At 59.7% G+C, this 55961-nt stretch carries 55 protein-coding genes and 2 pseudogenes (2 of these 57 only partly in view); 34 read left to right on the forward strand and 23 right to left on the reverse strand.

What is annotated here, in order from left to right; all coding sequences use genetic code 11:
- From relA to eno, 4 genes are all read left to right on the forward strand, one after another.
- On the forward strand, positions 1–567 hold the end of the coding sequence (gene relA, locus ABLV54_RS04810; protein ID WP_023290829.1) for a GTP diphosphokinase. The gene continues 1671 nt to the left of window position 1, outside the view; the window shows 567 of its 2238 coding nt (coding positions 1672–2238); its start codon lies off the left edge, out of view; its stop codon occupies positions 565–567.
- A 111-nt stretch (positions 568–678) separates the two neighbouring features.
- Positions 679–1470 (forward strand): nucleoside triphosphate pyrophosphohydrolase, encoded by a 792-nt coding sequence (mazG, locus tag ABLV54_RS04815; RefSeq protein ID WP_032453910.1) that lies wholly within the window; start codon positions 679–681, stop codon positions 1468–1470.
- 280 nt (positions 1471–1750) lie between these two features.
- The gene (gene pyrG, locus ABLV54_RS04820; protein WP_023290827.1) at positions 1751–3388 is read left to right on the forward strand and encodes a glutamine hydrolyzing CTP synthase; all 1638 of its coding nucleotides are present in this window, start codon (positions 1751–1753) and stop codon (positions 3386–3388) included.
- Between the two features lie 81 nt (positions 3389–3469).
- Positions 3470–4768, forward strand: a complete 1299-nt coding sequence (gene eno / locus ABLV54_RS04825) for a phosphopyruvate hydratase (RefSeq protein ID WP_002915213.1) — start codon at positions 3470–3472, stop codon at positions 4766–4768.
- 63 nt (positions 4769–4831) lie between these two features.
- Here the strand turns inward: eno and ABLV54_RS04830 are convergent, their stop codons facing one another.
- Complete coding sequence (locus tag ABLV54_RS04830; protein WP_023290826.1) at positions 4832–5941, reverse strand: SDR family oxidoreductase; 1110 nt, start codon at positions 5939–5941, stop codon at positions 4832–4834.
- 477 nt (positions 5942–6418) lie between these two features.
- Between ABLV54_RS04830 and queE the strand changes: the two genes are divergently transcribed.
- Complete coding sequence (gene queE, locus ABLV54_RS04835; protein ID WP_023290825.1) at positions 6419–7090, forward strand: 7-carboxy-7-deazaguanine synthase QueE; 672 nt, start codon at positions 6419–6421, stop codon at positions 7088–7090.
- A 40-nt stretch (positions 7091–7130) separates the two neighbouring features.
- Here queE and queD read toward each other — a convergent pair whose 3' ends face one another.
- Positions 7131–7496, reverse strand: coding sequence for a 6-carboxytetrahydropterin synthase QueD (gene queD / locus ABLV54_RS04840; RefSeq protein WP_004174641.1), 366 nt, complete (start codon positions 7494–7496; stop codon positions 7131–7133).
- Between the two features lie 316 nt (positions 7497–7812).
- On the opposite strand from queD, the gene cysJ reads away from it, so the two are divergent.
- The 3 genes from cysJ to cysH all read left to right on the forward strand — a co-directional run bounded on the left by cysJ (position 7813) and on the right by cysH (position 12157).
- The gene (gene cysJ / locus ABLV54_RS04845; protein WP_048335134.1) at positions 7813–9612 is read left to right on the forward strand and encodes an NADPH-dependent assimilatory sulfite reductase flavoprotein subunit; all 1800 of its coding nucleotides are present in this window, start codon (positions 7813–7815) and stop codon (positions 9610–9612) included.
- Positions 9612–11324 (forward strand): assimilatory sulfite reductase (NADPH) hemoprotein subunit, encoded by a 1713-nt coding sequence (cysI, locus tag ABLV54_RS04850; RefSeq protein WP_101881246.1) that lies wholly within the window; start codon positions 9612–9614, stop codon positions 11322–11324. Before cysJ ends, cysI begins: the two co-directional genes overlap by 1 nt.
- A 98-nt stretch (positions 11325–11422) precedes the next feature.
- Positions 11423–12157: a phosphoadenosine phosphosulfate reductase gene (gene cysH, locus ABLV54_RS04855; protein WP_004205586.1), complete on the forward strand. Its 735-nt coding sequence runs from the start codon at positions 11423–11425 to the stop codon at positions 12155–12157.
- A 68-nt stretch (positions 12158–12225) separates the two neighbouring features.
- Here cysH and ABLV54_RS04860 read toward each other — a convergent pair whose 3' ends face one another.
- The gene (locus ABLV54_RS04860) at positions 12226–13272 is read right to left on the reverse strand and encodes an aminopeptidase (protein WP_032453906.1); all 1047 of its coding nucleotides are present in this window, start codon (positions 13270–13272) and stop codon (positions 12226–12228) included.
- Between the two features lie 246 nt (positions 13273–13518).
- Here ABLV54_RS04860 and cysG point away from each other — a divergent pair, with 246 nt between their 5' ends.
- The 13 genes from cysG (at position 13519) to rpoS (ending at position 24744) form a co-directional block, all read left to right on the forward strand.
- Positions 13519–14925: a siroheme synthase CysG gene (gene cysG / locus ABLV54_RS04865; protein ID WP_164481540.1), complete on the forward strand. Its 1407-nt coding sequence runs from the start codon at positions 13519–13521 to the stop codon at positions 14923–14925.
- A 9-nt stretch (positions 14926–14934) separates the two neighbouring features.
- On the forward strand, positions 14935–15843 hold the full coding sequence (cysD, locus tag ABLV54_RS04870) for a sulfate adenylyltransferase subunit CysD (protein WP_048335130.1): 909 nt from the start codon (positions 14935–14937) through the stop codon (positions 15841–15843).
- A gap of 9 nt (positions 15844–15852) precedes the next feature.
- Positions 15853–17280, forward strand: coding sequence for a sulfate adenylyltransferase subunit CysN (gene cysN, locus ABLV54_RS04875; RefSeq protein ID WP_023290822.1), 1428 nt, complete (start codon positions 15853–15855; stop codon positions 17278–17280).
- Positions 17280–17885, forward strand: a complete 606-nt coding sequence (gene cysC, locus ABLV54_RS04880) for an adenylyl-sulfate kinase (protein WP_002915158.1) — start codon at positions 17280–17282, stop codon at positions 17883–17885. Before cysN ends, cysC begins: the two co-directional genes overlap by 1 nt.
- Positions 17886–17935: 50 nt before the next feature.
- Entirely contained in the window at positions 17936–18262 is a 327-nt protein-coding gene (locus ABLV54_RS04885; RefSeq protein ID WP_004205590.1) for a DUF3561 family protein, read from the forward strand.
- 140 nt (positions 18263–18402) lie between these two features.
- Positions 18403–18720: a cell division protein FtsB gene (gene ftsB, locus ABLV54_RS04890; protein WP_002915156.1), complete on the forward strand. Its 318-nt coding sequence runs from the start codon at positions 18403–18405 to the stop codon at positions 18718–18720.
- Between the two features lie 19 nt (positions 18721–18739).
- On the forward strand, positions 18740–19450 hold the full coding sequence (gene ispD / locus ABLV54_RS04895; RefSeq protein ID WP_017899180.1) for a 2-C-methyl-D-erythritol 4-phosphate cytidylyltransferase: 711 nt from the start codon (positions 18740–18742) through the stop codon (positions 19448–19450).
- Positions 19450–19929: a 2-C-methyl-D-erythritol 2,4-cyclodiphosphate synthase gene (ispF, locus tag ABLV54_RS04900; protein WP_004181093.1), complete on the forward strand. Its 480-nt coding sequence runs from the start codon at positions 19450–19452 to the stop codon at positions 19927–19929. The genes ispD and ispF overlap by 1 nt, the downstream gene beginning before the upstream one ends.
- On the forward strand, positions 19926–20975 hold the full coding sequence (gene truD / locus ABLV54_RS04905; RefSeq protein WP_032453903.1) for a tRNA pseudouridine(13) synthase TruD: 1050 nt from the start codon (positions 19926–19928) through the stop codon (positions 20973–20975). Before ispF ends, truD begins: the two co-directional genes overlap by 4 nt.
- Positions 20956–21717 carry a 5'/3'-nucleotidase SurE gene (surE, locus tag ABLV54_RS04910; protein ID WP_004205600.1) on the forward strand — a complete coding sequence of 254 codons (762 nt, stop codon included), beginning with the start codon at positions 20956–20958 and terminating at the stop codon, positions 21715–21717. Before truD ends, surE begins: the two co-directional genes overlap by 20 nt.
- Complete coding sequence (locus ABLV54_RS04915; RefSeq protein ID WP_101881244.1) at positions 21711–22337, forward strand: protein-L-isoaspartate(D-aspartate) O-methyltransferase; 627 nt, start codon at positions 21711–21713, stop codon at positions 22335–22337. The genes surE and ABLV54_RS04915 overlap by 7 nt, the downstream gene beginning before the upstream one ends.
- A gap of 125 nt (positions 22338–22462) precedes the next feature.
- Positions 22463–23593: a murein hydrolase activator NlpD gene (gene nlpD, locus ABLV54_RS04920; protein ID WP_023290819.1), complete on the forward strand. Its 1131-nt coding sequence runs from the start codon at positions 22463–22465 to the stop codon at positions 23591–23593.
- Positions 23594–23751: 158 nt separating this feature from the next.
- Positions 23752–24744 (forward strand): RNA polymerase sigma factor RpoS, encoded by a 993-nt coding sequence (gene rpoS, locus ABLV54_RS04925; protein ID WP_002915106.1) that lies wholly within the window; start codon positions 23752–23754, stop codon positions 24742–24744.
- 52 nt (positions 24745–24796) lie between these two features.
- Here rpoS and ABLV54_RS04930 read toward each other — a convergent pair whose 3' ends face one another.
- Positions 24797–25174 carry a DUF4440 domain-containing protein gene (locus ABLV54_RS04930; protein WP_101881243.1) on the reverse strand — a complete coding sequence of 126 codons (378 nt, stop codon included), beginning with the start codon at positions 25172–25174 and terminating at the stop codon, positions 24797–24799.
- Positions 25171–26372 (reverse strand): annotated as a pseudogene (locus ABLV54_RS04935) (MFS transporter). Before ABLV54_RS04935 ends, ABLV54_RS04930 begins: the two are co-directional and overlap by 4 nt.
- Positions 26373–26480: 108 nt before the next feature.
- Between ABLV54_RS04935 and ABLV54_RS04940 the strand changes: the two are divergent.
- On the forward strand, positions 26481–27368 hold the full coding sequence (locus ABLV54_RS04940) for a LysR family transcriptional regulator (RefSeq protein WP_032453901.1): 888 nt from the start codon (positions 26481–26483) through the stop codon (positions 27366–27368).
- An 8-nt stretch (positions 27369–27376) separates the two neighbouring features.
- Here ABLV54_RS04940 and ABLV54_RS04945 read toward each other — a convergent pair whose 3' ends face one another.
- Positions 27377–27784: a MarR family transcriptional regulator gene (locus tag ABLV54_RS04945; RefSeq protein WP_023290815.1), complete on the reverse strand. Its 408-nt coding sequence runs from the start codon at positions 27782–27784 to the stop codon at positions 27377–27379.
- Positions 27785–27956: 172 nt separating this feature from the next.
- Here ABLV54_RS04945 and ABLV54_RS04950 point away from each other — a divergent pair, with 172 nt between their 5' ends.
- The 4 genes from ABLV54_RS04950 to ABLV54_RS04965 all read left to right on the forward strand — a co-directional run bounded on the left by ABLV54_RS04950 (position 27957) and on the right by ABLV54_RS04965 (position 30808).
- Positions 27957–28550 (forward strand): non-oxidative hydroxyarylic acid decarboxylases subunit B, encoded by a 594-nt coding sequence (locus ABLV54_RS04950; RefSeq protein WP_023290814.1) that lies wholly within the window; start codon positions 27957–27959, stop codon positions 28548–28550.
- Positions 28550–29977, forward strand: a complete 1428-nt coding sequence (locus ABLV54_RS04955; RefSeq protein ID WP_004205612.1) for a non-oxidative hydroxyarylic acid decarboxylases subunit C — start codon at positions 28550–28552, stop codon at positions 29975–29977. Before ABLV54_RS04950 ends, ABLV54_RS04955 begins: the two co-directional genes overlap by 1 nt.
- 10 nt (positions 29978–29987) lie before the next feature.
- Positions 29988–30224 (forward strand): non-oxidative hydroxyarylic acid decarboxylases subunit D, encoded by a 237-nt coding sequence (locus tag ABLV54_RS04960; RefSeq protein ID WP_101881242.1) that lies wholly within the window; start codon positions 29988–29990, stop codon positions 30222–30224.
- A 431-nt stretch (positions 30225–30655) separates the two neighbouring features.
- Positions 30656–30808: a Hok/Gef family protein gene (locus ABLV54_RS04965; RefSeq protein ID WP_072096588.1), complete on the forward strand. Its 153-nt coding sequence runs from the start codon at positions 30656–30658 to the stop codon at positions 30806–30808.
- Between the two features lie 118 nt (positions 30809–30926).
- Here ABLV54_RS04965 and mutS read toward each other — a convergent pair whose 3' ends face one another.
- The gene (gene mutS, locus ABLV54_RS04970; protein WP_023290813.1) at positions 30927–33488 is read right to left on the reverse strand and encodes a DNA mismatch repair protein MutS; all 2562 of its coding nucleotides are present in this window, start codon (positions 33486–33488) and stop codon (positions 30927–30929) included.
- Positions 33489–33784: 296 nt separating this feature from the next.
- On the opposite strand from mutS, the gene ABLV54_RS04975 reads away from it, so the two are divergent.
- Positions 33785–33952 (forward strand): hypothetical protein, encoded by a 168-nt coding sequence (locus ABLV54_RS04975; RefSeq protein ID WP_162838135.1) that lies wholly within the window; start codon positions 33785–33787, stop codon positions 33950–33952.
- Here the strand turns inward: ABLV54_RS04975 and ABLV54_RS04980 are convergent.
- From ABLV54_RS04980 to ABLV54_RS05005, 6 genes and pseudogenes are all read right to left on the reverse strand, one after another.
- Positions 33949–34565 (reverse strand): annotated as a pseudogene (locus ABLV54_RS04980) (Fic family protein). The gene ABLV54_RS04975 and the pseudogene ABLV54_RS04980 sit on opposite strands and share 4 nt — an antisense overlap.
- A gap of 115 nt (positions 34566–34680) precedes the next feature.
- On the reverse strand, positions 34681–35460 hold the full coding sequence (locus ABLV54_RS04985) for a heme ABC transporter ATP-binding protein (RefSeq protein ID WP_072420510.1): 780 nt from the start codon (positions 35458–35460) through the stop codon (positions 34681–34683).
- Positions 35453–36448, reverse strand: a complete 996-nt coding sequence (locus tag ABLV54_RS04990; RefSeq protein WP_050533569.1) for an iron ABC transporter permease — start codon at positions 36446–36448, stop codon at positions 35453–35455. The genes ABLV54_RS04985 and ABLV54_RS04990 overlap by 8 nt, the downstream gene beginning before the upstream one ends.
- The gene (locus tag ABLV54_RS04995) at positions 36448–37266 is read right to left on the reverse strand and encodes a hemin ABC transporter substrate-binding protein (protein WP_101881241.1); all 819 of its coding nucleotides are present in this window, start codon (positions 37264–37266) and stop codon (positions 36448–36450) included. The genes ABLV54_RS04990 and ABLV54_RS04995 overlap by 1 nt, the downstream gene beginning before the upstream one ends.
- A complete protein-coding gene (locus ABLV54_RS05000; RefSeq protein ID WP_101881240.1) occupies positions 37263–38294 on the reverse strand; it encodes a ChuX/HutX family heme-like substrate-binding protein in 1032 nt (343 codons plus the stop codon). Before ABLV54_RS05000 ends, ABLV54_RS04995 begins: the two co-directional genes overlap by 4 nt.
- A gap of 70 nt (positions 38295–38364) precedes the next feature.
- Positions 38365–40728 carry a TonB-dependent receptor gene (locus tag ABLV54_RS05005; RefSeq protein ID WP_101881239.1) on the reverse strand — a complete coding sequence of 788 codons (2364 nt, stop codon included), beginning with the start codon at positions 40726–40728 and terminating at the stop codon, positions 38365–38367.
- A gap of 215 nt (positions 40729–40943) precedes the next feature.
- Between ABLV54_RS05005 and ABLV54_RS05010 the strand changes: the two genes are divergently transcribed.
- Both ABLV54_RS05010 and ABLV54_RS05015 read left to right on the forward strand, forming a co-directional pair.
- The gene (locus ABLV54_RS05010) at positions 40944–41237 is read left to right on the forward strand and encodes a SelT/SelW/SelH family protein (RefSeq protein ID WP_101881238.1); all 294 of its coding nucleotides are present in this window, start codon (positions 40944–40946) and stop codon (positions 41235–41237) included.
- Positions 41238–41314: 77 nt separating this feature from the next.
- Positions 41315–41656, forward strand: a complete 342-nt coding sequence (locus ABLV54_RS05015; RefSeq protein WP_023290806.1) for a nitrous oxide-stimulated promoter family protein — start codon at positions 41315–41317, stop codon at positions 41654–41656.
- Between the two features lie 60 nt (positions 41657–41716).
- On the opposite strand, the gene ABLV54_RS05020 is transcribed toward ABLV54_RS05015, so the two are convergent.
- The 10 genes from ABLV54_RS05020 to hypA form a co-directional block, all read right to left on the reverse strand.
- Entirely contained in the window at positions 41717–42571 is an 855-nt protein-coding gene (locus tag ABLV54_RS05020; protein WP_023290805.1) for a metal ABC transporter permease, read from the reverse strand.
- Positions 42565–43413, reverse strand: coding sequence for an iron/manganese ABC transporter permease subunit SitC (sitC, locus tag ABLV54_RS05025; protein ID WP_023290804.1), 849 nt, complete (start codon positions 43411–43413; stop codon positions 42565–42567). Before sitC ends, ABLV54_RS05020 begins: the two co-directional genes overlap by 7 nt.
- Positions 43410–44231, reverse strand: a complete 822-nt coding sequence (locus ABLV54_RS05030; protein WP_048298116.1) for a manganese/iron ABC transporter ATP-binding protein — start codon at positions 44229–44231, stop codon at positions 43410–43412. Before ABLV54_RS05030 ends, sitC begins: the two co-directional genes overlap by 4 nt.
- Positions 44228–45145: a metal ABC transporter substrate-binding protein gene (locus ABLV54_RS05035; RefSeq protein ID WP_044524511.1), complete on the reverse strand. Its 918-nt coding sequence runs from the start codon at positions 45143–45145 to the stop codon at positions 44228–44230. Before ABLV54_RS05035 ends, ABLV54_RS05030 begins: the two co-directional genes overlap by 4 nt.
- Before the next feature lie 311 nt (positions 45146–45456).
- On the reverse strand, positions 45457–47529 hold the full coding sequence (flhA, locus tag ABLV54_RS05040) for a formate hydrogenlyase transcriptional activator FlhA (RefSeq protein WP_023290801.1): 2073 nt from the start codon (positions 47527–47529) through the stop codon (positions 45457–45459).
- Between the two features lie 235 nt (positions 47530–47764).
- Positions 47765–48775, reverse strand: a complete 1011-nt coding sequence (gene hypE / locus ABLV54_RS05045) for a hydrogenase expression/formation protein HypE (protein WP_048335100.1) — start codon at positions 48773–48775, stop codon at positions 47765–47767.
- A complete protein-coding gene (hypD, locus tag ABLV54_RS05050) occupies positions 48772–49893 on the reverse strand; it encodes a hydrogenase formation protein HypD (RefSeq protein WP_101881237.1) in 1122 nt (373 codons plus the stop codon). The genes hypE and hypD overlap by 4 nt, the downstream gene beginning before the upstream one ends.
- The gene (locus tag ABLV54_RS05055; protein ID WP_002914934.1) at positions 49893–50165 is read right to left on the reverse strand and encodes a HypC/HybG/HupF family hydrogenase formation chaperone; all 273 of its coding nucleotides are present in this window, start codon (positions 50163–50165) and stop codon (positions 49893–49895) included. The genes hypD and ABLV54_RS05055 overlap by 1 nt, the downstream gene beginning before the upstream one ends.
- The gene (gene hypB, locus ABLV54_RS05060) at positions 50156–51028 is read right to left on the reverse strand and encodes a hydrogenase nickel incorporation protein HypB (protein ID WP_048298109.1); all 873 of its coding nucleotides are present in this window, start codon (positions 51026–51028) and stop codon (positions 50156–50158) included. The genes ABLV54_RS05055 and hypB overlap by 10 nt, the downstream gene beginning before the upstream one ends.
- A gap of 3 nt (positions 51029–51031) precedes the next feature.
- On the reverse strand, positions 51032–51376 hold the full coding sequence (hypA, locus tag ABLV54_RS05065) for a hydrogenase maturation nickel metallochaperone HypA (RefSeq protein ID WP_004205644.1): 345 nt from the start codon (positions 51374–51376) through the stop codon (positions 51032–51034).
- Between the two features lie 210 nt (positions 51377–51586).
- On the opposite strand from hypA, the gene hycA reads away from it, so the two are divergent.
- From hycA to hycE, 5 genes are all read left to right on the forward strand, one after another.
- Positions 51587–52036, forward strand: coding sequence for a formate hydrogenlyase regulator HycA (hycA, locus tag ABLV54_RS05070; protein WP_101881236.1), 450 nt, complete (start codon positions 51587–51589; stop codon positions 52034–52036).
- An 82-nt stretch (positions 52037–52118) separates the two neighbouring features.
- Complete coding sequence (locus ABLV54_RS05075; protein ID WP_101881235.1) at positions 52119–52727, forward strand: 4Fe-4S dicluster domain-containing protein; 609 nt, start codon at positions 52119–52121, stop codon at positions 52725–52727.
- Positions 52724–54550, forward strand: a complete 1827-nt coding sequence (gene hycC / locus ABLV54_RS05080; protein WP_248860960.1) for a formate hydrogenlyase subunit 3 — start codon at positions 52724–52726, stop codon at positions 54548–54550. Before ABLV54_RS05075 ends, hycC begins: the two co-directional genes overlap by 4 nt.
- A 2-nt stretch (positions 54551–54552) precedes the next feature.
- The gene (locus ABLV54_RS05085; RefSeq protein ID WP_023290794.1) at positions 54553–55476 is read left to right on the forward strand and encodes a respiratory chain complex I subunit 1 family protein; all 924 of its coding nucleotides are present in this window, start codon (positions 54553–54555) and stop codon (positions 55474–55476) included.
- 16 nt (positions 55477–55492) lie between these two features.
- Positions 55493–55961: the start of a formate hydrogenlyase subunit HycE gene (gene hycE, locus ABLV54_RS05090; RefSeq protein WP_101881234.1), read on the forward strand. Its footprint extends 1241 nt past the window's final position; only the first 469 of its 1710 coding nucleotides appear in the window; it begins with the start codon at positions 55493–55495; its stop codon lies beyond the right edge, outside the window.

The raw sequence follows: 55961 nt of genomic DNA on the forward strand, positions 1-55961 counted from the left end.
GTCAACTTCCTGCAGGCGCAGTTCAATAAACCGAGCGCCGCCGAGCAGGATGCGGCAGCGCTGAAGCAGTTGCAGCAGAAAACCTATGCTCCGCAGAACCGCACCAAGGACAATGGCCGGGTGGTGGTGGAAGGGGTTGGCAATCTGATGCACCATATTGCCCGCTGCTGCCAGCCGATCCCGGGCGATGAGATCGTCGGCTTTATCACCCAGGGGCGCGGGATTTCCGTGCATCGCGCCGACTGCGATCAGCTCGCTGAACTGCAGTCGCATGCCCCGGAGCGCATCGTCGATGCGGTATGGGGCGAAAGCTACTCGGCCGGATATTCGCTGGTGGTCAGGGTGGAGGCGAACGATCGCAGCGGGTTACTGCGCGATATCACCACCATCCTCGCCAATGAGAAGGTGAACGTGCTGGGCGTTGCCAGCCGCAGCGATACCCGTCAGCAGCTGGCCACCATCGATATGACCATCGAGATTTACAACCTGCAGGTGCTGGGCCGGGTGCTCGGTAAGCTGAACCAGGTGCCTGATGTCATTGACGCGCGCCGTCTGCACGGCGGTTAATTCGTCTCCAGGCCGGATAAGGCGAAGCCGCCATCCGGCAATTTCGCCACGTCGGATAAGGTCGAAACGCCTTATCCGGCCGCCTATTTTTTAAATTTCCAGGATTGTCACATGACCCAAATCGACCGCTTGCTCGGCATCATGCGCCGCCTGCGCGACCCGGAAAACGGCTGCCCGTGGGATAAAGAGCAGACCTTTGCCACCATCGCCCCCTATACCCTCGAAGAAACCTATGAAGTGCTGGACGCCATTTCGCGAGAGGATTTTGACGACCTGCGCGGTGAGCTGGGCGATCTGCTGTTCCAGGTGGTGTTCTATGCGCAGATGGCGCAGGAAGAGGGACGTTTTAACTTTGACGATATCTGCGCCGCCATCAGCGACAAGCTGGAGCGCCGCCATCCCCACATCTTCGCTGATGCCACCGCGGGAAACAGCAGCGAAGTCCTGGCCCGCTGGGAGCAGATCAAAAGCGCGGAGCGGGCGGAAAAAGCCCAGCACTCAGCGCTGGACGACATTCCGCATAGCCTGCCGGCGCTGATGCGGGCGCATAAAATCCAGCGTCGCTGCTCGGCGGTCGGTTTTGACTGGACCTCGCTGGGCCCGGTGCTCGACAAGGTGCATGAAGAAATTGATGAAGTGATGCATGAAGCGCAGCAGGCGGTGGTGGATGAAGCGAAACTGGAAGAGGAAGTGGGCGATCTGCTGTTCGCCACGGTGAATTTATCCCGCCATTTAGGGGTCAAAGCCGAGGTGGCGCTGCAGAAGGCGAACCTCAAATTCGAGCGCCGCTTCCGCGAAGTCGAGCGCATTGTCGCGGCCCGCGGCCTGGAAATGACCGGCGTCGACCTCGATACCATGGAAGAAGTATGGCAACAGGTAAAACGCCAGGAAACTGATCTCTAACGAGTTTTCGTGATCAAGCGCGATTTGTGTGATTTTATAAATAACAAGCGCTTGATTTACGTCAAAAACATTTCGCCAAAAGCGTCTATTTTCTCTTTCCGTTATGTCGTTGAAACACCATGTAGCCTGCCTCTTCGAGTTGTTCGGGTCGCAACACAGGTGCAACTTGAAGAACGAAGGGGAGGGGAAGAATGAAAGTTTGTGGCGTCACGCATGTTCGGGTATACTACTTTCCCGTCCTGGTTATTCCATCGTTTTACCCTAACTTCTCAGGTTCAGCATGACAACGAACTATATTTTTGTGACCGGCGGGGTCGTATCCTCTCTGGGTAAAGGCATTGCCGCAGCCTCCCTGGCAGCCATTCTTGAAGCCCGTGGTCTCAACGTGACCATCATGAAACTGGATCCGTATATCAACGTCGATCCGGGCACCATGAGCCCAATCCAGCATGGGGAAGTGTTCGTTACTGAAGACGGCGCAGAAACCGATCTGGACCTGGGCCACTACGAGCGTTTCATCCGTACCAAGATGACTCGCCGCAACAACTTCACCACCGGCCGTATCTACTCTGACGTGCTGCGCAAAGAGCGCCGTGGCGACTACCTGGGCGCGACCGTTCAGGTTATCCCGCACATCACCAACGCTATCAAAGAGCGTGTGCTGGCGGGCGGCGAAGGCCATGACGTGGTGCTGGTGGAGATCGGCGGTACCGTAGGCGATATCGAATCCCTGCCGTTCCTCGAAGCCATTCGTCAGATGGCGGTAGAGATTGGCCGCGAGCATACCCTGTTTATGCACCTGACTCTGGTGCCGTACATGGCCGCCGCGGGCGAAGTCAAAACCAAACCGACTCAGCACTCCGTGAAAGAGCTGCTCTCTATCGGTATTCAGCCTGACATCCTGATCTGCCGCTCCGATCGCGCTGTTCCGGCCAACGAACGGGCGAAAATTGCTTTGTTCTGTAACGTTCCGGAAAAGGCTGTTATTTCTCTGAAAGACGTCGATTCCATTTATAAAATTCCAGGCCTGTTGAAATCTCAGGGGCTGGACGATTATATTTGTAAACGATTCAGCTTAACTTGTCCGGAAGCAAACCTGGCCGAATGGGAACAGGTAATCTATGAAGAAGCCAATCCGGCAGGCGAAGTCACCATCGGTATGGTCGGTAAGTACATTGAGCTGCCGGACGCCTACAAGTCGGTGATTGAAGCGCTGAAACACGGTGGTCTGAAAAACCGCGTTACCGTCAACATCAAGCTGATCGATTCGCAGGATGTGGAAACGCGCGGCGTCGAAATCCTCAAGGATTTAGATGCTATCCTTATCCCGGGCGGCTTCGGCTACCGCGGTGTGGAAGGTAAGATCGCCACCGCGCGCTATGCGCGTGAGAACAATATTCCTTATCTGGGCATTTGCCTGGGTATGCAGGTTGCGCTGATTGAGTTCGCGCGCAACGTAGCGGGTATGGAAAACGCCAACTCGACGGAATTTGTGCCAGACTGTAAATACCCGGTTGTGGCCCTGATTACCGAATGGCGTGACGAAGATGGCAACGTCGAAGTCCGCTCCGAGAAGAGCGATCTGGGCGGCACCATGCGCCTGGGCGCGCAGCAGTGCCAGCTGGATGATGATTCTCTGGTACGCCAGCTGTACGGCGAGCCGACCATCACCGAGCGCCATCGTCACCGCTACGAAGTCAACAACATGTTGTTGAAACCGATTGAAGCTGCCGGTCTGCGCGTTGCGGGCCGTTCCGGGGATGATCAGTTGGTCGAGATCATCGAAGTGCCGAACCATCCGTGGTTTGTGGCCTGCCAGTTCCACCCGGAGTTTACTTCGACGCCGCGTGATGGACACCCGCTGTTTGCCGGCTTTGTGAAAGCCGCCAGCGAGTACCAGAAACGCCAGGCGAAGTAAAAAGAGTTAGAACGGCAATGCACCCATTCGGGTGCATTGTTTGTCTGGAGTTTTAGTTTAACTTGTACTGAGGAAAACCTAATGTCCAAAATCGTTAAAGTCATCGGTCGTGAAATCATCGACTCCCGTGGTAACCCGACTGTTGAAGCCGAAGTACACCTGGAAGGTGGTTTCGTCGGTATGGCAGCTGCTCCGTCAGGTGCTTCTACTGGTTCCCGCGAAGCGCTGGAACTGCGCGATGGCGACAAATCCCGTTTCCTGGGTAAAGGCGTAACCAAAGCTGTTGCTGCGGTAAACGGCCCGATCGCTCAGGCAATCCTGGGCAAAGATGCCAAAGATCAGGCTGGCATCGACAAGATCATGATCGACCTGGACGGTACTGAAAACAAATCTAACTTCGGTGCGAACGCAATCCTGGCCGTTTCTCTGGCGAACGCCAAAGCAGCAGCTGCCTCCAAAGGCCTGCCGCTGTACGCGCACATCGCTGAACTGAACGGCACTCCGGGCAAATACTCCATGCCGGTTCCGATGATGAACATCATCAACGGCGGTGAGCACGCTGACAACAACGTCGACATCCAGGAATTCATGATTCAGCCGGTTGGCGCGCCGACCCTGAAAGAAGCAGTACGCATGGGTTCTGAAGTGTTCCATCACCTGGCGAAAGTGCTGAAGTCCAAAGGCATGAACACTGCCGTTGGTGACGAAGGCGGCTACGCGCCGAACCTGGGTTCCAACGCCGAAGCGCTGGCTGTTATCGCTGAAGCGGTTAAAGCTGCAGGCTACGAGCTGGGCAAAGACATCACCCTGGCGATGGACTGCGCAGCGTCTGAATTCTACAAAGACGGTAAATACGTTCTGGCCGGCGAAGGCAACAAAGCGTTCACCTCTGAAGAGTTCACTCACTTCCTGGAAGAGCTGACCAAACAGTACCCGATCGTCTCCATCGAAGATGGCCTGGACGAATCTGACTGGGAAGGTTTCGCTTACCAGACCAAAGTACTGGGCGACAAAATCCAGCTGGTTGGTGACGACCTGTTCGTAACCAACACCAAGATCCTGAAAGAAGGCATCGAAAAAGGCATCGCTAACTCCATCCTGATCAAATTCAACCAGATCGGTTCTCTGACCGAAACTCTGGCGGCTATCAAGATGGCGAAAGACGCTGGCTACACCGCTGTCATCTCTCACCGTTCTGGCGAAACTGAAGACGCGACCATTGCCGACCTGGCTGTGGGTACCGCTGCAGGCCAGATCAAAACCGGTTCTATGAGCCGTTCTGACCGCGTTGCTAAATACAACCAGCTGATTCGTATCGAAGAAGCGCTGGGTGAGCAAGCGCCGTTCAACGGTCGTAAAGAGATCAAAGGCCAGGCTTAATCCTGTCTTTGTGAAATAACCATGCCAGCCTTCGGGCTGGCATTTTTTTTATGCCTGCGGCCATTATTTAAAGTCGACAGCCATTTGCTGAGGGATCGACAGCCCGCGAGTGGTTTCCACGCAGCGGTCGATGTAATCGGTAAAGCGCGGCGGTTTTGGCATCCCCATGCTCAGCAGCTTGTCGTTGCTAAAGCGCACGTTCAGCGTGGCGAACGCGCCATATAAGCGCATCGCTTTCAGCATCAGTCGCTCATTGCACGGCCCAAAAATTCCTTTCAGTTCGCGACGCATTTTGACCAGCGTTTCATAGCTCACCTGGGCGTACTTGTCTCCCACCGGCGCCTGCTCCAGCGCCAGGGCCATCGCCCGGTCGATTTCGGCAAACTTCACGCTGTTCTCCTCGCCGGCAGAGATATGCACCACCTCGCCGCGGGCCAGCGGCTGGTTAAGCAGCATCAGCAGGGCATCGGCGCAGTAGTCCACCGGAATAACATCGATCCGATCCTCCATCGCGCACATAAATTTCTGCAGCATCAGCCCCATGCTGAACACCCAGAAAATACTGCTGGAAGGCCGGCAGCCATGATGGGTATGGCCCACCACAATAGAAGGGCGGGCAATGACCAGCGGTAGCGTAGGGCAGTGCTGCTGCATCAGTTGCTCGATGGCCGATTTCGAGTGGGTATATTCCACCAGATGCTCGGCGCGCTGCCGAAACTCCGCGCTCTCGGCGACCAGCGAATCCGGCTCCGGTGAGCAGGACATAGCGGTGCCGACGTGCAGAAAACGCTGCAGACCCGCCACCTGCGCCATCCGTTGCGCCAGACGCAGCGTACCCGCAACGTTAACCTTCCAGATGAGCGGGTTGCTGCCAAACGAGGCGACAGCGGCGCAGTTGAGGACATGGGTGACTTGCTCAAGCCGCGGGTCGTTAAGAAAATGCTCCGGAGAGGCGAGATCGCCCAGCAGGATCTGCTGCGGGCGCAGCATCGCCAGTTTCTCCTCGGCGATGTTGAACTTACGCATGTTCTCCTTGACCCGCTCCAGGCCTGCGTCGGGACTGTCGGCACGCACCAGCAGCAGCAGATCTAACTGGCTATCCTGATGGAGTATTTTCTCTAACGCCGCGCCGCCCAGAAAACCGGTGACGCCGGTAATGAATAATGTGGTCATAAACGCTATCTCATTATGGTTGGTCTGCGGGATTCTAGGAGGGACAAAGTAAACGACGATTAAATAAAAAATGGCGGGCAACAGGACTTTATTAAGAGGGGCTTAAGCTTATTTTCGGCGGTGGATAGGATTCGACTCTCAGACCAGATAAATAATTCACTCTTTCATGTATCAGTTTGTACACTTCTGTATTTAAAGGTGTTTTTGTGTTTATGCTGACATTTAATATATTCTGGTTTATAACGCGAAAAACATCTTCTGTTACATCTTTCTTTACGGTGGCATGGCGCGACGTTTATTTTAATCCTTACCACACTAATGAAATAAACGAAAACAGAAGCATGCTTTTAATTAACAATGAATAACCTCCGGGGAGAGAAAGCGACGCCGTGAAGGAAAAACGATCGCAGCGCAGGACAAGACCTGGACAGTGAAATCTGCGATAATAAGCGTTTATCACCCTAAACAGAGATGACTATGCAGTACCCGATTAACGAGATGTTCCAGACCCTGCAAGGCGAGGGTTACTTCACCGGCGTGCCTGCCATTTTTATTCGTCTGCAGGGATGCCCGGTAGGATGCGCGTGGTGTGACACCAAGCATACCTGGGACAAACTGGCCGATCGGGAAGTGTCGTTGTTCAGCATCCTGGCGAAAACCAAAGAGAGCGATAAGTGGGGGCCGGCAAGCAGTGAAGATCTGCTGGCGATTATCGGTCGTCAGGGGTGGACTGCCCGCCACGTGGTCATTACCGGCGGTGAGCCCTGCATTCATGATTTAACGCCGTTAACCTCGCTGCTGGAGCAAAACGGCTTTAGCTGCCAGATTGAAACCAGCGGCACTCACGAAGTTCGCTGTACGCCTCATACCTGGGTGACGGTATCGCCGAAGGTGAATATGCGCGGCGGGTATGACGTGCTGTCTCAGGCCCTGCAGCGGGCGGATGAGATCAAACATCCGGTAGGGCGCGTCCGCGACATCGAAGCGCTGGACGAGCTGCTGGAAACGCTGAGCGATGACAAACCGCGGATCATCGCCCTGCAGCCAATCAGCCAGAAAGAAGACGCGACGCGCCTGTGTATCGACACCTGCATCGCCCGTAACTGGCGCCTGTCCATGCAGACACATAAATATCTGAATATCGCCTGATAAAAAAGCCCGGCAGCGTACTGACCGGGCTTTTTTTCGCTTACTCGCCGCGATAGACGCAGCCAGCGGTGCAGGTCTCTTTCACCATCACCGCGCTCAGCAGCGGTACCCGCGGTTTCATCTCATCCCAGATCCATTTGGCCAGCACTTCGCTGGTAGGGTTTTCCAGACCGGGGATATCGTTCAGATAATAGTGGTCCAGGCGATCGTAGGTCGGCTTGAAGGCGGCCTTCAGCTCGGCAAAATCCATGATCCACCCGGTATGGGGATCGACTTCACCGGTTATCTCCAGACGCACCATAAATGAGTGGCCATGCAGGCGACCGCATTTGTGTCCTTCCGGGACGTGCGGCAGGTGGTGGGCGGCTTCGAAGGTGAAATCTTTAAACAGCGTGGTGGACATCATTGACTCTCAACAGGACGAAAAAAACCGCCGTAGGGTACCGGAAAGTACATTTTTTCGCATTAACTAAAACGGCCCTGAACAGAAAATCGACACATTTATCTGGGTTAAGTGAATTAAGTTGTGATATTTCAAATAGTTATTTAATCGATTTTGTTGTTAATAACTACAACTAAAACAGGTTAGTCCATTTGGTTATTTATTATTTCCATCCCTTCTTTAATTGTTACTATGCCCGCCGTTAACCTTCTATTCTCTTCTGTTTTTGTCGCGCTGACAGGGTGCGAATAACAGCTTTGCTTACTGGAACAAACGACGCATGACGACACAGGCCCCACCTTCCAACTTGCTGCCGCTCAACCCGGAGCAACTGGCGCGCCTTCAGGCGGCCACCACTGACTTCACGCCCACTCAGCTCGCCTGGGTGTCTGGCTATTTCTGGGGCGTGCTGAATCAGCAGTCCGGCGCGGCAGCCGCCGCTCCCGCCCCGGCCGCCGAGGTCCCGACGATCACGCTGATTTCCGCCTCGCAAACCGGCAACGCTCGCCGCGTCGCCGAAGCGCTGCGCGACGATCTGCTGGCGGCGAAGCTGAACGTGAAGCTGGTGAATGCAGGCGATTATAAATTCAAACAAATTGCTGCTGAAAAACTGCTGGTGGTCGTGACCTCCACCCAGGGGGAAGGTGAGCCGCCGGAAGAAGCGGTCGCATTGCATAAGTTCCTGTTCTCGAAGAAAGCGCCGAAGCTGGACGGGACCGCATTCGCCGTCTTTGGCCTCGGCGATACCTCTTATGAATTCTTCTGCCAGTCCGGCAAAGATTTCGACAGCAAGCTGGCCGAACTTGGCGCGGAACGCCTGCTCGATCGCGTCGACGCCGACGTTGAATATCAGGCCGCGGCCGCTGAATGGCGCGCGCGCGTCGTTGAGGTGCTTAAGGCCCGTGCGCCGGTCGCCGCGCCCGCTCAGCTGTCCGCCAGCGGCGCAGTGAACGACATTCACACCAGTCCCTACACCAAAGAGGCTCCGCTGACGGCGACCCTGTCGGTCAACCAGAAAATCACCGGCCGCGATTCAGAAAAAGATGTACGCCATATCGAAATTGACCTCGGTGATTCCGGTCTGCGCTATCAGCCGGGCGACGCCCTGGGCGTCTGGTATCAAAACGATCCTCAGCTGGTGAAAGAGCTGGTGGAGCTGCTGTGGCTGAAAGGCGACGAGCCGGTGACCGTCGAGGGCAAAACCCTGCCGCTGGCGGAAGCCCTGCAGTGGCATTTTGAGCTGACGGTTAACACCGCGACTATCGTCGAAAACTACGCCACCCTGACCCGCAGCGAATCGCTGCTGCCGCTGGTGGGCGATAAAGCTCAACTGCAGCAGTATGCCGCCGCGACGCCGATCGTCGATATGGTCCGTTTCTCCCCCGCGCAGCTGGACGCCGAGGCGTTAATCGGTCTGCTGCGCCCGCTGACGCCGCGTCTGTACTCTATTGCCTCCTCGCAGGCGGAAGTGGAGAGCGAAGTGCATGTCACCGTGGGCGTGGTGCGCTATGACATCGAAGGCCGCGCCCGGGCTGGCGGCGCCTCCAGCTTCCTCGCCGACCGCGTGGAAGAGGATGGCGAAGTCCGCGTCTTTATCGAGCACAACGACAACTTCCGTCTGCCGGCTAACCCGGAGACGCCGGTGATCATGATTGGCCCTGGCACCGGTATTGCGCCGTTCCGCGCCTTCATGCAGCAGCGCGCAGCGGACGGGGCGCCAGGTAAGAACTGGCTGTTCTTCGGCAACCCGCACTTCACCGAAGATTTCCTCTATCAGGTGGAGTGGCAGAGCTATGTGAAAGAGGGTCTGCTGACCCGTATCGATCTGGCCTGGTCCCGCGATCAACAACAAAAAATCTATGTGCAGGACAAACTGCGTGAGCAGGGGGCTGAGCTGTGGCGCTGGATCAATGATGGCGCCCACATTTATGTCTGCGGCGACGCCAATCGTATGGCGAAAGACGTGGAACAGACTTTACTGGAAGTGATTGCCGAATACGGCGCGATGGACGCCGAAGCGGCGGACGAATTTTTAAGTGAGCTGCGCGTTGAGCGCCGTTATCAGCGAGATGTCTACTAATGAGCGAAAAACATCCGGGGCCTTTAGTGGTCGAAGGTAAACTGACCGATGCCGAGCGTATGAAGCTCGAGAGCAACTACCTGCGCGGCACCATTGCGGAAGATTTAAACGACGGTCTGACCGGCGGTTTTAAAGGCGATAACTTCCTGCTGATCCGTTTCCACGGTATGTACCAGCAGGACGATCGCGATATCCGCGCGGAGCGCGCCGCTCAGAAGCTGGAGCCGCGTCATGCGATGCTCCTGCGCTGCCGTCTGCCGGGCGGGGTGATCACCACCACCCAGTGGAAGGCGATCGATAAGTTTGCCGCCGAGAACACCATTTACGGCAGTATTCGCCTGACCAACCGGCAGACTTTCCAGTTTCACGGCATTCTGAAAAAGAACGTCAAGCCGGTGCATCAGATGCTGCACTCGGTGGGGCTGGACGCGCTGGCCACCGCCAACGATATGAACCGTAACGTGCTGTGCACCTCCAACCCGTACGAATCGCAGCTGCACGCTGAGGCCTACGAGTGGGCGAAAAAGATCTCCGAGCATTTGCTGCCGCGCACCCGCGCCTATGCCGAGATCTGGCTGGATCAGAAAAAGGTCGCCACCACTGACGAAGAGCCGATCCTCGGTCAGACCTATCTGCCGCGTAAGTTTAAAACCACGGTGGTGATCCCGCCGCAGAACGATATCGATCTGCACGCCAACGACATGAACTTCGTGGCGATCGCCGAAAACGGCAAGCTGGTGGGCTTTAACCTGCTGGTGGGCGGCGGTCTTTCTATCGAACACGGTAACAAAAAAACCTACGCCCGCACGGCGAGCGAATTCGGTTTTCTGCCGCTGGAGCATACTCTGGCGGTGGCGGAAGCGGTCGTGACTACCCAGCGCGACTGGGGTAACCGTACCGACCGTAAGAATGCGAAAACCAAGTACACCCTTGAGCGCGTTGGCGTTGAAACCTTTAAGGCGGAAGTGGAGCGCCGGGCAGGCATTAAGTTTGAGCCGATCCGCCCGTACGAATTCACCGGCCGCGGCGACCGCATCGGCTGGGTGAAGGGGATTGATGATAAATGGCACCTGACGCTGTTTATTGAAAACGGCCGCATTCTGGATTATCCGGGGCGCCCGCTGAAAACCGGTCTGCTGGAGATTGCTAAGATCCATCAGGGCGAATTCCGCATCACCGCCAATCAGAACCTGATCGTCGCCAGCGTACCGGAAGATCAGAAGGCGCGGATCGAGAAGCTGGCGCGGGATCATGGTCTGATGAATGCCGTCACCCCGCAGCGCGAAAACTCAATGGCCTGCGTCTCCTTCCCGACCTGCCCGCTGGCGATGGCGGAAGCCGAGCGTTTCCTGCCGTCGTTTATCGACAAGGTGGAAGGGGTGATGAGCAAGCATGGCGTGAGCGATGAGCATATCGTCACCCGCGTCACCGGCTGTCCGAACGGCTGCGGCCGCGCGATGCTGGCGGAAGTGGGGCTGGTGGGGAAAGCGCCAGGCCGCTATAACCTGCACATCGGCGGTAACCGCAGCGGCACCCGCATCCCGCGGATGTACCGTGAGAACATTACCGAGTCGGAAATTCTCGACTCGCTAGACCAACTGGTTGGGCGCTGGGCGAAAGAGCGCGAAGCGGGTGAAGGCTTCGGCGACTTTACGGTGCGTGCGGGCATCATTCGCCCGGTGCTCGATCCAGCCCGCGATTTCTGGGAGTAACATCCTGGTGCCCGGTGGCGCGTAGCGATCCGGGCCTGTAAAACCCGTAGGCCGGGCAAACGCAGTGCCGCCCGGCAAAACAGGCAAACGAGGTTCTTATGTCCGTACTCGATCTAAACGCGCTTAATGCATTGCCGAAAGTGGAACGCATTCTGGCACTCGCGGAAACCAACGCCCAACTGGAAAAGCTCGACGCCGAAGGGCGTGTGGCCTGGGCGCTGGAAAACCTGCCGGGAGACTATGTGCTGTCGTCAAGCTTTGGTATTCAGGCGGCGGTGAGTTTGCACCTGGTGAATCAAATCCGCCCGGACATTCCGGTGATCCTCACCGATACCGGTTACCTGTTCCCGGAAACCTACCAGTTTATTGACGAACTGACGGACAAGCTCAAGCTGAACCTGAAGGTCTACCGCGCGGCCGAAAGCGCGGCCTGGCAGGAGGCGCGCTACGGCAAGCTGTGGGAGCAGGGCGTTGAGGGCATTGAGAAATACAATGAGATCAACAAGGTTGAACCGATGAACCGGGCGCTGAAAGAGCTGAACGCGCAGACGTGGTTTGCCGGTCTGCGCCGCGAGCAGTCGGGCAGTCGGGCGACGCTTCCGGTGCTGGCGGTCCAGCGCGGAGTGTTCAAGGTGTTGCCGATTATCGACTGGGATAACCGGACGGTGTATCAGTATCTGCAAAAGCATGGGCTGAAATACCATCCGCTGTGGGATCAGGGGTATCTGTCGGTAGGCGATACCCACACCACCCGCAAATGGGAGCCGGGCATGGCAGAAGAAGAGACCCGGTTCTTCGGGCTTAAACGCGAGTGCGGATTGCACGAGGGTTGATTAGCGCTTCCTCAGGGAATAGTGTGAAAGAGAACACGCGGGTGATGCCGCGTGTTCATTTGCATCCGTCAGCTTTTCTTCTCTACCTTCGCCAGCTCTTTCACCAGCGGCAGCATCACTTTCACGACATCGCGCCCGCGATGCTCGATCCGTCCTGGCAGCGCGTTGTCGATATATTGCTGATTATCCAGCTGAACGTCATGCCAGCTGATTCCCTGCGGGAAGCTGCGCGATTTGCTCCGCTGCTGATAGCCATCTTTCTTGCCTAATGACCAGTTGGTCGCTTCGACCGACAGCACCGGGATCCCCGCGTTGTCGAAGACGCTGGCGTCATTACAGCAGCTGGTGCCTTTCGGGTAAGCCGGATTGAGTCCCGGATTGGTGTAGGCGGCGATGCCTTTGCTGCGGGCGATAGCCAGCGCGCGATCGCGGGTCAGCTTGCGCACCGAGGCCGGCGTGCGGCGGCCGCTGTTGAAGTAAAGCTTATCGCCCACCACCAGGTTATCGAGATTGATCACCAGCAGGGTATTTTTCTTTTCCGCCTCGCTCATCCGCTGCAGCAGGTTTTGCGCGCCGAGACGACCTTCCTCTTCGCCGCTGGTGGCGATAAAGCGAATGCCATAGCGGGTGGGGACGTTCTTTAAATGCTCCGCCAGCTCCAGCATCACCCCGAGCCCCATCGCGTTGTCGTCAATTCCCTGCAGCGTCAGGCCGCCGAGGTTGTTTTCGACGTCTTTATCGCTCTGCGGCGCGTAGGTATCGAGGTGCGCCATGATGATGATTTGCTGGCGAGACTGGCCTTCATGGGCGGCGATCACCGTACTGCCGGTGACGTTATGCCAGTTTTTACGCTGGTTGCTGTCGGTATAGATGTAGCGGGTATTGAAGCTCCGCACGTCGCTCTGATAGCCCATCCGGGCGAACTGCTGACGCAGATAGTCAGCTGAGAGCATTTCCGGGGGCGTTCCGGTCATTCGTCCCGGGAAGACGGTGGCGATATGGCGAGCCTGACTACTGGCGGTGTCGCCCAGCGCGCTGAATGCGGGGGCGGCGGCGAAAACAAAACCGGTGCCGAGCGCCAGCGGAAGCAGACGGCGGCACAACGCGGAAAACATAAGGGGTCCTTACACGAACGAGACAATTTGACGCGTACAGTATGAAACTGTGACCGCGGTTAAACAATTTCAATTGCTCTTAAATAGCGGAAAAATAGCGTGTTAAGCACTTTTTGATATTTAGATTTCCACCGCGTTATTCCTTTGTGTCACAACTCATTCCATTTCGTAATTTCATTTGCTCTAAGGCGCACCCTATAGTCGCAGTATCGCTGATTGTAAGAGAGTTGTTACCCCGTGGATTACTTGCCCCTTTTTGCCGAACTGAAACAAAGGCCCGTGCTGGTGATCGGCGGCGGTGAGATTGCTGAACGCAAGATCAAGTTTCTGCTGCGCGCCCAGGCGCAGGTGCAGGTGGTCGCCGGGACGCTGTCTCCGGCGCTGGCCGATCTGGCGGCGCGCCAGGCGCTTAGCTGGCGGGCGACGGAATTTAGCGACGCTCTGGTGGATGATGTCTTTCTGGTGATTGCCGCCACGGAGGACGAGGCGCTTAACCAGCGGGTGTTTGCGGCGGCAAACGCGCGCTACCGGCTGGTCAACGTAGTGGATAACCAGGCGCTCTGCTCGTTTGTCTTCCCTTCTATCGTCGACCGTTCGCCGCTGCTGGTGGCGATCTCCTCCAGCGGGAAAGCGCCGGTGCTGTCGCGTATTCTGCGCGAAAAAATCGAAGCGCTGCTGCCGACGAACCTCGGGCGTCTGGCGGAATCGGCGAGCTACTGGCGCAATCATCTGAAAACCCGTCTGACGACCACCGAAGCGCGTCGCCGCTTTTGGGAGCGGGTCTTTACCGGCCGCTTCGCCAGCCTGATGGTGGCGGGCAACGCTGCGGAGGCGGAAAAAGCGCTGCAGGATGAGCTGGATAAGCCTGAACGCGAAACAGGTGAAATTATTCTGGTGGGGGCCGGACCGGGCGATGCCGGGCTGCTGACCCTGCGTGGCCTGCAGGCGATCCAGCAGGCGGACGTGGTTTTCCACGACCATCTGGTGACCCAGCCGGTTCTCGAACTGGTGCGCCGCGATGCCGAGCTGGTTTGCGTCGGTAAGCGCGCCGGCGAGCACTCGGTGCCGCAGCATGAAACCAATCAGCTGCTGGTGGAGGCGGCGAAGGCGGGGAAAACCGTCGTGCGTCTGAAGGGCGGGGATCCGTTTATTTTTGGCCGCGGCGCAGAAGAGCTGCAGGCTGCCGCCGCCGCGGGCATCCCGTTCCAGGTGGTGCCTGGCGTCACTGCCGCCGCCGGCGCGACGGCCTACGCCGGTATTCCACTGACCCATCGCGATTATGCGCAAAGCGCCGTCTTTGTCACCGGGCACTATAAGCCGGACAGCGCTCCCTTCGACTGGGCGCTGCTGGCGAAGAGCCAACAGACGTTGGCCATTTACATGGGCACCATGAAGGCGGCGGAAATCAGCGCCCAGCTGATCGCCCACGGTCGCGACAGTAATACGCCGGTAGCGATGATTTCCCGCGGTACCCGTGACGATCAGCAGACGATAACCGGCACATTGCAACAACTCGAACACCTGGCGAAAGACGCCCCGATGCCCGCTCTGCTGGTGGTCGGCGAAGTGGTGCAGCTGCATCAGCAGCTCGCCTGGTTTCAACATACATCATCCGCCGAGGGGTTTAACTCTTCGGTGGTCAATCTGGCTTAAGGAACGGTTATGGACCAAAAACGACTCACTCACCTGCGGCAACTGGAGGCGGAAAGCATCCATATTATTCGTGAGGTGGCCGCCGAATTTGCTAACCCGGTGATGATGTACTCCATCGGGAAAGATTCCAGCGTAATGCTGCATCTGGCGCGCAAAGCGTTTTATCCGGGAACCCTGCCGTTCCCGCTGCTGCACGTCGATACCGGCTGGAAATTCCGTGAGATGTATGAGTTCCGCGACCGTACTGCCAAAGCCTATGGCTGCGAGCTGCTGGTGCATAAAAACCCGGAAGGGGTGGCGATGGGCATCAACCCGTTCGTCCACGGCAGCGCCAAGCATACCGATATCATGAAAACCGAAGGGCTGAAGCAGGCGCTGAACAAATACGGCTTTGACGCCGCATTCGGCGGCGCGCGGCGTGATGAGGAGAAATCCCGCGCCAAAGAGCGCATCTACTCCTTCCGCGACCGCTTCCACCGCTGGGACCCGAAAAACCAGCGTCCGGAGCTGTGGCACAACTACAACGGCCAGATTAACAAAGGCGAAAGCATCCGCGTCTTCCCGCTCTCCAACTGGACCGAGCTGGATATCTGGCAGTACATCTATCTGGAAAACATCGAAATCGTGCCGCTGTATCTGGCCGCTGAGCGCCCGGTGCTGGAGCGCGACGGCATGCTGATGATGATCGACGACGACCGTATCGATCTGCAGCCGGGCGAAGTGATTGAAAAACGGATGGTGCGTTTCCGTACCCTCGGCTGCTGGCCGCTGACCGGCGCAGTGGAGTCTGAAGCGCAGACGCTGCCGGAAATTATTGAAGAGATGCTGGTATCCACCACCAGCGAACGTCAGGGGCGCGTCATCGATCGCGACCAGGCCGGCTCGATGGAGCTGAAGAAACGCCAGGGTTATTTCTAAGGAGCCGCCATGAACACGACCATTGCCCAACAAATTGCCAATGAAGGCGGCGTAGAAGCTTATCTGCACGCGCAACAGCACAAGAGCCTGCTGCGTTTTCTGACCTGCGGCAGCGTCGATGACGGTAAAAGCACCCTGATTGGCCGTCTGCTGCACGATACCCGCCAGATCTATGAAGATCAGCTCTCTTCGCTGCACAACGACAGCAAGCGTCACGGCACCCAGGGCGAAAAACTGGACCTGGCGCTGCTGGTGGATGGTCTGCAGGCCGAGCGCGAGCAGGGCATCACCATCGACGTGGCCTATCGCTACTTCTCGACGGAAAAACGCAAATTTATCATCGCCGACACCCCGGGGCACGAGCAGTACACCCGCAATATGGCCACCGGCGCGTCCACTTGCGATCTGGCGATCCTGCTGATCGACGCGCGTAAAGGCGTGCTCGACCAGACCCGCCGACACAGCTTTATCTCCACCCTGCTGGGCATTAAACACCTGGTGGTGGCGGTCAACAAAATGGATCTCGTCGAGTTTAGCGAAGCGCGCTTCAACGAGATCCGTGAAGCTTACCTGACTTTTGCCGAGCAGCTGCCGGGCAACCTCGATATTCGCTTTGTGCCGCTGTCGGCGCTGGAGGGCGATAATGTCGCCAGCCAGAGCGCGAACATGCCGTGGTACAGCGGCCCGACTCTGCTGGAAGTCCTCGAAACGGTGGAGATCCAACGGGTAGTGGAGAGCCAACCGCTGCGCTTCCCGGTGCAGTATGTTAACCGTCCGAACCTCGATTTCCGCGGCTTCTCCGGTACGGTCGCCTCCGGCACCGTGCAGGTCGGCCAGCGTCTGAAGGTGCTGCCGTCGGGCGTCGAGTCGAGCGTGGCGCGTATCGTCACCTTCGACGGCGATCTGCAGGAAGCCGCCGCCGGGGAAGCCATTACCATTGTGCTGAAAGATGAAATCGACATCAGCCGCGGCGACCTGCTGGTTGACGCGCAAGCCACGCTGCCGGCGGTGCAAAGCGCCAGCATCGACGTGGTGTGGATGGCCGAGCAGGCGTTGACCCCGGGGCAGAGCTACGACATCAAAATCGCCGGTAAGAAGACCCGCGCCCGCGTGGATGCTATCCGTTACCAGGTGGATATTAACAACCTGACCCAGCGTGAAGTCGAGTCTCTGCCGCTGAACGGCATCGGGCTGGTGGAGCTGACCTTTGACGAACCTTTAGTGCTGGATCCCTATCAGCAAAACCCGGTGACCGGCGGGCTTATCTTTATCGATCGTCTGACCAACGTCACCGTCGGCGCCGGGATGGTCAACGAGCCGCACCTGCAGGCGCCGACGTCGGCATCGCAGTACAGCGCTTTCGAGCTGGAACTGAACCAGCTGATCCGCAAACACTTCCCGCACTGGGACGCCCGCGACCTGCTGGGAGGCAAATAATGGCCCAGCATGACGAAAACGTCGTCTGGCATGCCCATCCTGTGACCCAGCAGCAGCGGGAACAGCATCACGGCCATCGCGGCGTGGTGCTGTGGTTTACCGGCCTTTCGGGGTCGGGTAAATCCACTGTCGCCGGGGCGCTGGAGGAAGCCTTGCATGAGCGCGGCGTCAGCACCTATCTGCTGGACGGCGATAACGTACGTCATGGCTTGTGCAGCGACCTGGGATTCAGTGATGAGGATCGCAAAGAGAACATTCGCCGCGTCGGTGAAGTGGCCAGGCTGATGGTCGATGCCGGGCTGGTTGTATTGACGGCATTTATATCTCCGCACCGCGCGGAGCGACAGATGGTGCGCGAGCGCCTGGGGGAGGGACGCTTTATCGAAGTGTTCGTCGATACCCCGCTGGCCATCTGCGAGGCGCGGGATCCGAAAGGATTGTATAAGAAGGCGCGGGCAGGGGAATTACGCAATTTCACCGGTATAGACTCGGTCTATGAGGCACCGGAAAAGGCGGAAATTCATCTGGATGGTGAACAATTGGTAACAAATTTGGTGCACCAACTATTAGACCTGCTGCAACAGAGCGATATTATCAGATCCTGAAACGGCAGCGGCATCGAGGGGTGCCGGTTGCCCGGTCTACAGGATTCGATATGCGCAATACCCAGAACCTCAGTATTATTCGTTCAGAACCGCCTCCGGCGACCGGCGACGAGACCACCTGGTCTTTGTCGGGCGCTGCCGTGGGCTTTATTTCATGGCTGCTGGCGCTGGGTATTCCCTTCCTTCTCTATGGCAGTAATACACTTTTCTTCCTTCTCTACACCTGGCCATTCTTCCTTGCGTTGATGCCGGTGGCGGTGGTGGTCGGTATTGCGCTGCACTCTCTGCTCAATGGCAAACTGCTCTATAGCGCCAGCGCGACCATCCTGACCGTCGGGCTGATGTTTGCGCTCCTCTTCCTCTGGCTGTTGGGATAACCCGTTTCTGGTATGAATCAAGCATGGGTATCAGCAGCAAAAATATGGTACAGTCCCCGCGTTACGCGGCATCGTCCGCGCGCCCCGGTAGCGTACCCGGGCGAGTTTTGGGATGATGATGCCGTTTTTCAGGGGGCAGGATGGGTAAACTAACGCTGCTATTATTAGCTTTGCTGGTCTGGCTACAGTATTCGCTGTGGTTCGGTAAAAACGGCCTGCATGACTACACGCGGGTTAACGACGACGTCACCGCCCAGCAGGCGACTAACGCCAAATTAAAAGCACGCAACGATCAGCTGTTTGCCGAAATTGACGACCTCAACGGCGGTCAGGAAGCGATCGAGGAGCGTGCGCGCAATGAACTCAGCATGACCCGCCCGGGCGAAACCTTCTATCGTCTGGTACCGGATGCGTCTAAACGCAACCAGGCATCGGGGCAACAGCAGAACAATCGATAACCAGGCCCAGGATTACAACATGGCAGCCACTTTTCCGGGCATTTGCGCCGTGGTGCCGGCAGCCGGTTTTGGCCGCCGCATGCAAACGGAATGCCCGAAACAATATCTCTCAATCGGTAACAAAACGATTCTCGAACATGCGGTCGCCGCGCTGCTGGCGGATCCGCGCGTCCAGCGCGTGGTGATTGCCGTCAGCCCCGGCGATCGGCGCTTCAGCCAGCTGCCGCTGGCCCAGCACCCGCAAATTACCGTCGTGGATGGCGGCGCCGAGCGCGCCGATTCGGTGCTCGCCGGCCTGCAGGCGTTGCCGGAGGCGCAGTGGGTGCTGGTGCATGACGCCGCGCGCCCCTGCCTGCATCAGGATGACCTCAGCCGCCTGCTGGCACTCTGTGAAACCAGCCGCGTCGGCGGGATCCTCGCAGCGCCGGTGCGCGACACCATGAAGCGCGCCGAGCCGGGCAAAACCGCCGTCGCCCATACCGTCGATCGTAATGACCTGTGGCACGCGCTCACCCCGCAATTTTTCCCTCGCGAGCTGCTGGTGGATTGCCTCACCCGGGCGCTGAACGAGGGGGCCACCATCACCGATGAAGCCTCGGCGCTGGAGTACTGCGGCTTCCATCCGCAGCTGGTCGCCGGACGCGCTGATAATATTAAAGTGACGCGTCCGGAAGATCTGGCGCTGGCGGAATTTTACCTCACCCGTTCCCGACACCAGGAGAAAGCTTAATGCGAATTGGACATGGTTTTGACGTACACGCTTTTGGCGGTGAAGGCCCAATCATCATTGGCGGGGTACGCATTCCTTATGAAAAAGGGCTGCTGGCCCACTCCGACGGCGACGTCGCGCTGCATGCGCTGACCGATGCGCTGCTGGGCGCCGCGGCGCTCGGCGATATTGGCAAGCTGTTCCCGGATACCGATCCGGCGTTTAAAGGCGCCGACAGCCGCGAACTGCTGCGCGAAGCGTGGCGCCGCATCCAGGCCAAAGGCTATACGCTCGGCAACGTCGACGTCACCATTATCGCCCAGGCGCCGAAAATGCTGCCGCATATCCCGCAGATGCGCGTTTTTATCGCTGAAGATCTCGGCTGCCATATGGACGACGTCAACGTGAAAGCGACCACCACCGAGAAGCTGGGCTTCACCGGCCGCGGGGAAGGGATCGCCTGCGAAGCGGTCGCGCTGCTGCGTAAGGCCGACAAATGATCGCCTTTGACCAACTGACCTGGCTGCACGGCAAGCCGCAGAGCAGCGGGCTGCTGAAAGCCAATCCGGAAGATTTCCTGGTGGTGGAAGACCTGGGCTTCGCCCCGGACGGCGAAGGCGAGCACGTGCTGGTGCGGATCCTCAAAAACGGCTGCAATACACGCTTTGTCGCCGATGCGCTGGCGAAATTCCTCAAAATCCATGCCCGTGAAGTGAGCTTCGCCGGGCAAAAAGATAAGCACGCCGTCACCGAGCAGTGGCTGTGCGCCCGGGTGCCCGGCAAAGAGATGCCGGATCTGAGCAAATTTCAGCTCGAGGGCTGCCAGGTACTGGAATATGCCCGCCATAAGCGTAAGCTGCGATTAGGCGCGCTGAAGGGCAACCAGTTTACCCTGATCCTGCGCGAGGTAAGCGATCGCCAGGAGGTGGAGACGCGTCTGCAGGCCATCGCTGAACGGGGCGTGCCGAACTATTTCGGCGCTCAGCGCTTTGGCATCGGCGGCAGCAATCTGCAGGGCGCGCTGCGCTGGGCGGAGAGCGGCGCGCCGGTGCGCGATCGCAATAAGCGCAGTTTTTGGTTGTCGGCGGCCCGCAGCGCGTTGTTTAATCAGCAAGTCAGTATTAGATTAAAAAAAACGGAATTTAATCAGGTTGTTGATGGCGATGCGCTACAATTAGCGGGGCGTGGGAGCTGGTTTGTCGTCACACCGGAAGAACTCGAGGTTTCGCAGGCGCGGGTGCATAACCGCGAACTGATGATCACGGCTGCGCTGCCGGGCAGCGGCGACTGGGGAAGCCAGCGCGACGCTCTGGCCGCCGAGCAGGCCGCCATCGCCGAGGAAACCTTGCTGCAGACACTGCTGGTGCGGGAGAAAGTCGAGGCGGCGCGCCGGGCGATGCTCCTCTATCCGCAGCAGCTGAGCTGGAACTGGTGGGATGATGTAACCGTTGAACTGCGTTTCTGGCTGCCGGCGGGCAGCTTCGCCACCAGCGTGGTCAGGGAGCTTATCAATACAACGGGTGACTATGCGAATATTGCTGAGTAACGATGACGGGATCCATGCGCCGGGGATACAGACCCTGGCGAAGGCCTTAAGGGAGTTTGCCGAGGTCCAGGTGGTTGCACCCGATCGTAACCGCAGCGGGGCTTCGAATTCGCTGACGCTGGAATCGTCACTGCGCACCTTTACCTATGAAAATGGCGATATCGCCGTCCAGATGGGGACGCCGACGGACTGCGTCTACCTTGGCGTGAACGCGCTGATGCGCCCGCGTCCGGACATCGTCGTTTCCGGAATCAACGCCGGGCCCAACCTGGGCGATGACGTCATTTACTCCGGCACCGTGGCGGCGGCGATGGAAGGCCGCCATCTGGGGTTCCCCGCGCTGGCCGTGTCGCTCAATGGCTATCAACACTACGACACCGCCGCGGCGGTGACCTGCACTCTCCTGCGCGGACTCAGCCGTGAACCGCTGCGCACCGGGCGGATCCTCAACGTCAATGTCCCGGACCTGCCCCTTGACCAGATCAAAGGTATCCGCGTGACCCGCTGCGGCAATCGCCATCCTGCCGACCAGGTGATCCCGCAAAAGGATCCGCGCGGCAATACCCTTTACTGGATTGGCCCGCCGGGCGATAAGCGCGACGCCGGGCCGGGCACCGATTTTGCGGCAGTGGATGAAGGCTATGTTTCCGTTACGCCATTGCACGTCGATTTAACCGCCCATCAGGCGCATGAGGTGGTCACCGATTGGCTGGAACGTGTCGGGGTTGACAGGCAATGGTAAGTAAACGTGTTGAAAGTTTGTTGAATCAACTGCGCACGCAGGGCATCGTCGATGAACGTGTCCTCGAGGCGATCGCGCGCGTCCCGCGCGAAAAATTTGTTGATGAAGCCTTTGAACATAAAGCGTGGGAAAACACCGCGCTGCCGATTGGCCAGGGGCAAACCATCTCCCAGCCGTACATGGTGGCGCGGATGACCGAGCTGCTGGCGCTGACGCCGGAGTCGCGGGTGCTGGAGATCGGCACCGGTTCCGGTTACCAGACCGCCATCCTGGCGCACCTGGTGCATCACGTTTGCTCGGTAGAGCGAATTAAGAGTTTACAGTGGCAGGCGCGTCGTCGCCTGAAACAACTTGATTTACATAATGTTTCAACCCGTCATGGCGATGGGTGGCAAGGTTGGCAGGCGCGGGCGCCGTTTGATGCCATTATTGTGACGGCGGCGCCGCCGGAAATACCGACCGCGCTGCTGGCGCAGCTGGATGACGACGGCGTGCTGGTACTGCCGGTCGGCGAGGAGCATCAGTTCCTCAAACGGATCCGTCGCCGGGGCAACGAATTTATCATTGATACCGTCGAGGCCGTTCGCTTTGTTCCCCTGGTGAGAGGGGAGCTGGCCTGAGACCCGGATTATTCCAGGTTTTTTTTGCCTGACTTTAGGCGTAGGGTGGACACATTTTTCAGTGTCCTGGCCGGGCTTCGCCCGGTAAGCAAGATATTGGCAGTTAACATATTCCTGGGGGATAAATGAGCGCGGGAAGCACCAAATTTACCGTCAGCCGTATTGCGGCTCTTTCACTGGTTTCACTCTGGCTGGCCGGATGTACCAACACCAATAATCCGCCTGCGCCGGTGAGCTCTGCCGGCGGTGCCGCTTCTTCCAGCACCAATTCCGGCATGTTGATTACGCCGCCATCCTCCGGCGTCCAGTCTGCTCCTCAGGCGCAGCCGATCCAGCCGGTGCAGACCCAGACCATTCAGCCGCAGCCAATGGCGCAGGAGCCGGTGCAGACGGTGAATGGCAAGATCGTATACAACCGCAAATATGGCGATATTCCGAAAGGTAGCTATACCGGCGGCAGTACCTATACGGTCAAACGCGGCGACACCCTGTTCTATATCGCCTGGGTTACCGGTAACGATTTCCGTGACCTGGCGCAACGCAACAATGTCCCGGCCCCGTACGCCCTGAACGTCGGTCAGGTGCTGCAGGTCGGCAACGCTTCAGGCCAGCCGATCACCGGTGAAAACGCCGTTTCTCAGGCCAGCGCAAGGGCGAGCGGCGGTGCGACGGCCACCACAACTTCTGCACAAAAATCGACCGCGGTGGTTGCTTCACAACCGACTATTACGTATTCTGAATCCTCAGGTGAACAAAGTGCTACCAAGATGTTGCCTAATAATAAACCAGCGACCACGACCTCGACGGTTGTCGCGCCGGTGACGGCACCTACAACGGTGAGCACAACCCAGCCGACTGCAAGCAGTACGTCAACCAGTTCGCCGATCTCATCATGGCGCTGGCCGACTGATGGCAAAGTTATCGAGAACTTTAGTGGCGCGGAAGGCGGCAATAAAGGTATCGACATTGCAGGCAGTAAGGGACAGGCTATTGTCGCGACCGCCGATGGGCGCGTCGTCTATGCCGGTAACGCACTGCGCGGCTACGGTAATCTTATTATCATCAAACATAACGATGATTACCTGAGTGCCTACGCTCATAACGATACCATGCTGGTTCGGGAGCAACAGGAAGTCAAAGCGGGGCAGAAAATCGCTACCATGGGTAGCACCGGAACCAGCTCAACAAGATTACATTTTGAAATTCGTTACAAGGGGAAATCCGTCAACCCGCTGCAGTACTTACCGCAGCGATAATTTGGCAAAGTACGGATAAGCGAAGCATTAGCTAACAGGCGCCAGGGCGGTGTCTATGCGCCTCTCGCTGAGAGGAGTAGGGGAAATCGTCCTGGCGTCTTTTGTTGATGCGCCGTGGAAGGTGCTTTGCTCAGGGATCACGGGTAGGAGCCACCTTTATGAGTCAGAATACGCTGAAAGTTCATGATTTAAATGAAGACGCGGAATTTGATGAGAACGGAATTGAGGTTTTCGACGAGAAGGCCTTAGTAGAAGAGGAACCCAGTGATAGCGATCTGGCTGAGGAAGAGCTGCTGTCGCAAGGCGCAACGCAACGCGTGCTTGACGCCACTCAGCTTTATCTTGGAGAGATTGGTTATTCCCCACTGCTGACCGCGGAAGAGGAAGTCTATTTCGCGCGTCGCGCACTGCGTGGTGATGTCGCTTCACGCCGTCGCATGATTGAAAGCAACCTGCGTCTGGTGGTGAAGATTGCCCGTCGTTACAGCAATCGTGGTCTGGCGCTGCTGGATCTGATTGAAGAAGGTAACCTCGGCCTGATCCGCGCCGTTGAGAAGTTTGACCCGGAACGTGGGTTCCGTTTTTCGACCTATGCGACCTGGTGGATCCGCCAGACCATTGAACGGGCGATCATGAACCAAACCCGTACGATCCGTTTGCCGATCCATATTGTCAAAGAGCTGAACGTCTATCTGCGTACCGCGCGCGAGTTGTCCCACAAGCTGGACCACGAGCCGAGCGCGGAAGAGATTGCCGAACAGCTGGACAAACCGGTCGATGACGTCAGCCGTATGCTGCGTCTGAACGAGCGCATCACCTCGGTGGATACCCCGCTGGGTGGCGATTCAGAAAAAGCGCTGCTGGATATTCTGGCCGATGAGAAAGAGAACGGCCCGGAAGACACCACGCAGGACGATGATATGAAACAAAGCATCGTTAAATGGCTGTTCGAACTGAACGCCAAGCAGCGTGAGGTTCTGGCGCGTCGTTTCGGTCTGCTGGGTTATGAAGCCGCCACCCTGGAAGATGTGGGCCGTGAAATTGGCCTCACTCGCGAGCGTGTGCGTCAGATCCAGGTGGAAGGTCTGCGTCGCCTGCGGGAAATTCTGCAGGGGCAAGGACTGAATATCGAAGCGCTCTTCCGCGAATAAGATCTTTTCTCTCAAAAAGGCCCCCTCGAAAGACGGGGCCTTTTTCTTTGCGCTAGCCGAGGCGGGTTTCCTGCAGATGGCGCCAGACAATTTTCCCTTCCGCTTGCTGAAAAATCGCCGTCGACCAGCGTACGTTCTCACTGCCATCCGCCAGCGTTTGGCGTTCACGGTACAGCACGGCGGCGCCGTCGTGCCACTCGCTGATGATTTTCGCCTGATCCACCACAATGTGTAATTCCGGACGGCTTGCGCCCGCCTGGTGGAAAAAACGGCTCACCGTCGGGTAGTCCATCTTCTCGCCGTTCAAAGGGATCATGGTGAATTCGGCGGCAAAGCGGCTCATCAGCGCCTCAGCGCTACCTTCCCCCTGGCTTAACCAGCGTTCGATAAGGACATGGGCGTCGACGACTTCCTGCAGATAAGGGTTCATGACTTCTCCAGAGTAGTGTGCAGGCGATGGATAATCGCCCGATTATTCAGCCGCAGGCAAAACAGCAGCGGCAACAGGGTTATGGCGGCGGCGCAGCTAAACGCGCCCTGACAGGCGTAGGCCGGCGGGAAGACTCTCAACAGCAGGGCGAGCAGCGCGCTGCCGGCAAAGAAGCTGAGCTGGCGGTTAAGATTCCACAGCGCGCTGGCGTCAGGCATCTCTTCGCCAGGCGTATGCAGGAAAGCGCTGCTTTGCGCGGTGCTGCTGCATAAGCTGCCTCCGCCGCCCATCAGCGTAAAGGCCAGAATCAACAGCGCCAGCGGGCTGCGCGCATCGACCTGCAGCAGCAGCAGGATCCCGCCGCCTGTAGCAGGCAGCCGACCATCACCAGCGGCCGCGGCCCGAAGCGGTTGAAATACCTGCCGGTAAAGGTGATGGCGGCAAACGAGGCCAGCGACCACGGCACCATCAGGGCGCCAGTGGCCCCCGGCGCCATCCCGGTGACGCGTTGCAGGTAGAACATTCCCACCACGTTGACGGCAATAAACATCCCCGGTACGCAGAGATAGATCAGCATGGCGAAGCGCAGGAGAGGATCGGCCAGCAATGACAGCGGGAGAAAGCGGGTCGGCCGGACGGGAGCGGGGCTGTCGTTTAGCCATCGCGCCGCCAGCATAAAGGTAAGCAGGGCGACAGGCAGGCTGGCGAAAAAGACCCAGCGCCAGCTGAACGCCTGGACGAGCAGACCCCCGATCGCCGGCGAGCAGGCGGGCGCCAGCAGGCCGACCAGCATCACCGCCGCCGACAGCTTCGCCCGCTCCTGCGGCTGAAACAGCGGCCACGTCAGCGCCTGGCCGAGGGGGATTAACAGCCCGCCGCCCATCCCCTGCAGCGTACGCCAGAAAATCAGCTCACCCAGGCTATGGGCCAGCCCCGATGCCAGCGCGCCGAGGCTGAACAGCCCCAGCGAGAGTAAAAACAGCCGTTTTGGCCCACAGCGCTGGCTAAGCCAGGCGCTGAACGGTACGACGGCCGTCAGGCCAAGAATATAGGTATTGCTGACCCACGCCAGCTGCGAGACGGACACCGCCAGCTCGTGGCTGATAGCCGGGAAGGCAATGCTGGCGATAAACATATTGATTAGGTCGAGAAAAAAGCCGAACAGAAAAACGGTGGCAACGCGGTGGCGATAGGTCATGATTCACTCCCTCAGACAGGCGGCTACTGTAAACCCGGCGCCGCGGAGGATAAACGGGGCGAATCGGGATATACTGTCTGAATATTTTTGACAATCATCCGGACGACGATGCTAAACCTTCAGCGTGTGACCATGTTTATCGCCGTGGTGGACGCCGGCAGCTTTACCCAGGCCGCCGCGGCGCTGGGGCAGACCAAGGCGGTGGTCAGCTTTAACGTACGGCAACTGGAAAATGAGCTGGGGGTGACGCTGCTGCTGCGCTCGACGCGCCGTCTGCGGCTCACTGACGCCGGGGCGCTGTTCTATCAGCGTGGGGTGGCGCTGCTCAAAGCGGCGGAAAATCTGCAGGATGAGGTCCGGGCCAGCCATAGCGGTTTAAGCGGAGAGCTGCGGATCACCACCACGCCGGAGTATGGCGCGCAGGTCATCATCCCGGCGCTGGCGGCGTTTTCCCGTCATCATCCGGCGCTACGGGTGCGGCACGTCTCGTCCTCCCATCATGCGGATCTTATCTCCGAACGATTTGACGTGGCGATACGCCTCGGTACGCTGGCCGATTCCCGCTATCGGGCGACGCGTATAGCCAGTTTCGCGATCCTGCCCGTCGCCTCTCCGGCCTGGCTGGCGAGCCATCCGGTGTTGACGCTGTCCGATCTGGCGCAAGCTGACTGGATTATTCACGAGCGTCTGCCGGCCCCGCTGCGCTGGCAGCTGCGAACGGATGAACAGGCAGAGGTGGATTTTACGATAGTCAACGCGCCACGGTTTTCAGCCGACAGCGCCACGGCGCTGATGAGCTTTGCTCTGGCCGGATGCGGCATCGCTTTGCTGCCAGCCTGGCTGGTGGCCGGTAAACTGGCGCAGCGGGAGCTGGTGGCTGTCCTGCCGGAATACCATTTCCCGCCGCAGGGAGTGTATGCCCTTTATCCCGATGCGCAGCATATGCCTACCCGGGTGCGGACGTTTATCGACTTCCTGCGCGAGCAGCTCGGCTAGGCGCTTGCTCAGGGAACCATCATTTTACGCACCAGCCGGGAGAACTGTTCGCGTTCATCATCGCTCAGGCGGCCAAGAAACTCGTCATCGACCTCATTGCCTTGCGGAATGGAACGGTTAAGCAGCGCCTCGCCTTCGTCGGTCAGATAGACAAAACGGCGGCGTTTATCGGCCGGATCGTGCTCCCGGCGCACCAGGCCGCGCGCTTCCATCCGGCTGAGCATCTCCGCCAGCGTGGCCTTCGTACTGACCGCCGCTTCAATCAGCACCACCTGTTCGATCCCCGGCTGCTCCGCAACCGAGCGCATCACCGCATACTGAGGCTTAGTCAGGTCCGGTAACGCCTGCTGCCAGCGGGCGGTATGTTGTTGAAAAAGCTGGCGCAGCAGGTGGAATGCTTCGTTTCGTAACTCCATGGATACTCCGTAACAAAACTGTCACCTCTATGATAGCCGTTCGTACGCCTTTTTATACCTTTTCCCTGTTTGATTAAAAATGCGAACGTATACGAACGATCTTGTCATTCGGCTCAGGAGAGGGTAATTTAAGCATAAAGTTCGTGTACGAACAAATTGAATGAGGTCTGGAATGAAACTGATTGTTGGGATGACGGGGGCCACCGGGGCTCCGCTTGGGGTGGCATTACTGCAGGCGCTGCGCGATATGCCGGAGGTGGAAACCCATCTGGTGATGTCGAAGTGGGCCAAAACCACCATCGAGCTGGAAACGCCCTGGACGGCACGGGAAGTGGCCGCGCTGGCGGACTTTTCCCACAGCCCGGCCGACCAGGCCGCCACCATCTCATCAGGTTCATTTCGTACCGACGGCATGATCGTGATTCCCTGCAGTATGAAAACGCTGGCAGGCATTCGCGCAGGCTATGCCGAGGGGCTGGTGGGACGCGCGGCGGACGTGGTGCTTAAAGAGGGGCGCAAGCTGGTGCTGGTCCCGCGGGAAATGCCGCTCAGCACGATCCATCTGGAGAACATGCTGGCGCTGTCCCGTATGGGCGTGGCGATGGTGCCGCCGATGCCGGCTTACTATAACCACCCGGAGACGGTTGACGATATCACCAACCACATTGTGACCCGGGTGCTGGATCAGTTTGGCCTCGACTATCACAAAGCGCGCCGCTGGAACGGCTTGCGCACGGCAGAACAATTAGCACAGGAGATCGAATAATGGCTTTTGATGATTTGCGCAGCTTTTTGCAGGCTCTGGATGACCAGGGACAACTGCTGAAAATCAGTGAGGAGGTGAACGCTGAGCCAGACCTGGCGGCGGCAGCCAATGCCACCGGACGCATCGGCGACGGCGCCCCGGCGCTGTGGTTCGATAATATTCGCGGCTTTACCGATGCCCGGGTGACGATGAACACCATCGGCTCGTGGCAGAACCATGCCATCTCGCTGGGCCTGCCGCCCAACACGCCGGTGAAAAAGCAGATTGATGAATTCATCCGCCGTTGGGATAACTTCCCGGTGACGCCAGAGCGCCGCGCCAACCCGGCATGGGCGGAAAACACCGTGGATGGCGATGATATCAACCTGTTCGATATTCTGCCGCTGTTCCGCCTCAACGATGGCGACGGCGGGTTCTACCTCGACAAAGCCTGTGTCGTTTCGCGCGATCCGCTTGACCCTGACAACTTCGGTAAGCAAAACGTCGGTATCTACCGTATGGAAGTGAAAGGCAAGCGCAAGCTCGGCCTGCAGCCGGTGCCGATGCACGATATCGCCCTGCATCTGCATAAAGCGGAAGAGCGCGGGGAAGACCTGCCGATCGCCATTACCCTCGGTAACGACCCGATTATCACCCTGATGGGCGCCACGCCGCTGAAATACGATCAGTCAGAATATGAAATGGCCGGCGCGCTGCGCGAGAGCCCGTATCCCATCGCCACCGCGCCGCTGACCGGCTTTGACGTGCCCTGGGGTTCGGAAGTGATCCTCGAAGGGGTGATTGAAGGCCGTAAGCGTGAGATAGAGGGGCCGTTCGGTGAGTTTACCGGCCACTACTCCGGCGGTCGTAACATGACGGTAGTGCGCATCGACAAAGTCTCGTATCGCAGCAAACCGATTTTTGAATCGCTCTATCTCGGTATGCCGTGGACCGAAATCGACTATCTGATGGGCCCGGCCACCTGCGTGCCGCTGTATCAGCAGCTGAAGGCAGAGTTCCCGGAAGTGCAGGCGGTCAACGCTATGTACACCCACGGTCTGCTGGCGATTATCTCCACCAAAAAACGCTACGGCGGTTTTGCCCGCGCGGTGGGTTTGCGGGCGATGACCACTCCCCACGGCCTCGGCTATGTGAAGATGGTGATCATGGTTGATGAAGACGTCGACCCGTTCAACCTGCCGCAGGTGATGTGGGCGCTCTCCTCGAAGGTTAACCCGGCGGGAGACCTGGTGCAGTTGCCGAACATGTCGGTCCTTGAACTTGACCCAGGCTCCAGCCCGGCGGGCATCACCGACAAGCTAATTATCGACGCCACCACCCCGGTTGCGCCGGACCTTCGCGGCCACTACAGCCAGCCGGTGCAGGATCTGCCGGAAACCAAAGCCTGGGCTGAAAAACTGACCGCTATGCTGGCCAACCGTAAATAAGGAGAAGAAGATGATTTGTCCACGTTGCGCCGATGAAAAGATTGACGTCATGGCGAAATCGCCGGTGAAAGGAGTCTGGACGGTGTATCAGTGCCAGCACTGTCTGTATACCTGGCGGGATACCGAGCCGCTGCGCCGCACCAGCCGTGAGCACTATCCCGAAGTGTTCCGGATGACGCAGAAAGATATTGATGAGGCGCCGCAGGTGCCGCACGTCCCGCCGCTATTGCCGGAAGATAAGCGTTAATGAAAAGAGCCCGCTAAGGGCTTATCCTGTTAAGGTTATTTTACCTGCCATTTTAAAATTGGGTCGTGCGCAAACTGCCTGCGACCATCACGCCGACTGGGATAATCTCTCCGTCGGCTTTTTTATATTTCGCAAAATGATAAAAGTTATTTACTCATTAAATCCAGAAATTATGTAAAGGGGTAATATAATGGGGCGACTTTGCGAGTCGGCTTCCAGATTAATATAAAATCCGTCTGATTAATTCCTTGCAGATAAATTTCACGCCATGACGAGTATAGAATAGCGGCGGGTGCTTGAGGCTGTCTGGCCTTGAGCAAGACCAGGACCCCAGACAGACGAAAGCCCCAGGAGATATTTCTATCAACTGAGGCTAGCGAATGAACATAGACAATTCAGATGTTAGTCTCTTCTTTGCAGGGAGGCAAGATATGCTGACAAAATATGCCCTTGTGGCAATCATCGTACTGTGTATTACGGTACTGGGATTTACGCTTTTGGTGCGCAGCTCGCTGTGCGAACTCAGTATTAAAGAGCGTAGTATTGAGTTTAAAGCTGTTCTCGCTTACGAATCGAAGAAGTAGCATCCGCGCGGGGGCAACCCCGCGTATTGGTTGTCAGGACGCATCCTCTTGCACCCATTTTTAGTTTGTTAAAACGGCAGCGCGGAGCGGCGCTGCCGTTTTTCGCCTTAATGGGGCGCTAGACCAGACTTTTCAGACGGTAGATCCACTCCAGCGCCTGACGCGGGGTCAGGGAGTCCGGATCAAGATTCTCCAGCGCCTCAACCGCAGGCGAGGTCTCTTCCGGAGCGGCGAGCAGCGACATCTGCGTGCCGTCGACCTGGGTCGCCGCCGCGTTGGGCGAGATACTCTCCAGCTCGCGCAGTTTCTGCCGCGCGCGCTTGATCACCTCTTTCGGCACCCCGGCCAGCGCGGCGACCGCCAGGCCGTAGCTCTTGCTGGCCGCGCCATCCTGCACGCTGTGCATAAAGGCGATGGTGTCGCCATGCTCCAGCGCGTCGAGATGGACGTTGGCGACGCCTTCCATTTTCTCCGGCAGCTGAGTGAGCTCGAAGTAGTGGGTGGCGAACAGCGTCAGCGCCTTGATTTTGTTGGCGAGATTTTCCGCACAGGCCCATGCCAGCGACAGACCGTCGTAGGTGGACGTGCCGCGGCCAATCTCATCCATCAGCACCAGGCTGTGTTCGGTGGCGTTGTGCAGGATATTGGCGGTTTCAGTCATCTCCACCATAAAGGTCGAGCGGCCGCTAGCCAGGTCATCCGCCGCGCCGACGCGGGTAAAGATGCGATCGATGGGGCCTATCTCCACCTTCTGCGCCGGGACGTAGCTGCCGATATAGGCCAGCAGCGCAATCAGCGCGGTCTGGCGCATATAGGTACTTTTACCGCCCATGTTCGGCCCGGTGATGATCAGCATCCGCCGCTGCGGCGCCAGCTGCAGCGGGTTGGCGATAAACGGCTCTTTCAGCACCTGCTCGACCACCGGATGGCGGCCTTCGCTGATGCGAATGCCCGGCTTATCGCTAAAGGTCGGGCAGCAGTAGTTGAGGGTTTCCGCGCGTTCCGCCAGGTTGACCAGCACGTCCAGCTCGGCCAGCGCGCTGGCGCTCGCCTGCAGGTCGGCAAGGTGCGGCAGCAGCAGGTCGAACAGTTCGTCATAAAGCTGCTTTTCCAGCGCCAGCGCTTTGCCCTTGGAGGTCAGCACCTTATCTTCGTATTCCTTCAGCTCAGGAATAATATAGCGTTCGGCGTTTTTCAGCGTCTGGCGTCGCACGTAGTGGATCGGCGCGAGGTGGCTCTGGCCGCGGCTGATCTGAATGTAGTAGCCGTGGACGGCGTTGTAGCCGACCTTCAGGGTGTCGAGGCCTAGCCGCTCGCGCTCGCGGATCTCCAGCTTATCGAGATAATCGGTGGCGCCATCGGCCAGCGCCCGCCACTCGTCCAGCTCTTCGCTGTAGCCTGGAGCGATGACCCCGCCGTCGCGGACCAGCACCGGCGGGGCGTCGATCACCGCGCGCTCCAGCAGTTCGCGCAGTTCACTAAACTCGCCCATTTTTTCGCGCAATTTTTGCACCGGCTGACTGTCAACGTCAGCCAGCTGCTCGCGCAGCAGGGGCAACTGCTGCAGGGCATGACGCATGCGGGCTAAATCGCGTGGACGGGCGGTACGCAGCGCCAGACGCGCCAGAATACGTTCCAGATCGCCAACCTGGCGCAGCACCGGCTGCAGCTCGGTATAGCGCTCCTGCAGCGCGCCGATGGTCTGCTGGCGCTCCACCAGCACGGCGGTATCGCGGACCGGCATATGCAGCCAGCGCTTGAGCATCCGGCTGCCCATCGGCGTCACCGTACAGTCGAGTACCGAGGCCAGAGTGTTATCGGTGCCGCCGGCGAGATTCTGGGTGATCTCGAGGTTACGGCGGGTGGCGGCATCCATAATGATGCTGTCCTGCTGGCGCTCCATGGTGATGGAGCGAATATGCGGCAGCGAGGTGCGCTGGGTGTCTTTGACATACTGCAGCAGGCAGCCGGCGGCGCACAGGCCGCGGGGGGCGTTTTCCACGCCGAAGCCGACCAGATCGCGGGTGCCGAACTGCAGGTTAAGCTGCTGGCGCGCGGTGTCGATTTCAAATTCCCACAGCGGGCGACGGCGCAGGCCGCGGCGGCCTTCGATCAGCGACGATTCGGCAAAATCTTCCGCGTACAGCAGCTCCGCCGGATTAGTACGCTGCAGCTCTGCCGCCATGGTTTCGCGGTCGGCCGGTTCGCTCAGGCGGAAGCGGCCGGAGCTGATGTCCAGCGTCGCGTAGCCAAAGCCTTTGCTGTCCTGCCAGATGGCGGCCAGCAGGTTGTCCTGACGCTCCTGCAGCAGCGCTTCATCGCTGATGGTGCCCGGCGTGACGATACGCACCACTTTACGCTCGACCGGCCCTTTGGTGGTGGCCGGGTCGCCTATTTGCTCGCAAATAGCTACCGACTCGCCCTGATTAACCAGTTTCGCAAGATAGTTTTCCACCGCGTGGTGGGGGATGCCGGCCATGGGAATGGGTTCGCCCGCGGAGGCGCCGCGTTTGGTCAGCGAGATATCGAGCAGCTGCGACGCGCGTTTCGCATCGTCATAAAACAGCTCGTAAAAATCCCCCATCCGGTAAAACAGCAGAATGTCAGGATGTTGCGCCTTCAGCTTGAGATACTGCTGCATCATCGGCGTGTGGGCGTCGAGATTGTCAATTGTGCTCATGGGGTGTTATCCAGATCCCTGATTTGAAATGGCTGCGATTTTGTTGTTTTCGTCGTTATCACATGGATGAGACATGATAACGGAGATGGGCAGGCGAGGGAAACTGACGAACGCGCGCGGCGCGATCCGGATTCCAGTTGCAGAGGGGGATGAGTCATCACAAGCCAGCATCAGGATGTGCAGTTACCGGTTCAAAAAAGCCCTAACCGATATTTCCCTGGATAAGCCTTAACGGCAGCAGTTAGCAACGATCCTTGATATACTGAAACCATCAGGTGAATGAAAAGGGAGATGCCATGAGTCACAACAAAAAAGATCAAGCCACATACGCCAGACCTTCCCGCGCTGACATCGTTCGTTCTGTTGCGACATCAACCGCGGTCGAGACAGGGCAACCCTCAGCCAGAGTTGAAGAGAGTCTTGAAGCCGCGCGCAAAAAATATGCGCATCTTCGTCTTGCCTAATCCCTTCTTAAGGCCATGCTGACCCAGTGTTTCATCGGTCGATAGTCCAGAGTCAAACCTGCATGGATAGCCGATATATACTGGGTTTTGTTTTGTTCCCAGCTTTGATAATTCAGCGGTTTATAGCCAGCCTGCACCGCCATCACATCAGCTAATAATCGTGATAAACGCCCGTTACCCTCTCTGAATGGATGGATGAGGATCAATTCAACATGTGTGACTGCGATAGCTTCTGTGAGCTGCAATTCACTCATGCCTGAACAAGGCGTATAATGAGCAAGGTATTTCTTATCAAAATCGTTTAGCAGTTTAGCCAGCTGTGCTGAAGGGGCGAACATAAAATCGCCTTTGCTGATATTGACCGTTCTTTCCTGCCTGCCCATGCATAGATATTGCCTAACCAGCGATAATGCCACTTTTTCAGGATATTGACGCTGAGCAATCCGGTTGGAAAGTGTTCCTCAAAAACCGAGCGATAAAGTTGTTCCAGCAGTACCAGTTCTACGCTATCCATCTCATTTGCGTCAGCAATCCCGAGTTTATTAGCCAAAACCCGTTCACCTGAATTTTTCTCATACTGGCCTTCGCTGCCAGCAACTGTGTATCGGCTCATGGGGACCCTCAAAAGGGAACGCTGATAGATATGAAAGTATAATGCTCATCAGCTTTTGCGGTGTAATACCGAACGCGCGCGGCGCGATCCGGATTCCAGTTGCGCCGCGCGGGGGTTACGGCGCCAGATAGACCTGGGGGGCCGCGTTGTCCGGATGCTGGCCGAGGCGGACATCCGCCCCGTACCAGCGATGGATAACCGACTGCTGGATCACCTCCTGCGGCGTCCCCTGGGCGACCAGGCGGCCCTGGTGTAGCAGCAGGATGCGGTCGGCCCACAGGGCGGCGAGGTTAAGGTCATGCAGCACCACGCACACGTGCAGTTGCCCGCCGGCGGTGAGCCGTTTGAGCAAGCGCAGCAGATGCTGTTGATAGTAAAGGTCCAGCGCCGAGGTGGGCTCATCGAGAAACAGCCAGCCCTGCGGCGCGCCGTCGCGCCACAGCTGCGCCAGACAGCGGGCGAGCTGCACCCGCTGCTGCTCGCCGCCGGAGAGGCCGGGATAGCGGCGGCCGGCAAGGTCATCGCAGCCGGTGACGGCCATTACCGCCGCCAGCTCCGCCGGGTCCGCGGTCGGGCCCCACGGCGAGCGCCCCATGGCGATGACCGTTTCCACCGTCCAGTCGGCCTGCAGGGCCGTACGCTGTAGCATGACCGCCCGCCGGCGCGCCAGCGCCTCGGGTGACCACGCCTCCAGCGGCGTGCCCGCCAGACGGCGGGTACCGCTATCCGGGGTCAGGTACCCGGTCAGCAGCCGCAGCAGGGTGGATTTGCCCGCGCCGTTCGGCCCGATAAGCGCCGTCATCTCGCCGCCGCGCAGCGCGACGGAGATGTTGTCGATAATCTGCCGCTGGCCGAGGCGAAGCGCCAGCCCCTGCGCGCAATATTCATTAGCCATGTTTGGGGTTCTCCCGACGAAAGACCAGCCACAGAAACCAGGGGGCGCCCAGCAGGCTGGTGAGCAGACCGACCGGCATCTCCGCCGGCGCCGCCATGGTGCGGGCCAGGGTGTCGGCCAGCAGAAGCAGGATCGCGCCGGCCAGCAGCGAGCCGGGGATCAGCCCGCGATGGTCCGGCCCCAGCCACAGGCGCATCAGGTGCGGCACCACCAGGCCAATAAAGCCGATGACGCCGCTGATGGCCACCGCCGCGGCCACCAGCACCGCGCTGCACAGCAGCAGCCAGCGCTGCAGCGCCCGCACGTTGACCCCGAGATAGTGCGCTTCTTCATCGCCGAGCTGCAGCAAATTCAGGCGGGAGGCCATCCACCACACCGCCAGCGCCGCCGGGATGATCAGGGTCGCAGCCACCAACAGGGTCGGCCACTCGGCCTGGCCCAGACTGCCCATGCCCCACAGCGACAGCTGGCGCAGCTGGGCGTCGTTGCTCAGCCAGGCCAGCACGCCGACCAGCGCCCCGCACAGCGCGTTGATGGCGATCCCCACCAGCAGCAGGCGCGACAGCGACCCCTCCTCCGCCCGGCTGAGGATAAAAATCACCACCATCACCGCCAGGCTGCCGATAAACGCAGCCAGCATCGGCATATACAGAGCGATCAGCCCCGTTGCGGAGAGCGGGAGCACCAGCCAGCTGGCCACCGCCAGCGCGGCGCCGCTGCTGATGCCCAGCAGGCCCGGGTCGGCAAGCGGGTTGCGAAACAACCCCTGCATCACGCAGCCGGAGAGGGCCAGCGCCGCGCCTACCAGCAGGGCCAGCAGCACCCGCGGCAGACGGATGGTCAGCCAGATGTGGCGCAGCATCTCATCCCCGGCGGGCAGCAGGCTGGCCAGCGGCAAACGCATCGCGCCAAGGGTGGTGGCGAACAGCGTCAGCAGGACCAGTAGCAGCGTCATCAACAGCAAACGGCGGGCGAGGGCAGGGCGCATCAGGGCAGATGCTCCGCTTTTTCACGCAGCGCGATAATCGCCTGCGGGGTGCGTGGTCCGAAGCCGAGCAGGGCCATATCGTCGATCGTCAGCAGCTGCTTATGACGCCCCGCCGGGGTCTGCGCCAGGCCGGGCAGTCTCCACAGCCCGGCTTCGCCGCCCATCCCTTTGAGACCATCGGCGGAGATCACCACCAGATCCGCCTGGCTGGCGGCCACCCCCTCCTGCGACATCGCCCGATAGTGGTCGAAGCCCTGCATCGCGTTCTGCAGCCCGGCGGCGCGAATGGCGCCATCGGCCGCGGTGCGTTGCCCGGCTACCAGGGTATTCATTCCGCCGTGGCTGAGAATAAACAGCACCCGCTTAGCAACCGGCTGCGTTGGAATGGCGGCGATCTGTTGCTGAAGCTGCTGGCGCAGCGCGTCGCCCGCCGGGGTTTTGCCTAACGCTTCGGCAATGACGGCCACTTTGCTATCGATCGCGGCCAGGCTTTCGCCGCCCGGCACGTTAACCACCTTCACGCCGCTCGCCTGCACCTTGTGTAAGACCAGCGAGGGCTGCGCCTGGGCGCTCGCTAGCACCAGCTGCGGACGTAATGCGAGGATCCCCTCGGCGTTCAGCTGCCGCAGGTAGCCGACATCCGGCAGCTTTTGCGCCGCCGGGGGCCAGCTGCTGGTGCTGTCCCGGGCGACCAGGTTCTGTTGCGCGCCAAGGGCATAGACGATCTCAGTGACATCGCCGCCGAGGGTGACGAGCCGTTCCACGGCGGCGTGGCTCAGCAGCGGGAAGGCGATGAGAAGCAGTAACCAGCGCATCATGCGGGCAGTCCTTCGCGGGTCAGACGATCCACCTGCTGGCGCCATTGCGCCTGCTCGGGGTGGCCCTCGCTGCGCTGGCCATAGAGCTGGGCGATCTGGGTGCCGTCTTTGGCGAACAGCTCGACGCTGGTGACGTGTCCGTCTGAGGTCGGCTTACGGGTCACCCACACTTCATCGAGGCTCTCTTCACGCAGATGGAGGGTAAAGGTGGTATTGAAGATATTCAGCCAGCCGCGCATCGGCGCCAGCTTTTCCAGGGCGCCGGTGAAGATCTGCACGCAGCCGCGATTGCCGACGAAGATCATGATTTCATTGCCCTCCTGGCGCACCGTCTCCAGTAACGCTGGCAGCGCATGGCGATCAACGCGGCAGGCGAGGTCGTCGCTCACCAGGCGGAAGGCCTGCTGGCGGGAAAGCTGATATTTACGCAGCAGACCGAAGAACTGGTGTACGTCGGTCATCGCGCGCCAGTCGTTCTCCAGGGCGGCGCCGTCGGCGCTCTCGGCATATTTCACCGTCTCCAGCGGGCGCAGAACCAGCGGCGCCGGGGCCGCCACCCGATGTTCCGCGATCAGGGTGTCCCAGGCCGCCATGTCGGTCTGCGTGGTCGCATAGACTTTCAGCAGGGCGTCGCCGTGGTGGTCGAAAAACTGAATGCTCTGGCGACCGTTATCGTTCAGATGGAAAGCGCTGGCCCACTGGCTGAGGAACAGACGCAGGTCGAGCGCGCGCGGGTTGAGCACCAGCCCGGCGTGGCCGCTGAGGTGCTGGTGCGTGAACTGGCCGACCTGCTCATGCACGGCATACTCGTTGCGGCAGATGCATTTGGTTTCACCGACGCGCTCAAGGGCGGCAATCAGCGCCCGGGCGTCATCGATCAGGCGCACGGCATCGTGACCGAGGCGGGCGGCGGTCAGCTCGGCTTCGCTGATTCCCATTTCCGCAGCGATATCGCGGGCATATTTCGCGGTGCTGGACGCTTTGGTGGCCTGGTAGCGCTGCCACAGATCGGGGTGGGCATTGGGCATAATCATATCCTTCTCAATGTTCAATATCCCCGGCCGGCGGGCCGGGGCAGGTGAGTTGTTATTCGGGCAATCAGAAGTCGACGTTGACCCCAAGCTGCCAGGTGCGGCCCGGCATCACCGCCAGCGCTTTATCATTGGCGTCCTGGTTGGTGCCGGTCTCGATATTGCGGCTGCTCAGGTAATCCCAGTATTTACGATCGGTGAGGTTGTAGACCCCGCCATTGAGGCGCACGTTTTTCGCCACCTGCCAGTACGCGGTCCAGTCCAGCATGCCGTAGCCCGGCACGCGCATATAGTCGCTGCTGGCATCGGCGATGGCGGACCCGCTATTGCTGTAGCTTTCGCGGTTGGTGGCGGTCGCCTGTTTCCCCTTGACGAAGGTCGCCGTCAGGGCGGTGCCGTAGCGTTTCGCCGGATCGTCCCACGCCACGCCGACGATAGCTTTCATCGGCGCTACGCTGTCGAGGTCGACGTATTTATCGCCGCTGTAGCTGGATTTCGATTTCCCTTCGCTATAGCCGAGGGCGAGGGTGGCGCTCAGGCCGTCCACCTGCTCATACCAGGTGCCAAAGTTAAATTTAGTGCTGATTTCACCGCCGTAGATATAGGCCTTATCGCGGTTTTCCGCCTGATAAATGGTGTAGATATTCGACGGCACGTTAGTGAACTGGCCCGGATTATTCGCCCGGGTATAGCGGGTATAGGCGATAAAGTTCTTATAGCTGTTGTAGAACAGCGCTGTGCGCAGGGTGATGCCTTCGGTAACTTCCCCCTTCAGCCCCCACTCGAGATTATCGCTGGTTTCCGTCTTCAGATCGGTATTGCCGATCAGGGCATACTGCTGGCTGCCGGCGTAGCTGGAGCCAAGGTTCCAGGATCCATACAGCTGACTGGCGTTGGGGAACTGCGCGCCGCGCTGGTACTGCAGGTAGGTCATCAGGCGCGGGGTGAGGTCGTACTGGAAAGTCAACGACGGCAGAACCTGGGTATCGCTGTTTTTACCGTACAGATTCGCCACCGACGATTCGGTCAGCGCGCTGCTGTTGGCGGCAAGGTCGGACAGATTTTCCGGCTTCGTCGATTGATGCACCACGCGCACGCCGGGAATAATGGCGAAGTTGTGGCTATCAAGGTCGAAGTTGATCTTATCCTGGACAAAGCCGCCGAGAGTGTAGCTGCGGCTGTCCGCCTCCGGCTGCATGATCTCGCTGTAAACGCTGGGGATCGGCGACTGGCTGAACGGCCGCTGGGTTTTGCTGGTGCTGGCGTTGAAACCGGCGCTCAGATCGTGGCGGCCCAGGGTTTTCGCCAGCGCGGTCTGCAGGCCCCAGGTGTCGGTGTCGTAGTTGGAGTTCACCGTCTGCATTCTGCGGGTGACGCTGTCCGGCATATACGTCCAGTCATGGGCTTCGGTATGCTGGTAGTAGATTTTCGTGGAGACGCTGTCGAGGTAGTCATTCATCGGCGTCCAGTCATCCTTCAGGCTCAGGCCCCAGCGTCGGGTCTGGCTGGTCTGGTTGGCGGTGCCGATGGTGCTGTTACCGCTGGAATCCCAGGTATCGTAGTGGGTGTGGTTGGTTTTGTGGTAATAGTCGAAGGTGCTGGTTAGCTTGTGCTCGTCGTTGGGCTGCCAGATCCCGGAGGCCAGAAAGGCATCGGAGTGCCAGTTCGCCGGGTAGGCGTCGACGGTGTCGCTGTTATTTTCGGTTTCCTGGCCGTCGCGGCGGCTGTAGACCAAAATGCCGCGCAGGAACTCATCGCCGCCGGCGACGGTCACCCCGTTGTGCCAGCTGCGATCCGCGGAGTCGTAGCCGCTGCGATAGCCGAAGGCGCTGGTTTTACCCGGGCGCAGGTAATCATCCGCCGATTTCGGGCGGAAGGAGACATTCCCTCCGATGGCGCTGTTGGCCGTTTCCGTCGAGGTGGCGCCGGACTGGATATCCACGCTGCCGTACATATACGGGTCGATATAATCGCGGCCGATGCCGAAGGTATTGAGCCCCGAGCGGCCGACGTAGCCGCGGCCGGTGGCGTTGGGCTGGGCGATACCGTCCACGTCGATACCGACGCGGTTGCTCTCCATGCCGCGAATGTTGTAGCCGGTGTAGCCCCCGCGGTCGAAGCCGCTTTTGCCGTTGCCGGAGCCGCCGCTGGCCCCGGTGGCGCTGATGAGCGGTTCATAGCGCATGATCGAGCCGAAATCGTTAGCGCCTTTGTCCTCCAGCTCCCGGGCGCTGATGCTGTGCTCGTTACCGGCTTTTTGCGCCGGCGCGGGAGCGGTGACGGTCATTTGTTCCGAGGTGTCATCCACCGCCTCGCCGCCGATGGCGGAAGTGCCTGCTGCGACGGCAGAAGTTTGATAAATTGCTGCAAGCAAAGAGGTCACCAGCAGGCGTTTTTTATACCCTGCTGCTGACGGAGTCGATTTGTACATAGTCGCCACGCCTTGATCGTTATTAGTATCGGCTCACGCGTTACTTCCAGAGTTGCAGGTTGCTCCGTCTTTTCCGTTGCGGATAGGGTCTCACTCCATTTGTTGATTGCGAATGGTAATGATAGGTATTATCGTTTGCAGCAAAATATTCATGTATTCCTCATTTAAACTGCACTTTGTTTACACTGTGCCCTTTCAGCCTGAGCGAGAAGACGATGTATTCAAAAGCGGCTATCACCATCACCTATTGTTCCCAGTGCAACTGGATGCTGCGCGCCAGCTGGATGGCGCAGGAGCTGTTACACACCTTCAGCACCGATATCGCCTCGGTGACGCTGGTGCCGGGCACCGGCGGGATCTTCACTATCGATATCGACGGCCAGCAGATCTGGGAGCGGAAGCAGGATGGCGGCTTTCCGGATGCGGCAGAGCTGAAACGCCGGGTGCGCGATGTCTGCTTCCCGGAAAAAGCATTGGGGCATGTTGATAAACCCGCTAACCCGACCTAATCGTCAGGAAAGCGGCTGCGTGGCTCGTTTAAAAGGTGTATTATTTATGCATCTTTTTGTGGGGAGGGAAGTTGACGGTGGGCAAACGCATCGAACGTGAAAAGCAGACGATCGGTCGGATGATTGGGCTTTATCAGCGCCGCTGTCCGGATGCCCGCGACGACGGCGAGCACTATCAGGCGCTGAACGCCTACGCCGACAAGCGGCTTGATAAGTGCGTGTTTGGCGACAATAAACCGGCCTGCAAGCAGTGTCCGGTACACTGCTATCAGCCGGCGAAGCGCGAAGAGATGAAGCAGATTATGCGCTGGGCCGGGCCACGAATGCTCTGGCGCCACCCGATCCTGACCCTTCGCCATCTGCTGGATGACAGGCGGCCGGTGCCGCCGCTGCCGGAAAAATATCGACCGAAAAAATAGCGGCCTTTCCCCGGCCTGGGCTGCGCGCAGCCGGGGGACAAGCGCAGCCCCGGTAAGGCGTTAGCCGCCACCGGGGATGGGTGATGAAGCCTTCTGTTTCTGACTATCCCGGATCGTGCTTGTCACAAAGGCGACCACAAACAGCGCGCTGAACAGCACCACGATAGTCGGCGCCGGCGCGCTATCGAGATAAAACGCCAGCCACACCCCTCCCGCCGAGCAGCAGACCGCTACCGCCACCGCCAGCAGCAGGGCGTGGATAAAGCGCCGTACCAGCAGGAGCGCGATCGCCCCTGGGGCAATCAGCAGCGAAATCGACAGGATAATCCCTACCGACTGCAGCGTCGCGACGATGGTCAGGGCGATCATGCACAGCATGCCGTAATGCAGCAGTCCGCCGCGCAGGCCGCTGGCTTTGGCCTGCGTCGGATCGAAGGCGTGCAGCAAAAAATCCCGCCATTTCAGCCCGATAATCAGCGCGATCACCAGCGCGATAGCCGCCGTTTGTCCAATATCGCTGAGGGAGATCCCGAGCATATCGCCGAACAGAATATGGTCGAGATGGACGTCGGACCGGATCGCTACGTACAGTACCAGCCCGGCGCCAAACATGCCGGAGAAGACAATCCCCATGATGGTATCGCGTTTGAGGCGGCTGTTGTCGTCGAGAAAACCGGTCGTCACGGCGCAGAGCAGTCCGGCGATAAACGCGCCGATGGCGAAGGGGATGCCGATAATGTAGGCCAGCACCACGCCGGGAAAGACCGCGTGGCTCATCGCGTCGCCCATCAGCGCCCAGCCTTTGAGCACCAGAAAGACTGACAGCAGCGCGCAGGGCACGGCAACGACCATCGATACTGTTATCGCGTTGACCATAAAAGGAAACTGGAACGGGGCCAGGATCAGATTCAGCATGCGGCCTCCCCGGCGCGGCGGCGGTTGGCCAACAGGCCATGCTTCGGCGCGAAGATAAAGGTGATGAGGAACAGCAGCGTTTGCGCCACCACGATAATGCCGCCGGTGGCGCCGTCGAGGTAGTAACTGAGCCAGGCGCCGAAGAAGCTGGTCAGGCTGCCGATGGCGACGGCGATGGCCAGCAGGCGCGGGAAGCGGTCGGTTAACAGCCAGGCGGTGGCGCCGGGGGTGACCACCAGGCAGATAACCAGAAAGGCGCCGACGGTCTGCAGCGCCGCTACGGTGCAGGCCGCCAGCAGGGTAAAGAACAGCAGCTTCAGGCCGCGGGTGTTCAGACCAATCGAGCGGGCGTGGTGCTCATCGAAGAAGGTCACCATCAGATCTTTCCACTTCAACAGCAGGATCGCCATCGAGATAAAGCCGATCGCCGCCAGCTGGATAATATCCTCCGGGGCGATGGCCAGAATATTGCCGAGGATAATAGTCTGGATATTCACCGACGTCGGGTTCAGCGACACCATAAACAGCCCGATCCCGAAGAAGGAGGAGAAGATCAGGCCGATAATCGCATCCTCTTTCAGCCGCGACCGCTGCTGCAAAAACAGCATACTGCCCGCCGCCAGGCCGCCGGAGAGAAACGCGCCGAGGGCAAACGGCAGACCGAGCATATAGGCCCCGGCGACGCCGGGCACAATCGAGTGGGAAAGGGCGTCGCCAATCAGCGACCAGCCCTTCAGCATCAGGTAGCAGGAGAGAAAGGCGCAGACGCCGCCCACCAGCGCCGCCACCCACATCGCATTGAGCATATAGTGATAGCCAAACGGCTCCAGCAGCCAGCTCATCGTGGGTCTCCCGCCGCGCGCCGGCTGATAAACGGCCGCTCGTCATCGGTGATAATCTGCGTTTCCGCACCGGTGAGCGAGACGTGGCGCAGTACGCCGCTGAAAGCCCGCTCCAGATTCTCGGCGGTGAAGGTGGTTTCTGTCGGGCCGCTGGCCAGCACGGTGCCTTTTACCATCACCGTGTAATCGCAAAATTCACTTACGGACCCGAGATTATGGGTGGAGACCAGCATGGTACAGCCCTCATCGCGGAGCTCGCGCAGCAGGCTGATGATCCGCGCTTCGGTTTGCACATCGACGCCGGTAAAAGGCTCATCCAGCAGGATCACCTGGCCCTGCTGAGCGATGGCGCGGGCAAGGAAGACGCGCTTTTTCTGCCCGCCGGAGAGCTCGCCAATTTGCCGATGGCGGTACTCGCTCATGCCCACGCGGGCCAGCGCGGCATCGACAATCTCGCGATCGCGCGGCTTTGCCCGCCGCAGCCAGCCCATATGGCCGTAGCGGCCCATCATCACCACATCCTCCACCAGCACCGGGAAGGACCAGTCCACCTCTTCCGACTGCGGGACATAGGCGACCAGGTTCTGGCGCAGCGCGCGGTTGACCGGCTGACCGAGGATGGCGATCTCGCCGTGACCGACGCGCACAAAGCCCATCAGCGCTTTAAACAGTGTGGATTTACCCGAGCCGTTAACCCCCACCAGCGCGGCAATAGAGCCGCGCGGTACGCTGAACGAGGCGTCGCGCAGGGCGGTGTGGCCGTTGCGCCAGGTGACGGTGAGCTGGTCGACATACAGACCCGCTTGCGCAGTATTCATGGCTGTTTCCTCATCCCGTCCTGGATACCGTTGACGATGGTTTCGGTGGTGACGCGCAGCAGGTCGAGCCAGGTCGGCACCGGGCCGTCGGCGGCGCTCAGCGAATCGACATACAGCACGCCGCCGTAGTGGGCGCCGGCTTCGCGCGCCACCTGACGCGCCGGTTTATCGGAGATGGTGCTTTCGCTGAAGATGGTCGGGATCTGTTCTTTCTTCATGGTGTCGATAACCTTGCGCACCTGTTGCGGAGTGCCCTGCTGGTCGGCGTTAATCGGCCACAGATACAGTTCGCGCAGGCCATAGTCGCGGGCCAGATAGGAGAAGGCTCCCTCGCTGGTGACCAGCCAGCGCTTATCCGCCGGCAGCTGCGCCAGTCTGGCCTGCAGCGGCGCCATCGTCTGGCGGATCTTCTCTTTATAGGCCTCGGCGTTGCGGCGATAGGTGTCGGCGTGAGGCGGATCGTATTTCACCAGCGCATCGCGAATATTATCGACATAGATCAGGGCGTTATCTGCCGACATCCAGGCATGGGGATTGGGCTTCCCGCTATAGGGGCCTGCGCTGATGCCCATCGGCTGGATCCCCTCGCTGACCACCACCTCCGGGACGCCCTGCAGGTGTTGATAAAAGCGGGCAAACCACCGTTCGAGATTGAGACCGTTGCTGAGGATCAGCTGCGCCCCCTGCGCGCGTTTGATATCGCCGGGGGTAGGCTGGTAGTCGTGGATCTCCGCGCCCGGTTTGGTGATGGAGCTGACGACGGCGGCATCGCCGGCCACGTTCTGCGCCATATCGGCGATAACCGTGAAGGTGGTGATAACCCTGAATTTCTCCTGCGCCGAGGCCGGCGCCGCGGCCAGCAGGGCCAGCGCGCTGGCCAGCAGCAATGATTTCAGCGGTGTCAGGTGCAGCATAGGATCCCTCGCAATGATGTGGTTAATTTCCCAGCGTTTATAGCCATTGCTATGTTATATAGCACAAGCTATTTATAAATGAAAATAATTCTTATTTGCATGCGTGGATAATGATTAGAGCGAGAACGATTTTGTCACGGGGATTTAAATTAACCCGGGCTGCATTGTGCTGACCCGGGTGACATGCGGTATTCGGTTTACCGGCTCGCAAGCCGGGCGTCTTCGGGGGGAAGTGCTGCGTGTGTGCTGGGTGGCGGCGACGCCTTGCCCGGCCAGCAACACCTGCGATGATAAATAAATAGCAGGCGAGGCTACACCAGCTCGTCTTTATTAATGCCCAGCCGCTTCATGCGCGACAGGAGCGTGGTGCGCTTCAGCCCCAGCCGCTGGGCGGCGCCTTTCGGCCCGGCCACCACGCCGTTGCTCTCCTTCAGCACCCGGACGATCAGCTGATATTCATCTTCGCCTTCCTCAGGCAAGACCTCTGGCGACCGCGGAGGCTCGACGATATCCCGCTCCGGCAGGGAGAGCTGCAGCACGTTGCCGCGGGTCAGCAGCACCGCCCGTTCGATGACGTTTTCCAGCTCGCGCACGTTGCCCGGCCACTCCATGCGCGTCAGGGTACGCAGGGTCTCCGCCGGAATACTGTCGATATTGCGTCCCATGCGGCGGGCGATTTTGAAGGTAAAGGCCTTCACCAGCAGCGGGATATCGTCGGGGCGCTCGCGCAGCGGCGGCAGGTGGATCGGGAACACGTTGAGCCGGTAGTAGAGGTCGCTGCGAAATTCCCTGTCGATAACCATCTGCTTGAGATCGCGGTTGGTGGCGGCGATCAGTCGGACGTCGGTCTGGATCAGCTTGTTGCTCCCCAGGCGTTCGAACTCCTGCTCCTGGAGAACGCGCAGCAGCTTGGGCTGCAGCTCCAGCGGCATATCGCCCACTTCATCAAGGAACAGGGAGCTTTTGTCCGCCAGTTCGAAGCGGCCGATACGCTGGGCGCTGGCCCCGGTGAAGGCTCCGCGTTCGTGGCCGAACAGATCGCTCTCCAGCAGTCCGGCGGGCATCGCGGCGCAGTTCATCTTCACCATCCGCCGACTGTTTCGTCCGCTGAGGTTATGAATGGCGCGGGCGATAAGCTCTTTGCCGGTGCCGGTTTCGCCGAGGATCAGCACGGTGCTGTCGCTGTGGGCCACCATCTCGACCTGCTTGAGCACATTGTTCATCGCCTCGCTGCGGCCGATGATCTCCCCGAATTCGCTCTCGACATTGTTGAGCTGCTCGGTGAGGGCGAGGTTCTCATCCACCAGTCGCTCTTTCAGGCGCTGAATTTCACGGTAGGCGAGGGCGTTATCGATAGCGATCGACACCCGCTCGGCGATCTGCCGCAGCAGCTTGAGATTGGTAGTGGTAAATACCTGTTCGTCGCATTGCGCCAGCTTCAGCACCCCGAGGAGGGTGTTGCCGGACATCAGCGGCAGCAGGCACAGGGTCTGGATCTTGTTGCCCCACATTTCGAAGAGCATTTTCTCGTACGGCGCGAGGGTGTCATGCTCGTGCAGATTAAGCAGCAGCATCTCTTTGCTTTTGAACACGCGCTCGGTGAGGGTGCCCGCTTCATCTACCTCGCTCTGGTCGTGAACCGGATGGCTGGCATCGAGATAGTGTGTGGAATAGATGTTGAGCTTCCCTTTGCGGTTGCTGCGCAGCACCACGCTGATGGCGTCGATCCGGAAGTAGCGATGGATCTCTTTCGCCACCTCGCTGACCAGCTCGTCGATATCCAGACGTGAGAGGACCGCGTTGGTGATCGCCACCAGAATGCGGAAGTTGTCGCGCTCGTGGCACAACAGATCGTAATCGACGTTGTTACTGACCCGGTTCTGAATCTGCTCGCTGACGACGGCGACGATCTGCGCGAAGGTATGCAGTCGCTGGAACTCTTTCTCGCTCCATGGCCGGTTGTCACGGCGCAGAAATTCGCAACCGCCGAAGATCCGCCCGTCGGCCGCCAGCGGCAGCAGCGAGTAGTACCCGAACGGGCGATAGATCCCGCTGCGGATAAGCTGCGGCCAGGTGTCGGCAAAGGTCTCATGATCGCAATGCAGGGCATCCGGCCGGGAGAGTAAGCGGCGCACCGGTCCGTGGGCGAGCACGGTTTCATCTTCATAGCTCACCGGCTGGCCTGCCTCATCGCAGGCGTATCTGGCCGCGCGGTGGTTGCCTGCGTTCCACAGGATAATGGCCGCTTCGTCGGCCAGTGCGGACTGTTGCACCAGGCGGGTCAGGGTTTCGCTCAGCGCAGCCAGATCGGGCTGCTGTAATAAAAGCCGGGTGATATCAAACAGACCCTGCTGGCCGAGATCGCTCATCGGTGTATACGACATGGCTTACATCCAAAACGCGCCGGCAACGCGGCGCATAAGAAAATGATGGTACAAATAATAGTATGTTAATAAAGCGGTTATTGCCGCTTTAACCCATCCGTGGGCACCCGCTGGTTTGGGCGGGACAATCATGCTGGCTTTTCCCGGCTCGCGCTGCGCTTAGCCGGGCTACATGTGCGCGCCGTGTTGTAGCCCGGATAAGGCGCCAGCCGCTATCCGGGACCCGACGCCGTCGTTAACAAATTCTCGGCAGCGGCTCGGCGTGGGGAAGATCGAGCGTCCGCTTTACGCCGTACAGCCCGACGGAACGCACGCCCGGGCGGGCGACCACCTCGCCGATTATCGCCGCCTCGCGTCCCAGGGCGTGAGACCGTATATGCGCCAGCACGTTTTCCGCTTCTTCGCGGGCGACGGCGATCACCAGCTTGCCTTCATTGGCGAAGTTCAGGGCATCCAGCCCGAGCAGCTCGCAGACTCCGCGCACGGTGTCGTTGACCGGCAGCTTCGCCTCGTGCAGTTCAATGCCGCAGCCGCTGGCGGCGGCGAACTCATGGGCGACGGCGTTGACGCCGCCGCGGGTGGCGTCGCGCAGGGCTTTGACGCCGCGCAGCGGCCGCAGGGTTTGGATCAGCGGCGTCAGCACCGCGCAGTCGCTGGACAGCGCGCCGTCGAGCCCCATCTGCTCGCGCAGATTAAGGATGGTGGCGCCATGATCCCCCAGCGTGCCGCTGACCAGCAGCACATCGCCGGCGCTGATCTGCTGCGTCCCCCAGCGAACGTCTGCCGGGATGGCGCCGATGCCGGCGGTGTTAATAAACAGCTTATCCGCCGCGCCGCGCGGCACCACTTTGGTGTCGCCGGTAACGATAGCGATCCCTGCCGCCCGGGCGGTATCGGCCATGCTGGCGACCACCGCTTCCAGGGTAGCCATCTCCAGCCCCTCTTCAAGAATAAACCCGCAGGAAAGATAGCGGGGGATGGCGCCGCTGACCGCCACATCGTTGGCGGTACCGCAGACGGCCAGCTTGCCGATATTGCCGCCGGGAAAGAACAGCGGGTCAATCACATAGCTGTCGGTGGAGAAGGCGAGACGATCCCCCTGGGCGGCAAGCGCCGCCAGATCGAGACGCGCCTGATCTTCCTGCTCCGCCAGCCAGGGGTTGGCGAAAGCCTGCATAAACAGGTCGCCGATCAGCTGCTGCATTGCCTGACCGCCGCTACCGTGGGCTAACTGGACGCTTTTCATGCTTCATATTCCTGACTGCGATATTGATACCAGGCGGCGCAGGCCCCTTCCGAGGAGACCATCAGCGCGCCAAAGGCGCTTTGCGGATTGCAGGTGCTGGCGAAGAGCGGGCACTGGTGCGGTTTACAGCGGCCGGTCAACACCTCGCCGCAGCGGGCGCGCGGGTCGTCGCACACGCGCTGCGGCGCCGGGCGGAAATGGGCCTCGGCATCGAAGCGCTGATAGGCCGGCGTGAGGTGCACGCCGGAGTCGCTGATGACCCCCAGACCGCGCCATTCGCTGTCGCCATCAAGGCGAAACACGTCGGCCATCGCCGCCTGCGCCAGCGGGTTGCCGGCATCCGGCACTACGCGGCGGTACTGATTTTCCACCTCGCTACGCTGCGCTATTGTCTGCTCAACCAGCATCACCGCGCCTTGCAGTAGATCAAGAGGTTCGAAACCGGCGACCACTAACGGGCGATGATAGTCGCTGGCGATAAAGCCGTAGGCTTCGGTGCCGATCACCATACTGACGTGGCCGGGGGCGAGAAAGGCGTCGATACCGTTGTCAGGCTGGTCCAGCAGACTGCGCAGGGTCGGCAGCAGGGTGATGTGCTGGCAGAAAAAGAAAAAGTTATCGACGTTGCGCTCCCGCGCCTGACGCAGGGTGAGGGCGGTGGCGGGCATGGTGGTTTCGAAACCGAGACCGAAAAAGACCACCTCACGCTGCGGGTTTTGCTGCGCCAGCCACAGGGCGTCCATCGGCGAATAAACGATGCGGACATCGGCGCCGCGGGCTTTCGCCTGCAGCAGTGAGCCGTTTTTGCCCGGTACGCGCATGGCGTCGCCGAAGGTACAGAAGATAACCCCCGGACGGCTGGCAATCTCAATGCAGGCGTCGATGCGCCCCATCGGCAGGACGCACACCGGGCAGCCGGGCCCATGAATAAATTCGATATTCTCCGGCAACAGCTGGTCGAGACCGAACTTAAAAATGGCATGGGTATGACCGCCGCAGACCTCCATGATGCGCAGCGGTCGCGCGGCGGTGTGCGGCAGCAGATGGGCACGCTGCTGAAGATGGGCCACCAACTGCATGACCTGCTCAGGGGCGCGGTATTCGTCAACGTAACGCATTATCGCTCCTCGCCGTACAGCAGGGCGCCGACGTCCGGCTCTACGTCAAACATATTTTGCAGCGCTTCGAGAGTGTCGCGGGCTTCGGCTTCATTAATCACGCTCATGGCGAACCCGACGTGCACCAGCACCCACTGGCCGAGACGCGGCTGGCCCTGCTCGTCAACGGCGCCCACCAGCGTCAGGTCGACGTCGCGCTGAATGCCACAGACTTCCACCTTCGCCAGCACGCCGTCGATGGCGCAAATTTGTCCCGGAATGCCTATGCACATTGCTGCGTCTCCAGCCAGGTGAGCCACTGATCCATGCCTTCGCCGCTGGTGGCGGAGAGGAGGATAATGTCAATATGCGGATTGACCTCGCGGGCGCAGGCCAGGCACTTCTCGACGTCGAAATTGAGATACGGCAGCAGGTCGACCTTGTTGAGCAGCATCAGGCTGGCGGCGGCGAACATATGCGGATACTTCAGCGGCTTGTCTTCGCCTTCCGTGACCGACAGCACCGCCACCTTATGGCGTTCGCCGAGATCAAAGCTCGCCGGGCAGACCAGGTTGCCGACGTTTTCAATAAACAGAATGCCGTGGTCAGCCAGCGGCAGGCGCGGGGCGGCGTCGGCGATCATCTGGGCGTCGAGATGGCAGCCTTTCCCGGTGTTGACCTGAATCGCCGGGGTGCCGGTGGCGCGAATGCGGGCGGCGTCATTGACCGTTTGCTGGTCGCCTTCAATCACCGCGCAGTCGGCACGCCCTTTCAGCCGGGTGAGGGTTTCGGTGAGCAGGGTGGTTTTGCCGGAGCCGGGGCTGGAAACCAGATTCAGCACCAGCTGCTGCTTCGCCGCAAAGCGCGCGCGGTTGCGCGCCGCCAGACGGTTGTTTTTATCCAGCACGTCGATTTCCACTTCCAGCATGCGCCGCTGGCTCTGGCCCGGGGCGTGAGTCCCCGCTTCGCCATGGCCGTAATGCAGATCGCCCTCTGTCGTGCGGGTGGGGGCGAAGTGGTCGGTTTTTACGCCGGTGATGGTCATCGTCTGGCGTGGGGCGGGCGCGAAGGGGGCGCTGCGGAACGCGGAATGCGGGTTTCGTTCGTCTCCTTCAATATAGAGGTTGCCTTCTCCACAGCCGCATGTTGTACACATAATTTACTCCAATTCTAAACGCTGAATCTGTAAGCCGTCATCCGCCACGATCTGTAGCTGGTCGTTATTGCAGTGCGGGCAGCGGCGGACGTGCTGCGAGACAAGATGGACGTACTGCTGACAGCGTTCGCACCAGCATTCAGCCTGTTGTTCGGCGATATGCAGTTCGCACCCCTCCGCCAGCGTGCCGCGGCAGACCAGCTCAAAGCAGAAGGTCAGGGCGCTGGCTTCCACGCAGGAAAATGCTCCCACCTTAAGCCACACGCCGGTCACCCGCCGCGCGCCGGCCTGCTGCGCCTGTTGTTCAATAATTTCCAGCGCCCGCTGGCTGAGGGTGATTTCGTGCATAGTCGCCTCCGTATCGCGATGCGCCTTTTATGCAATAACGGTGCCAGAAAGGACTCGTGGCGGCAGGAAATGTCGATGACGACGCGCCGGGGCTGTCATCGACATGTCGCGTCGGCAGGGAATAAATATAAAAACATAATTAAATCAAATAAATAAAATGTGGCACGGAAAATGCTTAGACGGTGCATCTCATGCTACGGAGAAACCGATATGACTATTTGGGAAATAAGTGAAAAGGCGGATTACATCGCCGACCGTCACCGGCAGCAGCAGGAACAGTGGCATATCTACTGTAACTCGCTGGTTCAGGGGATCACCCTGTCGAAAGCCCGCCTGCATCACGCGATGAGCTGCGCGCCGGACAAAGAGCTGTGCTTCGTGCTGTTCGGCCATTTTCAGGTGTTCGTCGCCCTGGCGGAAGGCTTCAACAGCCACACCATCGAATACTACGTCGAAAACAAAGGCGGCGGTGATAAGTATCTGATTGCTCAGGCCACGCTCGCCGCGGATGGCACGGTGGACGGGCGGATCAGCAACCGCTCCCGCGACCAGGTGCTGGAGCATTATCTGGCGATTATCGCCACCGTCTATGACCGTCTGTACGACGCCATGGAGCAAGACCAACCGGTGGACTTAAGCCATCTGGCCCAGACCCACTGATCGCAAGGTGTCGACACGTGTCGAAAATGACACCTGCGCAACCTGATTTCGTCAAAAGTGACTTTCACCCGAGGATGACCCGGTGAACCGTTTTGTAATTGCTGACTCCACTGTCTGTATCGGCTGCCGCACCTGCGAAGCCGCCTGCTCTGAGACGCATCGCCAGCACGGCCTGCAGGCTATGCCGCGGCTGCAGGTGATGCGTAATGAAAAAGAATCGGCACCGCAGATGTGCCACCACTGCGAAGACGCCCCCTGCGCCGCTGTCTGCCCGGTAAACGCCATCCAGCGCGTCGATGGCGCCGTCCAGCTCAACGAGAGCCTGTGCGTAAGCTGCAAACTGTGCGGCATCGCCTGCCCGTTTGGCGCGATCGAATTTTCCGGCAGCCGTCCGCTGGATATTCCGGCCAATGCCAATACCCGGCTGGCGCCCCCCGCGCCGCCGGCGCCAGCCCGCGTCAGCTCGCTGCTCGACTGGGTGCCGGGCGTGCGCGCCATTGCCATGAAATGCGACCTCTGCCATTTCGATGACCAGGGCCCGGCCTGCGTGCGGACCTGTCCGACCAAAGCGCTGATGCTGGTGGATAGCCGTGATATCACCCAGGCCAGCAAGCGTAAACGCCAGCTGACCTTTAATACCGACCTTGGCGACTTGTCGTTGTTCCAGGCGCAACAGGGGGAGAGGGAATGAGTGTAATTGGATTAGTCAATCAGGCGGTGACGTGGTACGCCGCCAGCGCCGTGCTGGCCTTTGTGTTTGCCATGCGTAAGCCGCTCAGCGGCGCCATTGCCGGGATCGGCGGCGCGGTGGCCAGCGCCATGCTGGTGGTTGCCGGCGGCGCCGCGCTGCTGATGCCGGATCGGATCCACGGCGGCATGCTGCAGTTTCTCCATCTGACAATGCGGGTGGGCGGCGTCAATGCCCTGTGGCTGCTGGCCATCGGCCTGTCGGCGCTGCCGGTGTCGCTGTTTAACATTAGCTGGCATCGCCACCCGCAGGTGAAGGCCAACGGCCTGCTGGTCAACCTGCTGCTGGCCGCCGCCACCTGCGCGGTGGTGGTGACCAATATCGGTTCGCTGGTGGTGATGGCGGAGATCATGGCGCTCTGCGCGGCGTTTCTCACCGGCTGCGCCGCCTCCGGTAAGCTGTGGTTTGCGCTGGGTCGTCTCGGCACGCTGCTGATGGCATGGACCTGCTGGCTGGTGTGGTCGACCTACGGCACCCTCGAGCTGGCGCAGATCAATCTCCAGGCGGTGGATATGATGCAGAACCCGCTGCTGTGGCTGCCGGGGCTGGCGGGATTCGCCCTGCTGGCGGGGGCGATCCCGCTGCACGGCTGGGCGCCGCAGGCTCACGCCGGGGCCAGCGCGCCGGCCGCCGCGCTGTTTTCCACTGTGGTCATGAAGGTCGGTCTGTACGGCATGTTAACCGTTTCGCTGGCCGGCGGCGTGCCGCCGCTGTGGTGGGGCGTGATGCTGCTGGTGCTGGGGATGATCACCGCCTTCATCGGCGGGCTGTATGCGTTGATGGAGCATAACATTCAGCGCCTGCTGGCCTATCACACCCTGGAGAATATCGGCATCATCCTGCTGGGGCTGGGCGCCTTCGTCACCGGCGTAGCCACCCGCAACAGCACGCTGATGGTGCTGGGCTTCATCGGCGGCATGTATCACCTGATTAACCACAGCCTGTTCAAAACTACGCTGTTCCTCGGCGCCGGGGCGGTGTGGTTCCGCACCGGCCATCGCGATATCGAGAAGCTGGGCGGCATCGGTAAAAAAATGCCGCTGATCTCCCTCGCCATGCTGGTGGGGCTGATGGCGATGGCGGCCTTGCCGCCGCTGAACGGCTTCGCCGGCGAGTGGGTCATCTACCAGTCCTTCTTCAAAATGAGCACCAGCGACCTGTTTATTGGCCGTCTGCTGGGGCCGCTGCTGGCGGTGGGCCTGGCGATCACCGGCGCGCTGGCGGTGATGTGTATGGCCAAAGTCTATGGTGTCACCTTCCTCGGCGCGCCGCGGAGCAAAGAGGCGGAAAACGCCACCTGCGCCCCCTGGCTGATGACTCTGAGCGTGGTCATGGCGGCGGTCTTCTGCCTCGTTGGCGGCATCGCCGCGCCGTGGCTGCTGCCGCTGGTGAGCGGCGCCTTCCCGCTGCAGGCCCTGGTGTCGAGCGTGGTGTCGCAGCCGATGATCGCGCTGCTGCTTATCGCCTGCCCGCTGCTGCCGTTCCTGCTAATGATCTTCTTTAAAGGCGATCGCCTGGCGGCGCGCTCGCGCGGCGCGGCCTGGGTCTGCGGCTACGATCACGAACAGTCGATGGTGGTCACCGCCCACGGTTTCGCCATGCCGGTGAAAGAGGCCTTTGCGCCGCTGCTGAAGCTGCGTCACTGGCTGAACCCGGTGCGTCTGGTGCCGGGCTGGCAATCGGCCTCGGCGCCGGCGCTGCTGCGCGGAATGGCGCTGGTTGAGCTGGCGGTGCTGGTGGTGATTGTCATTTCCCGAGGAGCCTGAGAATGAGTCTGTTAATTGCATTGCTACAGGCGCTGGCGCTGTTTGCCGTCGCGCCGCTGTTATCCGGGATCGTCCGCGTCGCCCGCGCGCGGCTGCATAACCGCCGCGGACCGGGCGTGCTGCAGGAGTATCGGGATATCCTGAAATTGCTGGGCCGCCAGAGCGTCGGTCCCGACGCCTCGGGCTGGGTGTTCCGCCTGACGCCGTACGTCATGGTGGGCGTGATGCTGACCATCGCCACCGCCTTGCCGGTGGTGACGGTGGACTCTCCGCTGCCGGTGCTTGGGGATCTCATCACCCTGATCTACCTGTTCGCCATCGCCCGTTTCTTCTTCGCGATTTCCGGTCTGGACACCGGCAGCCCGTTTACCGCGCTGGGCAGCAGCCGCGAAGCGATGCTCGGCGTGCTGGTGGAGCCGATCCTGCTACTGGGCCTGTGGGTCGCCGCGCAGGTGGCGGGCTCCACCCATATCAGCAGTATCACCGACACCCTTTATCACTGGCCGGCAGCGCGCAGCATTCCACTGATTCTGGCGCTGTGCGCCTGCGCCTTTGCCACCTTTATCGAGATGGGCAAATTGCCGTTCGATCTGGCGGAAGCGGAGCAGGAGCTGCAGGAGGGGCCGCTTTCCGAGTACAGCGGCAGCGGCTTTGGCATCCTGAAGTGGGGCATCAGCCTCAAACAGCTGGTGGTGCTGCAGATGTTTGTCGGGGTCTTTTTCCCGTGGGGCCAGATGACCAGCTTCAGCGTCGGCGGCCTGCTGCTGGCGCTGGTGGTGGCCGTCGTCAAGCTGGTGGTTGGGGTGTTGATCATCGCGCTGTTTGAAAACAGCATGGCGCGTCTGCGCTTCTGTGCCACCTCCCGCGTCACCTGGGCCGGGTTTGGTTTCGCCTTTTTAGCTTTCGTCTCCTTGCTGGTGGCGTGATTAAGAGAGTTTGAGCATGTCTGAAGAAAAAATCGGTCAACACTATCTTGCGGCGCTGCACCAGGCCTTTCCGGGCGTGGTGCTGGACGAAGCCTGGCAGACCAAAGATCAGTTAACCATCACCGTGAAGGTCAATTACCTGCCGGAAGTCGTGGAGTTTCTCTACTACCAGCAGGGCGGCTGGCTGTCGGTGCTGTTCGGCAACGATGAACGTAAGCTGAACGGCCACTACGCGGTCTATTACGTGCTGTCGATGGAGCAGGGCACCAAATGCTGGATCACCGTCCGTGTGGAAGTGGATGCCAACAAACCAGAATACCCATCGGTGACGCCGCGCGTGCCGGCGGCGGTGTGGGGCGAGCGCGAAGTGCGCGATATGTACGGCCTCGTGCCGGTTGGCCTGCCGGACGAACGCCGTCTGGTGCTGCCGGACGACTGGCCGGACGAACTCTATCCGTTGCGTAAAGACAGCATGGACTATCGCC

It is taken from the genome of Klebsiella sp. JB_Kp042, assembly GCF_040065275.1.
In the GTDB taxonomy this organism is placed as follows: domain Bacteria; phylum Pseudomonadota; class Gammaproteobacteria; order Enterobacterales; family Enterobacteriaceae; genus Klebsiella; species Klebsiella quasipneumoniae.

Bases quoted from the DNA above. Each gene is read 5' to 3' on its own strand.
- ABLV54_RS04945 (WP_023290815.1), bottom strand. From the start codon at position 27,784: ATGGAGTTACGAAACGAAGCATTCCACCTGCTGCGCCAGCTTTTTCAA.
- nlpD (WP_023290819.1), top strand. From the start codon at position 22,463: ATGAGCGCGGGAAGCACCAAATTTACCGTCAGCCGTATTGCGGCTCTT.
- rpoS (WP_002915106.1), top strand. From the start codon at position 23,752: ATGAGTCAGAATACGCTGAAAGTTCATGATTTAAATGAAGACGCGGAA.
- cysC (WP_002915158.1), top strand. From the start codon at position 17,280: ATGGCCCAGCATGACGAAAACGTCGTCTGGCATGCCCATCCTGTGACC.
- ABLV54_RS05005 (WP_101881239.1), bottom strand. From the start codon at position 40,728: ATGTACAAATCGACTCCGTCAGCAGCAGGGTATAAAAAACGCCTGCTG.
- ABLV54_RS04955 (WP_004205612.1), top strand. From the start codon at position 28,550: ATGGCTTTTGATGATTTGCGCAGCTTTTTGCAGGCTCTGGATGACCAG.
- ispF (WP_004181093.1), top strand. From the start codon at position 19,450: ATGCGAATTGGACATGGTTTTGACGTACACGCTTTTGGCGGTGAAGGC.
- ABLV54_RS04975 (WP_162838135.1), top strand. From the start codon at position 33,785: ATGAGTCACAACAAAAAAGATCAAGCCACATACGCCAGACCTTCCCGC.
- cysJ (WP_048335134.1), top strand. From the start codon at position 7,813: ATGACGACACAGGCCCCACCTTCCAACTTGCTGCCGCTCAACCCGGAG.
- ABLV54_RS05020 (WP_023290805.1), bottom strand. From the start codon at position 42,571: ATGCTGAATCTGATCCTGGCCCCGTTCCAGTTTCCTTTTATGGTCAAC.
- hycC (WP_248860960.1), top strand. From the start codon at position 52,724: ATGAGTGTAATTGGATTAGTCAATCAGGCGGTGACGTGGTACGCCGCC.
- hypE (WP_048335100.1), bottom strand. From the start codon at position 48,775: ATGAAAAGCGTCCAGTTAGCCCACGGTAGCGGCGGTCAGGCAATGCAG.
- ABLV54_RS04915 (WP_101881244.1), top strand. From the start codon at position 21,711: ATGGTAAGTAAACGTGTTGAAAGTTTGTTGAATCAACTGCGCACGCAG.
- ABLV54_RS05000 (WP_101881240.1), bottom strand. From the start codon at position 38,294: ATGCCCAATGCCCACCCCGATCTGTGGCAGCGCTACCAGGCCACCAAA.
- mutS (WP_023290813.1), bottom strand. From the start codon at position 33,488: ATGAGCACAATTGACAATCTCGACGCCCACACGCCGATGATGCAGCAG.
- ABLV54_RS05085 (WP_023290794.1), top strand. From the start codon at position 54,553: ATGAGTCTGTTAATTGCATTGCTACAGGCGCTGGCGCTGTTTGCCGTC.
- pyrG (WP_023290827.1), top strand. From the start codon at position 1,751: ATGACAACGAACTATATTTTTGTGACCGGCGGGGTCGTATCCTCTCTG.
- hypA (WP_004205644.1), bottom strand. From the start codon at position 51,376: ATGCACGAAATCACCCTCAGCCAGCGGGCGCTGGAAATTATTGAACAA.
- ABLV54_RS04930 (WP_101881243.1), bottom strand. From the start codon at position 25,174: ATGAACCCTTATCTGCAGGAAGTCGTCGACGCCCATGTCCTTATCGAA.
- flhA (WP_023290801.1), bottom strand. From the start codon at position 47,529: ATGTCGTATACACCGATGAGCGATCTCGGCCAGCAGGGTCTGTTTGAT.
- ABLV54_RS05035 (WP_044524511.1), bottom strand. From the start codon at position 45,145: ATGCTGCACCTGACACCGCTGAAATCATTGCTGCTGGCCAGCGCGCTG.
- ABLV54_RS04960 (WP_101881242.1), top strand. From the start codon at position 29,988: ATGATTTGTCCACGTTGCGCCGATGAAAAGATTGACGTCATGGCGAAA.
- mazG (WP_032453910.1), top strand. From the start codon at position 679: ATGACCCAAATCGACCGCTTGCTCGGCATCATGCGCCGCCTGCGCGAC.
- ABLV54_RS05010 (WP_101881238.1), top strand. From the start codon at position 40,944: ATGTATTCAAAAGCGGCTATCACCATCACCTATTGTTCCCAGTGCAAC.
- hycA (WP_101881236.1), top strand. From the start codon at position 51,587: ATGACTATTTGGGAAATAAGTGAAAAGGCGGATTACATCGCCGACCGT.
- ftsB (WP_002915156.1), top strand. From the start codon at position 18,403: ATGGGTAAACTAACGCTGCTATTATTAGCTTTGCTGGTCTGGCTACAG.
- ABLV54_RS04885 (WP_004205590.1), top strand. From the start codon at position 17,936: ATGCGCAATACCCAGAACCTCAGTATTATTCGTTCAGAACCGCCTCCG.
- surE (WP_004205600.1), top strand. From the start codon at position 20,956: ATGCGAATATTGCTGAGTAACGATGACGGGATCCATGCGCCGGGGATA.
- ABLV54_RS05055 (WP_002914934.1), bottom strand. From the start codon at position 50,165: ATGTGCATAGGCATTCCGGGACAAATTTGCGCCATCGACGGCGTGCTG.
- cysH (WP_004205586.1), top strand. From the start codon at position 11,423: ATGTCCGTACTCGATCTAAACGCGCTTAATGCATTGCCGAAAGTGGAA.
- queE (WP_023290825.1), top strand. From the start codon at position 6,419: ATGCAGTACCCGATTAACGAGATGTTCCAGACCCTGCAAGGCGAGGGT.
- cysN (WP_023290822.1), top strand. From the start codon at position 15,853: ATGAACACGACCATTGCCCAACAAATTGCCAATGAAGGCGGCGTAGAA.
- ABLV54_RS04990 (WP_050533569.1), bottom strand. From the start codon at position 36,448: ATGCGCCCTGCCCTCGCCCGCCGTTTGCTGTTGATGACGCTGCTACTG.
- ABLV54_RS04940 (WP_032453901.1), top strand. From the start codon at position 26,481: ATGCTAAACCTTCAGCGTGTGACCATGTTTATCGCCGTGGTGGACGCC.
- ABLV54_RS04950 (WP_023290814.1), top strand. From the start codon at position 27,957: ATGAAACTGATTGTTGGGATGACGGGGGCCACCGGGGCTCCGCTTGGG.
- ABLV54_RS04830 (WP_023290826.1), bottom strand. From the start codon at position 5,941: ATGACCACATTATTCATTACCGGCGTCACCGGTTTTCTGGGCGGCGCG.
- ABLV54_RS05030 (WP_048298116.1), bottom strand. From the start codon at position 44,231: ATGAATACTGCGCAAGCGGGTCTGTATGTCGACCAGCTCACCGTCACC.
- cysD (WP_048335130.1), top strand. From the start codon at position 14,935: ATGGACCAAAAACGACTCACTCACCTGCGGCAACTGGAGGCGGAAAGC.
- ispD (WP_017899180.1), top strand. From the start codon at position 18,740: ATGGCAGCCACTTTTCCGGGCATTTGCGCCGTGGTGCCGGCAGCCGGT.
- ABLV54_RS04995 (WP_101881241.1), bottom strand. From the start codon at position 37,266: ATGATGCGCTGGTTACTGCTTCTCATCGCCTTCCCGCTGCTGAGCCAC.
- truD (WP_032453903.1), top strand. From the start codon at position 19,926: ATGATCGCCTTTGACCAACTGACCTGGCTGCACGGCAAGCCGCAGAGC.
- ABLV54_RS04965 (WP_072096588.1), top strand. From the start codon at position 30,656: ATGCTGACAAAATATGCCCTTGTGGCAATCATCGTACTGTGTATTACG.
- eno (WP_002915213.1), top strand. From the start codon at position 3,470: ATGTCCAAAATCGTTAAAGTCATCGGTCGTGAAATCATCGACTCCCGT.
- queD (WP_004174641.1), bottom strand. From the start codon at position 7,496: ATGATGTCCACCACGCTGTTTAAAGATTTCACCTTCGAAGCCGCCCAC.
- hypB (WP_048298109.1), bottom strand. From the start codon at position 51,028: ATGTGTACAACATGCGGCTGTGGAGAAGGCAACCTCTATATTGAAGGA.
- ABLV54_RS04985 (WP_072420510.1), bottom strand. From the start codon at position 35,460: ATGGCTAATGAATATTGCGCGCAGGGGCTGGCGCTTCGCCTCGGCCAG.
- ABLV54_RS04860 (WP_032453906.1), bottom strand. From the start codon at position 13,272: ATGTTTTCCGCGTTGTGCCGCCGTCTGCTTCCGCTGGCGCTCGGCACC.
- sitC (WP_023290804.1), bottom strand. From the start codon at position 43,413: ATGAGCTGGCTGCTGGAGCCGTTTGGCTATCACTATATGCTCAATGCG.
- cysI (WP_101881246.1), top strand. From the start codon at position 9,612: ATGAGCGAAAAACATCCGGGGCCTTTAGTGGTCGAAGGTAAACTGACC.
- hypD (WP_101881237.1), bottom strand. From the start codon at position 49,893: ATGCGTTACGTTGACGAATACCGCGCCCCTGAGCAGGTCATGCAGTTG.